Raw genomic sequence first — 57,671 nt, 5'->3', positions numbered from 1 at the left:
TCAGGATCGACCGTCCCCGAACCGAGATCCATATCGACCGGGAAAAGGCCGCCCTGATGGGGGTGGACATGCAGACCCTGTCGGCGGATCTTTCCTCCCTGTTCTCCGGCGGTTTCGTGGGACGCTTTGCCCTGGAGGACCGGTCTTACCGGGTCATTCCCCAGCTGCAGCGAGTGGATCGGCTGACGCCGGATCAGATCGAGGATCTCTATACCCGCAACCGGGACGGCGAGCTGGTACCCCTGGACACCCTGATCACCCTGAAGGACTCGGTGCATCCCCAGCAGCTCAAGCGCTTCCAGCAGCTCAACGCGGTCACCCTGTCGGGGGTTCCCCGGCCGGGTGTGACCCTGGGTGAGGCCCTGGAGGTGTTGCAGGAGATCGCTGCCGATGTCCTGCCGCCGGGTTACAGCGTGGATTATGCGGGGCAGTCACGTCAGTTCATGACCGAGGGGCGTCAGCTGGTGGTGACCTTCTTCTTCGCTCTGGTCGTGATCTATCTGGTGCTGGCGGCCCAGTTCGAGTCATTCAGGGATTCGCTGATCATGCTGGTGACCGTGCCCATGTCCATTGCCGGCGCGCTGCTGTTCGTCAGCCTGGGCCTGACCACCCTGAATATCTATACCCAGGTGGGGCTGCTGACCCTGATCGGACTGATCGCCAAGCACGGTATCCTGATCGTGGAGTTCGCCAACACTCTGCAGGAACAGGGGTTATCCCGCCGGGAGGCAGTGGAAAAGGCGGCCGGAATCCGGCTCAGGCCCATCCTGATGACCACGGCGGCCACGGTGCTGGCCATGATTCCACTCCTGATCGCCAGTGGTCCGGGCGCTGGTTCCCGGTTTGCCATGGGGCTGGTGATCGCCGCCGGCATGACCCTCGGCACCCTGTTCACCCTGTTTGTGGTGCCGGCGGTGTATACCTATCTGGCACGGGATCGCGCCGGGGTTAGCGGAGCGGCGTGACCGGATCGTTCCCAGGGCCGGCATCCTGCCTGTGCCTCAGTGCCGGCAGCAACCTGTCCATCTGCTCTTGCAGAGCATGAAGCGCCTGCCGGATCCGCGGGACTTCGGTCTGATCCCGGCAGAGCTTTTCCAGTTGCTGGGCGGCATCCCGGGCGGGCAGGGCGCACAGGGTTCCGCACTGCCCCTTCAGGGTATGTGCCTGGATACCCAGTTGGTTGATATCGGATGTTGCCAGGCTTTGCCACATCCCATGCATCTGGCCATCGATGCCTTCCATGAAGAGTGCCAATACCTGCCTCAGCAGAGGCTCGTCACCACCGATCTGTTTGAGTGCGTTGTGCCAATTTAAAACGTGCGTCAGCTCCGCGGGCGACGGATGCGATACGGAAGGGCTCAGGTTGACGGCCTCGAGGAACCAGGTCGGTTCGTTTTCGGTATGGATGTCGCTGATGTCCAGATGACCCGATGGGCGTTGTTGGTCGCCGGGATGAGGATGGTCACCGATCACTTTGAGGATTTCCTGGACGAGCAGGGTGTATTGAATGGGTTTTGCCACATAACCCTGCATCCCGCTGGCGAGAAAGCGTTCACGATCACCGGCCATGGCATGGGCCGTCAGGGCAATGATGGGGCAGGGAGACCAGTGGTTTTCCGCCTCCTGTTGGCGAATGTGCTGGGTGGCCTCCATGCCGTCCATGAGCGGCATCATCATGTCCATGAGGATGAGGTCAAAGCGCCGATGGGAAGCCAGTTCCACCGTTTCAATGCCGTTTTCCGCCACGGTAGAGGCCGCATGGATTCGCTCAAGCAGCTTTCTGATCACCAGCTGGTTGATGCTGTTGTCTTCGGCTACCAATACCTTCAGACGCATTTTCCTGAGCTGATCGGCAAGCAGGACATGAGGTGTCAGGGTATCGTCAGTGGCGGGTTGCGTACCGTGGGGCAGCCGAAGCCTGACCGTGAATTCGGAACCCTTGCCCGCCTCGCTGTTGACGGTGATCTCGCCGCCGAGTAGCTCCACCAGTTTGTGGGTGATGGTCAGACCCAGCCCCGTGCCTTCAAAGCGTCTGCTGTAGGTATTGTCTCCTTGCTCGAAGGCTTCGAAGATTCTGCTGATCACATGGGTGGGAATGCCGATGCCGGTGTCCCTGATCGACAGTTGTATCTCGGAAGCCGCCTCGTCGCGGGCAAGCAGCTGTCCCTGGAGACTGACTTCCCCTTGTTCGGTGAACTTGATGGCGTTGCCGATCAGATTGATCAAAATCTGTCGCAACCGGGTGGCATCCACGCGGACGTAGTCGGGCAGATCCGAATCCAGGTGATGGGTGAGCTTGAGTTGTTTCGCCGCCGCCGACGGCATCTGGCTTCCCAGGGTTTGCAGCAGCAGTTCCTTCAGGTCCAGATCCCGAGCTTCCAGGACCATCTTGCCGGCATCGATCCTGGAAAGATCCAGTACGATATTGATGATGCCCAGCAGGTGTTCCGCGGACAGTCTGGCAAGATTCAGTTGTTCCCTCACTTCTTCCGGCAACGGGGTATCCAGCACCACGTCCAGCAGTCCGAGCACACCATTCATCGGTGTCCTGATTTCATGGCTGATGTTGGCCATGAAAAGGTTTTTGGCCCGTTCAGCACTGCGGGCAGCTTCCATCTGTTGCTTGAGTTCCTGCTCATAGATGCAGGCCCTAATGGCCTGCGACAGCTTTTCCATCAGCTTGGGCAAGGAGTTGAAAAGATCTTCGCTGATCGGTGTGCCGGTCTTGCGCAGCACCAGGATACCGAAACCGGTCAGGTGGAACATGTACCAATGGTGTGCTTCGCCGTCTTCCCGGTGCAAGGGGAGACGCATGAGCCAGCCATGGAGCGCATCCGGATGTTCCGGCACCTCGGCTCGTTCCATGAACGCCTGGTAATAGGTCCTGTGGACCACATTCCGGGGGATGGCCGCCACGACTGTTCCGGTCACCCCTTGGGAGGTTTCGTCAATGAGGCGCATGACGACGGCAAGGTTGAAGTTGCACAGCCGCATCATCGTGCCCAGGCTGTGCCTGAGCATCTGATTCAGGTCCAGGCTCTGGCCGACCGAGAGTGCGATTTCGTAGAGGATCTGTGTCGCTTCAAGTCGTCTCAAGGGATCCCTCCCTGTGCCATGTCAAGCAGACAGAGCACGGAAGATTTGTTCATGAACTCCATGTAATCGTTTCCGGTATTGGCGATCTCACCCAGCGTGAAGGCCCCGAACAGGGGCATGCCGGCACCGGCGCCCTCCAGTTCCCGATGGATCCCGTCACCGAGAAACAGCACCCGTGAAATACAGTCGATGAACAGGGCCGGGGAGGTGGTGCCGTCGGCGCACTGTGATTCGGCGATGGCCCGGGCCTGGGTGGCGGCCTGGATCAGGGAGTCCGGGGTGCCGTTGAGTAGTCTGACGAAACAGCCTTCCCGGACTTCTCCCACACACATCAGGGATTGATCGCCCACCACCATCAGCGGGTCGCGGACCACCATTTCACTGTCCAGTTTGGAGATGCCGAAGGGGTAGGCCTTGGCGATGTCGAAAAAATTCTCCTTGGTGATGTCCTGACCGCCGTGATCCTGAATCATATGGCGATACACCTCGAAAGCCGGCTTCCAGTCAAGGGTGTGGATGATGTTTCTTTCCGCCGAGGTGACCTTGAGGGGCTCGCTGATGGGTTCCCAGCCATGGGTGACGCCGATGCTGCTGACCAGGGGGAGACGGGCCAGGACGGCCGTATCCTGGCAAAGTCCTTCCGGTGTGATGATGCAGGGCTTCTTCTCGAAGCTCAGTGAACCGGCGCCGCCACCGACGAAATTCACATCCAGTCCGAACTGCAGGAACAGTGACTCGATGAGGGCGCTGATGCGGCTGGAGAGGCCATCCAAGAACACGATGACGGTATTGTTTTCCAGGACTTCGGGCCATTCGGCGTGAGCTTGAGCAAGGCTGAGGTCAAGATCGGCCTCGTCAGCGCTAAGTCCCTGTACCACTAGGATTTGCGCCCTGACGGGCAGTCCGACCAGCAGGGTGCCGTTGGAGTAGGGTTTTCGCTCATGGATGATCTGCGGGAAAACACCACCGAATACCGGTAGCGGACACTCACGGAACAGCCTCCCGGCCTCGTCATACGGCCAGTCGTCCTGATCGCAGCCCAGTACCATGATGCTCTCGACACCTGGCTCCCGTGCCATGCCTTGCAGGCAAGGGGCAAGTGCATCGAGACGCCCGGTCGGTTCCATGTGAAAGCGGATGGTGTTATCGATCATGGGAGTGGCTTCCATGGTGAGGTCATGCAATGACCATGTCTGGATCGGCGGCGCTGTCCAGCGCCAGACAGCGTTGCAGTTCATCGGCCCTGACGGGTCTGGAAATCAGGTATCCCTGTATCTCGTTGATGCCCAATGCATCCAGATAGTCCCGCTGGCGCTGGTTTTCCACGCCTTCGGCAATCGTCTTGAGGCCAAGGCCCTGGCTCAGGGCCGTCAGGGAACGGATGATGGCCCGACTGTTCCTATACTCGGTGATGTTCTCGATGAAGCTTCTGTCGATCTTGAGGGTGGTGAGCGGGAATCTGAGTAGATATCCGAATGACGAGTAACCGGTGCCGAAGTCGTCGATGGCAATATTGAAGCCCATGTCCCTGAGACGCTTGAGGGTTACGATGGTGTCCTCGGGGCTGTGCATGGCGATGTTTTCGGTGATTTCCAGTTCCAGGCATTGGGCCGGGATGCCATGCCGTTCCGTGCAGGCAAGAATACGGTCGGCCAGATCCTCCAGTTCGAACTGGCGAGCAGACAGGTTGATCCCCATTCTCAGATAGATTCCCTGGCGCCGCCAGATGGCCGCCTGGCGGCAGGCCTGCTCAATGATCCAGTCCCCCACATGCTGTATCCTGCCGGACTCTTCCAGCAGCGGGATGAACTCCGCGGGTGAGATGATGCCACGCTGGCTGTGCTGCCAGCGGATCAGCGCCTCGACGCCGACGATCCTGCTGCTGGACAGTTCCTGCTGGGGTTGGAAGACCATGAAGAACTCATCCTTGTCCTGAGCCAGGCGCAGATCGGTTTCAAGCAGGATGCCCATGGCCTTGTTTTCCAGCCGGCCTTGCTGATGAAACGCCAGTTTGGTGCCGCTCCCCAGTCGGGCCTTGCGCTGAGCCTGCCGGGCCAGCCCCAGCAGCTCCGCGGCATTGGATCCGTCCCGTGGGTAGATGCCGGCACCGGCGGAGAACTCCACAAAGACGGCTTTTCCGCTGATGAAATGCGGTTTGTCCAGGTAGGAGAGGTAAGTTTCATGGGAGAGCGACATGGGCATTGCCACGCCGAAGGTGTCGGCTTCCAGGCGGCAGAGCAGGGTGCCCGGATCCGCATGTTGTCGCAGACGCTGGGCGAACACCCGCAGCACATTGTCGCCGGCGGCATGGCCGAAGGCATCGTTGATGCGGTGAAGCCGATCGATGTCCAGAACCATGACCATCCATGGGTCTTCTCCCGATACCATGTCTAATTGCTCCTGCAGCAGGCGCAGGAACAGCCTTTCCTTGGGCAGGTTCGTCAGTTCGTCATGCTCAACCAGATAGAGCACCTGATTTTCCAGGGCACGCAGTCCGGTCACGTCCTGAAATGCACCGACCATGATGTCCTGGTCAGCCGACGGCTTACCCTGCATCCGCAAGATGCGTTGTCTGGCACCTTCACCCAGCCTGACTTCCAACTCCAGCCCTTCGTGATGATTCATGCTCAGTTCGAGCTGATTTTTTACCTCTGGCCGCTGTCCGGCATCCACCATGGTAAGGAAGTGATCGAGATGGTCAGGGAGCGGTTCGCGCCAGCCCAGCACGGCATGAGCCTCTTCTGACCAGTGCATTGCCCCGGATTGCTGGTGCAGTTGCCAAAATCCCAGTCTGGCCAGTCTGCAGGCGCTTTCCTGCTCGGCCCGGGCCTGCCTCAGCACAGACTCCCGCTCCGCGGCGCCGAGTACATAGCGGACGCGCCGGGATAGCAGGGTCAGGTTGATGGGTTTGGTCATGAAGTCCGTGGCCCCGGCATCAAAGGCCTCGTCGATCGACCGGACATCCTCGGCACTGGTCAGCATCAGGATGGGAATCCAGGCCCCTTCATGCTGGGCGCGGATGGCACGCACCACGTCGAAGCCGTTCATCTCTGGCATGGTCACGTCCAGCAGGATCAGATCAGGGGGACGCCGGACAAAGGCCTCGACACCGTGCCTGCCGTTATCTGCCTCGGTAACTTCGTAACCCTGCCGTGAGAGAGCGACCCGGACCATGAGCCGGATGGTCGGATCGTCATCGACGATGAGGATGTTTGCGGTGGCGACGGTCATGGATGACTCGATTCAGTGTCAGGTATGCCTGTGGTGCGTGGGCGTGTTCGGCGTGGTGCAATCTCTGGGTGAAGAAACACCTGATGGCCGAGGTGATCAGCATCGAGGGCAGTCCTGAGAACACTGATAATGCTATAGAACCGAGGTATGAATTACGTCTTCGTGGTCACCGGGGAGAGGGTTGCCGACAGGGTGAGGGAAATCACCGATGGATGCGACACCGCCGGACGTACGGGGCCATCGAGGCCGGGCGTACCCTCTTTGGGAGCATCCTGCCGACTTAGGGGGATCCGTTCCCGTCCAGCCCCATCTGACTGTTGCGAAGACAGCCCTGAAAGGCCAGCACCGAGCCGCCGGCATGGTGATCCCAGCAGGATACGATGGCGTCAAAGCAGGTTTCCAGCCGGCTTCTTTCTCCCCGGGCCCGCTGATGGCATTCGAAGGCCGCCCTGTCGGAGAGAGTATCCACGGTATGGTGGGTCACGGTCAGCGGTCCCTGGGCCAGTATCCACTGCATGGCTTGGCGGGCTCCGTCCAGGGAAAACTTCAGGGTGCGGACATCTCCCTGATCATCTTCCACCTTGAGGCGGATTTCACGTCCCTCCATCAAGGATTCCAGAAGGGGTGGCAGCGAATGTCCGCGGGAAGGTTCCCAGACCGGCCATTCCAGGCTTTGAGTCCATGAACCCGAGGATGGATCGGGATTGATGGGGGCATCGGGGTCCTGCTGGAGGGCATGCTTCCGACAGGTCGTGTCCACATCGATTTCCGCTTCCAGCAAGCCATCCCTGATGTGAATGGGAGGCCCGCCATTGACCAGAAGGGCAATCTTGACCGGCCCATTCTGCGTCTGGCCCACCGCAAGTGCGTGGCCCTCGTCAGTGCGTGTATAGGCCAGCAGGGTCAGCGCCTGTTCTCCGGACGGCTGGCTGTAACTGATCCACCAGTCCTGGAATCGCTCCGCGGCGAAGGCCGGCAGGCCCGTCGCCATCAACAGACAGGCAATCAGCATCTTCGTCGGCAACGGCATGGGATCGGCTCCTGATGAATCCGGGGCAATGGTGAAGGGTTTTATATGAGCCGGCGAACTATCCATATGTCAACCATGGATGGGGCGTGGATTTGGATCGGGAAAGGCGTTTTGAACAGGTAAAAAAAGAGCCTGAAACTTGCGAAGATCACAAATTGACATGCAGTCATCATGCGCTTCTGCTAATCTTCGCTGCAATGCAACATAAAACAGGTTCATCTTTCTGAACCAGTGAACCCAGCGACGATTGGAGGTTGCCCATGACGACTCAACCCTTCTCCATGCAAGGGAAAACCGGCATCGTCACCGGTCTCGCCAATGCCGACAGCATTGCCTACGGCTGTGCCCGTGCACTGCACCAGGCTGGTGCCGAAATGATCGTGACTTATGGCCATCCCAAGGCCGAATCCCACGTCCGCCCTCTGGTCGGTGAAATGGGAGATCCGGAACTGATGCTGTGCGATGTGCTTGATCAGTCCCAGGTGGACGCCCTGTTCCAGCGCGCCGACGAACGTTGGGGAAAGCTGGATTTTCTGATCCATTCCATGGCCTTTGCCCCCCGGGATGATCTCCATGGTCGGGTGGTGGACTGCTCCTGGGATGGCTTTGCCCAGGCCATGAACATATCCTGCCACTCCTTCATTCGTCTGGCCCGTCAGGCCGAGCCGCTGATGAAGGAGGGGGGCACCTTGATCACCCTGTCCTATTACGGGGCCGAAAAGGTGGTGGACAACTACAACCTCATGGGGCCGGTCAAGGCCGCGCTGGAATCCAGCGTGCGCTACATGGCGGCGGAGTTGGGTCCGCGGGGCATCCGGGTGCATGCCATCTCGCCGGGCCCCATCCGTACCCGGGCGGCCTCGGGTATCCAGGATTTCGAAACCCTGGCCCAGGATGCCGAAACCCGATCTCCTTTGCGTCGTCTGGCTACCGTCGATGACGTAGGACAGTGCGCCGTTTTCCTGGCCTCCGGGGCTGGACAGTCACTGACCGGCAGCACCCTTTACGTGGATGCCGGCCACAACATAAGGGCCTGAGTCATGGACAAGAAAACCGATCTGGGTTACATCGAGAACCGTACCTTCGATGAGATTCGGGTGGGCGACGAGGCTGCCATCGAGCGCCGGCTCACCATGGATGACATCAAGCTCTTCGCCATCATGTCCGGGGACGTGAATCCGGCGCATGTGGACGAGGATTTTGCCAAGAGTTCCCGTTTTCAGGAGATCATCGCCCACGGCATGTGGGGCGGAGCACTCATTTCCACCGTGCTGGGCACCGAACTGCCCGGACCCGGGACCATCTATCTGGGACAGACCTTGCGGTTCCGGGCTCCGGTGGGCCTGGGAGACATCCTGCAGGTGAAGGTCAAGGTCCTGGAAAAGGATTCGGACAAGAACCGCATCAAGTTCGATTGCCGGTGTACCAACCAGGAAGGTCGGGATGTCATCGAAGGAGTGGCCGACGTGCTGGCACCCACGGAAAAGATCCGTCGCCCACGTACCGTGATGCCACGGGTGCGCATGTCCGAGCGGGCCCGTCTGCATGAACTTCTGCATGCCGCCACCCATCCGGAGGCGGTGGACATGGCCATCGTGCATCCAGTGGATGCGCCTTCCATCCTGGGAGCCTATGAGTCTGCCAGGGCGGGCCTGATCCATCCCATCCTCATCGGTCCCGAGGATCGCATCCGCGCGGCAGCGGATGAGGCGGAGATCGACATCAGCGATTTTCGCATTGTCCATGTCCCCCACAGCCATGCCGCGGCTGAGCAGGCGGTGGCCATGACCCGTGCGGGCAGTGTGGGAGCGATCATGAAGGGATCGCTGCATACCGATGAGTTGCTGCGGGAAGTGGTGCGCAAGGGTGCAGGCCTGCGCACCGAGCGGCGTATCAGTCATGTGATGGCCTTCGATGTCCCGACCTATCCTCGTCCGCTGTTCATCACCGATGCGGCCATCAACATCTACCCCTCCCTGGCCGATAAGGTGGATATCGTCCAGAACGCCATTGATCTGGCACACGCGGTAGGTAATGAGATGCCCAAGGTGGCCATTCTGTCGGCGGTGGAGACGGTGAATCCCAAGATCCAGTCCACCCTGGAGGCGGCAGCCCTGTGCAAGATGGCTGACCGGGGGCAGATCACCGGCGCCCTGATCGACGGTCCCCTGGCCTTCGACAACGCCGTGTCCGAGGCCGCGGCAGCGACCAAGAACATCACGTCACCCGTGGCGGGTCGGGCGGATATCCTGGTGGCTCCGGATCTGGAAGCGGCCAACATGCTCATGAAGCAGTTGACCTACCTGGCGGATGCAACCGGAGCCGGTCTGGTGGTGGGTGCCCGTGTGCCCATCGTGCTCACCAGCCGGGCCGATGATGCCATCACCCGTATGGCCTCCTGTGCCCTGGCGTTGCTACTGGCGGATTATCTGAAGAAAAAGGTTCGGTAACGGCATGCGAGATATCCTGGTCATCAACAGCGGCTCTTCCAGTCTCAAGTTTGCGCTGCTGGGGTGGGGAGGGGATCTGTCACTGGACGGTTTTTCCGTCCATTACCAGGGGCACTTCTCCGGATTGGGTGGGCGGCAGGCACGGCTGTCGATTCGGGATGGCCAGGGAGCGGTCATCCGTGATGATCACCTGATCGCGGATGTCGATCAGTATGACCATGCCGCTGCGCTTTCAGAACTGCTGAACTGGATGGATGCGTTGCCCGATGCCAGCCGGATCAGTGCCATTGGCCACCGCATCGTCCATGGAGGACGGCATTATCGCGAGCCGGTCCGCCTGGACGAAGGGGTGCTGAAGGATCTGGAAACGTTGATTCCGCTGGCGCCATTGCACCAGCCTCATGGTCTGGCACCGGTGCGTAGCCTGTTCACGCTACGACCGGACGTGCCCCAGGTAGCCTGCTTCGACACCAGTTTTCACACCACTCAGGCACCGGTTGCCCAGGCTTTTGCCTTGCCCCGGCATCTGACCGAAGCGGGATTGATCCGGTATGGTTTTCACGGTCTTTCCTATGATTACATCAGCCGGCGTCTGCCCGATCATCTGGGCACGTTGGAGACGGGCCGGGTCGTAGCCGCTCATCTGGGCAATGGCGCGAGCCTGTGTGCCATCCGGGACGGTGCCAGCGTGGCTTCCACCATGGGATTTACCGCGCTGGACGGGCTGCCGATGGGAACTCGCTGCGGAACCATCGATCCCGGTGTGGTACTCCATCTGCTGACCCACGAGAACATGTCGCCCGCGCAAGTGAGTGATCTGTTGTACAGACAATCAGGATTGCTGGGGGTATCGGGTGTCAGTGCAGACATGCGTGACCTGATTCAAAGTCCGGTACCCGCGGCCAGGGAAGCGGTGGAACTGTTCACCTATCGCATCATCCGGGAAATCGGCAGTCTCGCGGCCGCGTTGGAGGGGCTGGACCATCTGGTCTTCACGGCGGGTATCGGTGAACATGCCGCGCCGGTTCGGGCTATGGTGTGTCAGGGATGTGAGTGGCTGGGGGTTCGCATTGATGAGGCACGCAACGAGTGTGGCGAGATACGCATCAGCATGGATGACAGCCCTGTCGGGGTATGGGTCATTCCCACCGATGAAGAGCGCATGATTGCCTGGCATGCCGCCCGCTGTTGTCTCTGACGTTCAAGGAAAAACAGCGCAGTCTTGACTAGACTTGGGTGACCGGCTTGAACGATGTGGACCGTGGCGGCCGGTCACATTGGATATCAGAACCAATAAATCAGCCGCCGACCTCGTGGTCGGGAGGCGAGGAGTCTAGTCATGAGCGTTTACAAGGTCATTGAACTGATTGGAACCAGTGAAAAGTCCTGGGAAGATGCCGCCGCCCAGGCCGTGGCCAAGGCCCGATCCAGCTTGCGTGAACTGCGCATCGTGGAAGTCAACAAACTGGACATGAGACTGGATGAAGCCGGCAATATCGTGTGCTATCGAGCCCGCTTGAACGTCTCCTTCAAGTACGAAGAATAAGTACCGCCCCGCGGATTGCCTGTTTTTTCCATCACATGGCAGCGCGGACCACTCTTGGTCCGTCTGCGCCTCGGACCCGGCGAGCACCGCTTGCCGGGTATTATCCTCTCATCCGGTCACCTGACAGAAATCCGACTTCTGTTCAGGCTGCCTTTGCCTGAAACACCTGCCTTGCCATGGCAATTCCCCGCATCCGCCGCCGTCTCCGGCGCTGAGCCAGTGCCGACAAGGTATCCGCGGTACCGATGACAGGGCCGAAGGTTTTCAACAGATGGTCGGCATGGCGGAGGAACTGCTGCGGTTCCATGCCAAGTTTGACCAGCAATCCGGGCGTCTTGTCTGCGATGAAGCCCCGTTTCATCGTATGTACGCATCGTCCCAGAGTTTCAGTCAGCTCGAAATAATCCTCCAGTGAAAAAGGAATGCCGTGTTGCAATCCAGCCTCCGATGCCTCAAAGGGCATCAGTGATGCCTGGGTGATGTTCTGCAATGATTTTTCTGGCTGTAAGGGACCGCTTTCACTCGTGTGGTCCCGGCGTGAGCCGATCCTGAATGGGGTAGGGGAGGGGGGCATCTCAGGCTTCGATGAGGGTGAACCAAGCTTGGAGGTGTTGTCAGCGCCTCCGGTGCCGACATTGCGGCCCTTATCCGGGGTGATGGTGGCATTTCTGATTCTTCTGGCAATGGATGTGTATTCACTGCGCTCCAGAGTGTCCGCAATCCCCGCCCGGATCGGGTTGAGATCCACATAGGCCATGGCTGCCAGCAGGGCTTGTTCATCCAGCAATGCCTGGCTCTTGAAACGTCCTTCCCAGAATCGCCCTTTGACACCGTCCTCCTGATTGGCCTGTCGGGCAATGGATTCGTTCAGTACCCGCATGAACCAGGAAATGTCATGGAGACGTGCCCGATAAATTTCGGCAAGTTCCTCCACCTGGGCCATTTCAGCGGCACTCATCCGAACTCTGTCATCGGACAGATAGCGCTGGACCGGGGCAGGGCCGGTAAATAGCTGCGTCCAGCGGGTCAGAATCTGCTCCATGGTCCATCCATGGGTACGGGAGGCATCGACTCTCAGAACCACGTGATAGTGGTTGGACATTACGGCATAAGCAGCAATATCGATGGCGAAGACCGAAGATAAGGCAAGAATTCGGCCTTCAATCCAGGCTCTGCGATGCTCGTAGCTGGTGCCGGTCAGCGGATCCTTGCCGCACAGGAACGCACGGCGTACGCAGCGACTGACCAAGTGGTACCAAGGGGTCTCGTCGAGGCTGATGAGGGATGCGCGAGGTTGAGTCATGACTTAAGAATAGACCCTTTTTTAGTGACATGCAAATAAAGTGGGTGTCCTTTTAAAAAAACTAATGACATCTACACATCAAACTATCCGTAAAAAATACGTTTCTTCAGCAAGTAAATAAGGGTAAGTTTTTTAAACCAGACATGATTGGTCAGTTTCTTAAACAACAGGAGGATCGCCGCATGAAACCTTTGTTCGCCCTTTCGGCTACCGTGGTATTGATGTCAGGCATGGCGACATCTGCCCTGGCGGAGCCGGTGACATACGAAATCGACCCCACCCATACCTTCCCTCGTTTCTCCTACAGCCATTTCGGGCTGTCCACCCAGACCAGTCAGTTCAATCAGACTCATGGCACGGTGACCCTGGATAAGGAGGGCGGTACAGGGCAGGTGGATATCGTGATCGACATGACCTCGGTGGAAACCGGGTACGCCACTTTCAACGAGCATATCCAGGGAGAAGATTTCTTCGATACCACCAGCCATCCCGAAGCCAGATTTCAGTCCAGCCAGATCAATTTCCAGGACGGTCGCCCGGTATCCATAGACGGTCATCTGACCATGAAGGGGATCACACAGCCGGTGACCCTGGAGGTGAGTCATTTCGCCGCCATGGTCCATCCCATGCTGGAAAGACCGGCCATCGGTGCCCATGCCCATACCGTGGTAAAACGCAGCGATTTCAATGCAGACAAGTTCGTGCCCTATGTGGGAGATGAAATCACCATCAGCATCTCCATGGAGGCTGTGGTGCCCGAATAAGCAGGGCAGGTGGGATGTATCAAATCTTTCCACGGCCGGGCTTTGCCTGGCCGTTTTCACATGGGATGCCCCCCCCCGACATGCATGGACAATGGCAAAGTACCTGATGTGCCAGGGTGCCGACGGTCATCAATAACCTGAAGGCCACAATCTGATACCCTTTGCAGGCTCAGGTTTTTAACCTCATTTCAGGCTTGATAAGACAACGTGGAGGCGCAGGGCGTGCAGCAGAATGAACGCAGTGACATCATCGTCCGAGCAGGGGGCGGGGCTGCCATGGTGATGGCGGCATTGCTCATGGCCGGTTGCGGCCAGAAGGTCTCGGAGGAAGGGTTTTTCGGGGTCTGGACAGTGACCGGATTCACCGCCACGGATGAGGCCACGCTGACCGACGAGCAGGCACAGGCTCTGGTAGGTCGCAAGGGCGTCTACTCGAAGCACATTGCCCACTTCGAGGAGAGTCAGTGTCTCAAGCCCGGGTATGTGGTTCACGCCCTGGGTCCGGACGCCTTTATCGAACGCTTCGGCATCACGCCGGAGGCGTTGGACTTTCCCGATGGGGACGTGACCACGGTGGAAATCACCTGTTTTGATACGCCGCTGGAAGAGCCCCTGAGCCTCCTGCCCAGAAGCGAGGAGGCGCTGGTCATCGCATGGAACGGTGTCTTCTTCGAGACTCACCGCAAGACAGGAGCCCCCCTGTCGGCCCGCTGATGCGGGCTGGGGTGCAGGATAAAAAAACGCCCATCCGATTTTCATCGGATGGGCGCAGGGATCAAGCGGATAGGAGAAGACAACTTCAATGGGCGGCCCTGCCCATGACACAATCCTGGTCTGAAGCGAATCAGGCGCTCTTGCGGGCCTTGGCGGGCTCGATGCTGGTGACGGTGGCCAGACCTTCTTCGCTGAGCTTCTGCACTTCTTCGGCATAACCGCGCTGCAGTTCCACCAGTTCATTGGTGTCCTTGGCCACCTTCTCGCTCAGAGACTTGGTGGCTTCGGCCTGGGCACTCACGTAGGCCTGCAGGCTCTTGGGGTCGGTCACGGTCTGCAGGGCACGCATCTGCTCGATGGTGATCTCGGAATAGCTGCGGAACATGCTGATCTGGTATTCAACCAGCTTGGCCACGTGATCCAGGGTCGCATTGTTGAACTTGCGCACAGGACCGGCCATCTTTTCGAACTGTTCCTGATTCATATTGAAGAATTCGTTGTACATGGCAAATCTCCTTGAGATGGGTTTGCCAAGGATGGGCGGATTCCCACCCTTGTTGCGTTGCAGCATAGCGCACTTTTTTGTGCGGTGCAACATTTCCAGTCAAACGCCAGCGCCACGCGGAAACATAAATACCGTAAGAATTGGATGCATAATAGGCAGAGTCGAAGTATTTTTGTGATCAGTCAATGTCCGGCGGATCGGCCACCCGCAAACCGGCGGCCGACCGGTTATCAGGAAAACCGATGATGAATAACAGCATCACAGTCCGACGCACCCTGGTGGGTATTCTGATCTTCGATCAGGTGGAAGTCCTCGACTTTGCAGGTCCGTTCGAGGTGTTTGCCACCACCCGGCTGGATGAGTCCAGACGCGCCGAAACGGAATCCCCCTTCGACATACGGCTGATTGCCGAACACAAGCGTCCCATCACCACCACGGGCGGCATGATGGTACTGCCGCACCATGACTTCACCGATTGCCCGGAACTGGACATTCTGGTGGTACCGGGAGGGAAGGGGGCCCGTCGCGAGATCAACAATCCCGTCCTGATGAACTGGATCAGGGAGCGCTCTGATGGCCTATCCCTGCTGGCGGGTGTCTGTACCGGTGCCATGCTGCTGGGCAAGGCCGGCCTGCTGGACGGTCTGCGGGCCACCACCCACTGGCGCTCCCTCGACTGGATGCGGGATTCATTTCCGGAGGTGATGGTGGTGGAAGACGAATTTGTTGTGGATGCCGGCTCCGTCATTACCTCGGCGGGGATTTCCGCCGGCATCGACATGGCCCTGCAACTGGTCCTGCGTTATCACGGCCAGGACGTGGCTCGCGCCGCCGCCCGCTACATGGAGTATCCATTTCCGGAAAACAGCCGCAGGAGAGTGCTCGAAGGCTTGAAACCGCCCACCCAGCACGCTTCCAACGGCGAACGACGCGTCAACTAGATTCCGGTAACGGCGGCATTTCCCGTTCCAGCGCCCGTAAAATCAGGGTGCTGGAACGGAAAGAGCAGGGTAGGGCGGGGTCAGCGCTGCATGGGATCCCGCTGCTGTGCTTGGCGGCTGTCCGCCTGATTGGCATCCACCACCGCCAGCGCCGTCATGTTGACCAGGCGACGCACGGACGCGGTTTCATTGAGGATGTGCACGGGCCTGGCGGAGCCCAGCAGGATCGGCCCCACGCTGATGCCTTCACCGCTGGCCGCCTTGAGCAGGTTGAACGAGATGTTGGCGGCATCGATGTTGGGCATCACCAGCAGATTGGCCTCGCCCTTGAGGCGGCACCCCTGGATGAGCTGATCACGGATCTCTTCCTTGAGGGCGGCATCGGCGTGCATTTCCCCGTCCACTTCCAGATTCGGGTCCATTTGTTCCAGCAGGGCCCGGGCGCGACTCATCTTGCGCGCCCCTTCGGAGGGCACACTGCCGAAATTGGAATGGGAAACCAGGGCCACCTTGGGAGTCAGACCGAAGTTGCGCACTTCCTCCGCCGCCATCAAAGTGATCTCGGCAATGGTTTCCGCGTCCGGATTTTCATTGACATAGGTGTCGCACAGGAAGAGGGTGCGGTGAGGCAGCATCAGCAGGTTCATGGTGGCGAAGGTCCGCACCCCGGGGGCCAGGCCGATCACATCTTCGATGAATTTCAGGTGATAGGCGTGCTGGCCCACCATGCCGCAGACCATGGCATCGGCATCTCCCGTGCGCAGCAGCATGGCGCTGATCAGGGTGTTGTTGCTGCGCACGCGGTACTTGGCGATCTCCGGCGTGATGCCTTTGCGGCCCATGATCTGGTGATATTCACTCCACAGGGTACGGAAGCGGGCGTCGGAAGCCGGATTCACCAGCTCGAAATCCTCGCCTGGGCGCAGGTTCAGGCCGATGCGCTCGATGCGGGACTCTATCACTTCGGGCCGACCCACCACGATGGGCTGGGCCAGGCCTTCTTCCAGCACCGTCTGCACGGCACGCAGCACCCGTTCATCTTCGCCTTCGGCGTAGATGACCCGCCGTGGGGCCGCCTTGGCGGCGGCAAATACCGGTTTCATCACAAACCCGGACTGGTAGACGAAGTTGTTCAAATGATCCCGATAGGTCCACAGCTCCTCGATGGGGGCGGTGGCCACCCCGGAATCCATCGCGGCCTTGGCCACCATGGGGGCGATCTTGACGATCAGTCGTGGATCAAAGGGTTTGGGGATCAGATAGGACGGTCCAAACCGCAGCCCTTCATCCCCATAGGCCTTGGCCACCACGTCGGAAGGCTCCGCCCGGGCCAGTTCCGCCAGGGCCCTGACCGCGGCAATCTGCATTTCCTTGGTGATGGTGGTCGCGCCCACATCCAGGGCACCCCGGAAGATGAAGGGGAAGCACAAGACGTTATTGACCTGGTTCGGATAGTCGGATCGTCCGGTGGCCATCATGGCGTCATCCCGTACCTCCATGACTTCCTCGGGCAGGATCTCCGGGTCCGGATTCGCCAGCGCCAGGATCAGCGGATTGGGGGCCATGCGGGCCACCATGTCCTGTTTGAGCACGCCACCGGCGGAAAGCCCCAGAAAGACGTCGGCACCGTCGATGATCTCGCCCAGAGTCCTGGCCTCGGTGTCCTTGGCATAGCGTTCCTTGAAACTGTCCATCTCTTCGGGGCGTCCCTTGTAGACGACGCCGTGAATGTCCGTCACCCAGATGTTATCCTCCGGCATACCCATGGTGACCAGCAGATCCAGGCAGGCGAGGGCGGCGGCACCAGCGCCGGAGGTGACCAGCTTGATGCTGCTCAGTTCCTTGCGGGTGAGCTGCATGGCATTAAGCACAGTGGCAGCCACCACGATGGCAGTACCATGCTGGTCATCGTGAAAGACGGGGATTTTCATCCGCTCCCGCAGTTTGCGCTCGATGTAGAAGCATTCCGGGGCCTTGATGTCTTCCAGATTGATGCCGCCGAAGGTGGGCTCCATGGCGGCGATGATGTCCACCAGCTTGTCCGGGTCCAGCTCGTCCAATTCGATGTCGAAGACGTCGATATTGGCGAACTTCTTGAACAACACACCTTTACCTTCCATTACCGGCTTGGCTGCCAGGGGACCGACGGCGCCCAGCCCCAGCACGGCCGTGCCGTTGGTCACCACGCCCACCAGATTGGCCCGTGCGGTCAGGCGTCCCACCTGACCCGGATCTTTGGCGATCAGCCGTGAAGCGGCCGCCACACCGGGAGAATAGGCCAGAGCGAGATCGCGCTGGTTGGTCAGGCCCTTGGTGGGCACGACCGAGATCTTTCCGGGGGTGGGGAAATAGTGGTAGTCCAGTGCGGCTTGGTCCAGCGAGCTTTTATCCATGGGGGCGATGGATCTCCGGTGCGGGTCTTGAAATCGGGAAGCGGACTATTATCCGACTTTTAAAGTGTCTGTGGGAGTCGATACTGCAGCTTTGCAACGGATCGATGTGGCCAGCCAGCCGTCCAGGCCAGAAACCCGTTCTTGTTTGGGAGCCGATGTACTCCTTGGTTGGAACATTATTTAACATAATATACATTATGCGAATTCAGAGGTGCCGTCAGACGAACAGACGAACAGACGAACAAAAGTTCGCGTCGGGGCCATCACCACGCGTCAATCCCGGCACGCCAGGTCGATGCCTTCCATCATCACCTGCGCCAGGAACCGGATCTGCTCCTCGGTGATCACGTACGGCGGCATCAGGTAACTCACGTTGCCCAGCGGTCTGAGCAGCGCGCCGCGCTTGAGGCCATGCCGGTAGATCGCCAGACCACGGCGCTCCTGCCAGGGATACGGTTCGCGGGTGCTCTTGTTTCTCACCATCTCCACCGCCGCGATCATCCCGTGCTGACGCACATCCGCCACGTGGGGATGATCCTTCAACGGCGCCAGGGATTCGGCCATCACCGCGGCCAGCCGTCGATTTCGCCCGATCACGTCATCCCGTTCGAACAGGTCCAGGGTGGCCAAAGCCGCCGTGCAGGCCAGCGGATTGGCGGTATAGGAATGGGAATGCAGAAATGCGGTCAGGCGCGTGTACTCATCATAAAAGGCGTCATAGACCTGATCATGGGTCAGCACCACGGACAGCGGCAGATAGCCCCCGGTCAGCCCCTTGGACAGACACATGAAATCCGGCGAGATACCCGCCTGTTCACAGGCAAACAGGGTCCCGGTCCGGCCGAACCCCACCGCGATCTCGTCGGCGATCAGATGCACACCGTAACGGTCACAGGACTCACGCAACCATTGCAGATACCGGGGGTGATACATGCGCATGCCGCCGGCGCATTGCACCAGGGGCTCGACGATCACCGCACAGGTTTCGTGGGCGTGCCTTGCCAGCGTCGCCTCCATGGCCTCGAACATGCGCTCGGCCACCTGTTCACAATCTTCGCCCGGTTCACGCTCGAAACAGTCCGGACCGGGCACGGTCATGACCTCCATCAGCAACGGCCCATAGGTGGACTTGTACAGAGGCACGTCACCCACCGCCAGCGCCCCCAGGGTTTCTCCGTGATAGCTGTTGGAAAGACAGATGAACCGGGTCTTGTCCTTTTGGCCCCGGTTGAGCCAGTAATGAAAGCTCATCTTCAGGGCGACTTCGACGGCGGCGGACCCGTTGTCGGCGTAGAAGCACCGGCTCAGGCCCGGCGGCGTGATCGCCACCAGACGCTCGGACAAGCGGACCACCGGTTCATGGGTGAAACCGGCCAGGATCACGTGTTCCAGGTCATCCAGCTGCCGGCGGATGGCGGCATTAATATAGGGGTTGGCGTGACCGAACAGGTTCACCCACCAAGAGCTGATGGCATCCAGATAGCGGTTGCCGTCGAAATCCTCCAGCCACACCCCCTCCCCTCGCCGGATTGGCGTCATGGGCAGATGTTCGTGATCCTTCATCTGGGTACAGGGATGCCAGACAACGGCCAGGTCCCTGCGGGTCAGGTCGTGATTGTTCATCATTTTGCTCTCCCTTCAAGATACAAGGAACCTTGCAAAAAAAAGGCTGATCCGGGAAATACCCGAACCAGCCTGAAAGACATGGGAACCGGCCCGCCGATTCTCGTGACTCGACAACCTGAAATTCCGAACTACCGGGTCACCGCCCTCGCCTTCATGGCATTGTACTCATCCTCGAAGAAGAACTTCTCCTCCCCGAAGGCCGGCTTCAGGTGGTTCAGCCAGGTGGCCTTTTCATCATACCGGGCAAAGAACGGACGCTGCACCCAGTCCGGATTACGACCCTGGATGAAGCGCAGCACGAACACCTTCTCCCCCTGGATCTCGGTCACGCCCTGGATCTCCACCTTGCCGGGACCGGCACTCATGGAAGGACCGCGGGCGGTGCGGGCCAGGCCGGATACCTGGGACATGGCATCGCGGTAGATCTCCCAGGCCCGGGCCAGCGGGACCTCGAAATAACAGCGGGCGCCGGTATCCCGTTCACCGAACATGTAGTAAGGCACGATTCCCAGGCGTACCTGGTTGCGCCACATGCGAGCCCAGACTTCGGCATCGTCATTGATATGGGCCAGCAACGGCCCTTGACTGCGGATTTCGGCACCGGTGGCACGCAGTCGGCGGATGGCCTCCCGGGCCACCGGGGTTTCCATCTCCCGCCAGTGGTTGTAATGGGCCATCAGGGCCACGTGCTTGCCCGCCTTCACCAATCGTTCCAGCAACATCAGCAATTCATCGGCATCGGCATCGCTCACGAAACGATGGGGCCAGAAGGTCAGTGCCTTGGTACCGATGCGGATGGTCTGGACATGATCGAATTCCGGCGCCATCAGGGGCTCAAGATACTGGGCCAGATACTTGGTCTTCATGACCATGGGATCACCGCCGGTGACCAGCAGGTCCGTCACTTCCGGATGGGCACGCAGGTAGCCCAGCAGGTCATCACTCTGACTGGAGGCGATACGCAGTTCCTTATCACCCACGAACTGCGCCCAGCGGAAGCAGAAGGTACAGTACGCATGACAGGTCTGACCCTGGGTGGGGAAGAACAGCACCGTTTCCTTGTACTTGTGCTGCAACCCTTCCAGGGGACGGCCATCCAGCATGGGGCGGTTCATCTCCATCTGCCCTGCCGGGTGGGGATTGAGGTCCTGACGCAGCGTCTGCGCCAAGGCAGCAATCTCCGCCCGCTCTGCGCCGCGACGGTGCAATTCGGCCATGCGTTCATAGGCCGCCGGCTCCAACATCTCGCGCTGAGGGAAGGTCAGCTGGTAGATCGGGTCATCGGGTACCTGATCCCAGTCGATCAATTCATCTATGATGTATTCATTGACCCGGAACGGCAGCACGCTGGCCACCACCTTCATCTCGAAACGCTGGGCTTCGGATAGCCGGGCTACCGCGGGGATCTGCTCCAGGGTCCGCTCGGTATAGACCTTGAACGGACGGGCCTTGATCTCTTGCAGTGCTTCGTGTCGGTAAAAATTAAGGACAGAACTCATGACGCCTCCGATACTCTGTGATCAGATCAGACGGAAAATTAATCTGGATCCAGTGGGAAGAACGGGCGCCGCAGGCGTGCCAGCCCTGATCTCCGAAAACGACCGCGCACTATATATTCGGCGGTCACAAGATGGTTGTGGCCAAGATGGCCAAGGGACAAAGAAGAACAACCCTAACAAATCAGGCACGCTCATTGCAAACCCATCCCTGACTCGGCAAGGAGAATCATGCATCCTGAATTCCCCCTCTCTCCCGACCTGATTCATCTCAATCACGCCGCCGTCGGCCCGTGGCCGGTCCGCACGGCCCAGGCGGTGGCCGCCTTCGCCCAGGAAAACACCCTGCATGGGTCCCTGCACTACCCGCGCTGGCTGGCGGTGGAAAAACGGCTGCGCGAACGGCTACAGCGGCTGATCAACGCCTCGGAGACAGAAGACATCGCCCTGCTCAAGAACACCTCGGAAGGGCTCTCCGTGGTGGCTTTCGGGCTGCCTTGGCGTCGCGGGGATAACGTGGTCTGTCCCTTGCAGGAGTTTCCGTCCAACCGGATCGTCTGGCAGGCTTTGGAGTCCCGCTTCGGCGTGGAGGTTCGTCTGGTGGATGTGTCGGTGGCGGATCCGGAGGCGGCGCTGCTGGGCGCCACGAACCGGCGCACCCGTCTGCTGAGCGTGAGCGCCGTGCAATATGCCCGGGGCCTGAGACTGGATCTGGATCGCCTGGGCGCGGCCTGTCGGCATCGGGGGATCTGGTTCTGCGTGGACGCCATCCAGCAACTGGGCGCCCTGCCCCTGGACGTGCAGGCCGCCCAGGTGGACTTTCTTGCCGCCGATGCCCACAAATGGCTGCTCGGACCCGAGGGGATTGCGGTGTTCTACGCCGGCCCCGAGGCCCGCGATGCCTTGAGCCTGAACCAGTACGGCTGGCACATGGTGGAGCACTGCGGTGATTATGACCGGATGGACTGGCATCCCGCCGATTCGGCCCGCCGTTTCGAATGCGGCAGCCCCAACATGCTGGGGATCCATGCCCTGGACGCCAGTCTCTCCCTGTTCGAGGAACTGGGCATGGCCTTCATTGCCGATGCCTTGTCCAGAAACGTCGAATACCTGGTGGATCTGCTCAGATCCGCCAAGTTCGAAATCCATTCACCCCAGGCGCCGGAGCGGCGTTCGGGCATCGTCACCTTCGGGCGCCGGGACATGGACGTGGCACTCAGTCATCGCCGGTTGATGGATGCCGGGGTTCTGTGTGCCCCGCGGGGCGGCGGTATCCGGTTCTCGCCCCATTTCCATACCCGGACCGGTGACCTGGAACGGGCGGTGGAGATGGCCGCGGCCTTCGCCGAGGCGGGATGACGGCCCGCGGTGACGGCTACGTGCAGGGATTGAACAGGCGCCGATAGTTCTGCGCGGTCACGGCGGCCAGGGTTTCCAGACTCTCGCCCCGGACCCCGGCCACGCATTCGGCCACATGCCGAACCAGTGCCGGATGGTTCATCTTGCCCCGGAACGGGGCCGGAGCCAGATAGGGGGCATCCGTCTCTATCAACAGCCGGTCCGCCGGCACCCGCCGTGCCACCTCTCTGAGGGCATCCGCATTGCGGAAGGTGACGATCCCGGAAAAGGAGACGTGAAACCCCAGATCCAGACCGGCTCTGGCCGTGTCCCAGTCCTCGGTGAAACAGTGCAGGACTCCGCCCACATCCCGGGCGCCCTCCTCTCTCAGGATTGCCAGGGTATCCGCACGGGCGTCCCGGGTATGAATGATCAGCGGCTTGCCCACCGCCCTCGCGGCCCGCACATGGACCCGGAACCGCTCCCGCTGCCAGGTCAGGTCCCCTTCGTTGTAGTGGTAATCCAGCCCGGTTTCACCGATGGCCACCACCTCCGGATCGGCGGCCATGGCCGCCAGTGCCTCCTCGTCGGGTTCGAGGCCTTCCCGTGCACTGGGATGCACCCCCACGGAACAGGAGACCTGGGCATAGCGCCCGGCCAGATCCCTGACGGCCTGAAAATTGTTCATGTCGATGCACACGCACAGCATGTGTTCGACACCGGCTTCCGTGGCCGCGGCCATGAGTCGGTCCATGTCGCCGTCGAACCCGCTCAGGTCGATACGATCCAGATGGCAATGGGAGTCAATCAGCATAAAGAGTCGATGGTTGCAAATCGGAAAGAAAAAGGACTTGCCTAAAGAGGCTTACATGGTGTTGGTCAGTCGGTCGGACTGCAGGGCCCCACCCAGCAGACCTTCGATCTTGTTGCGGGCGGCGCCCTTGTCCTGGGCGTTGAACTGCACGCCGATTCCCGGTGTGCGGTTGCCCTGGGCCCTGGGGGGGGTCACCCAGATGACCCGCCCCGCCACCGGAATACGCTCCCGCTCTTCCATCAGGGTCAGGAGCATGAAGACTTCGTCGCCCAGCTTGTAGAGTTTCTGGGTGGGAATGAACAGGCCGCCATTCTTCACATACGGCATATAGGCGGCGTAAAGGGAATGCTTGTCCTTGATCGCCAGGGAAAGTATGCCCTGTCCCGGTGCCATGGTCCCCTCCTTCAGGTCTGTGCCAGATCACGCAGGGTCACCAGTATATCCTCCAGCAACACCTGCGGGTTGATGGGTGTGTCGGCGAGACGGCGCCATTCGCACAATCGCCCCTGGAAATGGAAACAGGCCGCCGGATCCAGTCGTTCCGTCAGGATCTCCAGGGCTTTCGGGGTCGCCACGCCGGATGAACGGTCACCGTCCGCGCCGGTCATGTGCCGGCAAATCCCGTCGGCCATGAGGATCTGCAATCGATCCACCAGCACGTCCAGGGGCGCCTTGTGCCATTGCTCGGACAGTTCCACCACCCCCTTGCGCCCCTGCAGCAGGCCCAGCAGGGCATCCAGTTGGGCACGCCACTGGGGCAGTGCCTCCTGCTCCGCCAATGCCCGGGCGCGCAGCGGCGACCCGTGCCCCAGTGCCAGCAGGGCATCCAGATCCCCCTCGGGTATGTCGGGCATGGCCCCGGCCAGCCAGCGTCGGGCCTCGGGGCGTGAAGGCAGGGCCAGCTTGATCTGCTGACAGCGGCTGCGCACCGTGGCCGGAAGATGGAACGGATGGGCACTGACCAGGATCAGGATGGCGTCACCCGGCGGCTCTTCCAGGGTCTTGAGCAGGCTGTTGGCGGCGTTCTCGGTCATGGCGTCGGCGGGCCACAGGATGGCCATGCGACAGGGGCCATGACTGCGGCTCAGGGACATGAAATCTCCCAGTGCCCGGATCTGGTCCACCAGGATGCGGGTCTTGTCCTCCGGGATGGTCACGTCCGTCAGATCGGGATGCGCACCGGCCTGCCACATGCGGCAGCCATGACAATGGCCGCAGGCCGCCCCCCGGGCCAGGGGCGACTCACACTGGATGGCCTGGCAGAAGGCCCGGGCCAGGGCCAGCTTGCCGGTCCCCGCGGGCCCCGTGAACAGCCAACCGTGGGGCAGGCGTCCCGAACGCCGCCGTTCCAGCAGCGCACACCACGCTTCCTCCAACCAGGGAAAGGGGGCGCCGCTCATGGGGTCCCGGATACCGGGTGGGCCAGCAGGTCATCGATCCGGGCCAGCAGATCGGCCCGTACCCGGGCCAGATCTCCCCCGGCATCCACCACGGCATAGCGCGTCGGTGACCGATTGACGCGCTCGTGATAGACCGCCCTCACCCGCTCGAAAAAATCGACGGCTTCCTGTTCGAACCGGTCCGCTTCCCCCCGCTTGCCGGCCCGCGCCAGGCCGGTGGCGACATCCGCATCCAGCAGGATGGTCAGATCCGGCCGGACGGCCCCCTGTACCCAATCCTCCAGGGCGGCAATGCGCTCCACCGGGATCCCCCGCCCACCACCCTGATAAGCATAGGTGGCGTCGGTGAAACGGTCACTGACCACCCAGGTGCCCGCATCCAGCGCCGGCAGAATAAAGTGACGCAGATGCTCGGCTCGGGCGGCAAACATGAGCAGCAGTTCCGTATCCCCGTGCATGGGCGGAAAGTCGCGGGAAAGCAGCAGGCCGCGGATGGCCTCTCCCAGTGGGGTGCCGCCGGGTTCTCGAGTGCTCACGGCGGTAATCCCCCGCGCCTGCAGATGGGCCACCACGGCACTCAGGTGGGTGGATTTGCCCACCCCCTCGATCCCTTCAAGGCAGATGAAGCGCCCTCGCCTTTCGGCAGCGGCAGATGGACTGGTCAAAACGTGGGTATTCCTGTTCGTCAGCGCCCGTAACGGCTGGCATCGCCGCCGAGCTGGTACTGGATCACGGCCCGCCGGTGCTCCTGGTAGGTCGTGGAGAAATGATGACTGCCATCCCCCCGGGACACGAAGAACAGGGCCCGGGATTCCGCCGGATTCACCGCCGCATGCAGGGCGGCGGCGCCAGGCAGTGCGATGGGCGTGGGTGGCAGGCCGTCGCGGGTGTACGTATTGTAAGGGTTGTCGGCCCGCAGATCCCGTCGCCGGATGCGGCCATCGAAGTTTTCGATGCCGTAGATCACGGTGGGGTCGGTCTGCAGACGCATGCCCCGGCGCAGGCGCTCGTTGAACACGGCGGAGACCAGGGTACGCTCATCGGCCCGCCCGGTCTCCTTCTCCACGATCGAGGCCATGATCAGTGCCTCGTACTCGTCCTTCAGGGGCAGGTCCTCGGCGCGGTTTTCCCAGGCCCGGGCCAGTTCCTGGCGCATGCGCTGATGGGCAATGCGCAGGATGTCCATGTCCGTGGTGTACCGAGGAAAGAGATAGGTATCCGGAAAGAACCAGCCCTCCGGATGCTCACCCGGACGGCCCAGATGAGCCATCACATTCATGTACTCATCCTCTGCCAGGGTGTTCCTGATTTTCTCGTGGGCGGAGATGGCCCGCATCATCTGCAGGAAGGTCCAGCCTTCCGGGATGGTGAGGCTGTACTGGATGGTGCGGCCACGGATAAACAGGGCCAGCAGGTCCTCCGGTGTCAGTCCGGGGTGAATCAGGTATTCCCCGGCCCGGATGCCCTGATCCTGTTCCGACAATCGCCCATGGATCTCCCAGTAATGGGGCTTGCTGATGATCCCGGCCGCCGCCAGTTCCTGCCCCACCCGGCGCAGGGATGCCCCGGCGGGCACCTGAAACTCAGTGGCGTCGGCAAGATTGACCGGCGTCTGCAGGAAACGATGATAGTCCCATGCCAGCCAGCCGGCGATGATCAGCGGGAGCAGAAGGACAACAAGCAGAAGACGTCGCATCACGGGAATCGGCAGTGGCTCATGTGTTCCAGGGTCAGAACAGGATTGTCGTTCCCCGGCATCCCATGGGCAAGCCCTGATTGTCTGCCCGCGTCATGGATCCTGTGTGTCCAACTGCTGCTGGAGCCGTCTTACCAGGTCCGGCACCGGCAGGGTTTGCCCTTCCAGGCAGCGCACCGGCCAGATTCCGATCAGGGTGTTGCAGAGGAACAGGCCCTCCGCCCGGAACAGATCATCCGGGTAGAGCCCGGTCTGGCCGCAGGTAATCCCCATCCCGGCGGCGATGTCCATGATCCGTGACCGGGTGATGCCGGCCACACCGCACTGATCCAGCGACGGCGTCAGCAACATGCCGTCGCGGACCAGGAAAAGATTGCTCATGGTACCCTCGACCACCCGCCCTTCTCCGTCCAGCATCAGGCCTTCCTGATACTCATCTTCCCATTCCGAGCGGGCCAGCACCTGTTCCAGACGGTTGAGATGCTTGATCCCGGCCAGGGCCGGATTGGAGGACAGGCGCATCCGGCAGATCCTGGCCCGCACGCCGTCCCGACGCCAGGCGGAAGGCATGTCCGGGAGCGGGCTCCCCACCAGGATGCGGGTCGGGGAAGGAGACGCGGGGGGACGGTATCCCCGAGGACCGGGACCGCGGGTGACCATCAGCTTGAGCACCCCCTCGGGGTGGCTGGCCGCGATACGCCCCGCCTCCGTTTCCAGCACGGCGGCATCCGGCGCGGCAAACCCCAGCCGACGGCACCCCTCCCGCAGGCGCTCAAGATGGCGCTGCCAGTGGGACGGATGGCCCTGCCGGATGCGCAGGGTCTCGAACAGACCGTCACCGTACTGCAGGCCCCGGTCATTGAGCGGCAACACGGAGGCCGATCGGCCATTGACGAGCATCATCTCGGATCCCCGATTCCGACGGCGCCACTGGCGCCGGAAACGCAGAAGGCCGCCGGGCAATCACGCACCCGGCGGCCTTCCGGCAGTCCTGGGACTGAGGGGCTCAGATCTTGCTGAACACCAGGGTCCCGTTGGTCCCACCAAACCCGAAGGAGTTGGACATGGCCACGCTGCCCTTGAACTCGCGGGCCGTATTCGGCACGTAGTCCAGGTCGCACTCGGGTTCCGGGTTGTCCAGGTTGATGGTGGGCGGCAGCACCCCTTCGGCCAGGGCCAGGGCGGAAAACACCGCTTCAATGCCACCGGCGGCACCCAGGAGATGACCGGTCATGGACTTGGTGGAACTCACCGCCACCTTGTAGGCGTGATCCCCCAGGGCGCGCTTGACGGCCATGGTCTCGGCCTTGTCGCCAGCCGGGGTGGAGGTGCCGTGGGCATTGATATAGTCCACCTGATCCGGATTGAGGCCCGCATCCTTGAGCGCCTGCAGCATGCAGGCGGCCGCGCCTTCACCGCCGGTGGAAGGCTGGGTCATGTGGAAGGCATCGGAGTTCCAGCCGAAGCCGGACAGCTCGCAATAGATACGGGCGCCGCGCGCCTTGGCGTGCTCGTACTCTTCCAGTACCAGGACGCCGGCACCGTCGCCCAGGACGAAGCCGTCGCGATCCTTGTCCCAGGGGCGGCTGGCCCGTTCCGGATCATCATTGCGGGTGGACAGGGCGCGGGCTGCCGCAAAGCCGCCGATGCCCAGGGGGGTGGTGGCCATTTCGGCGCCACCGGCGACCATGACGTCCACTTCGCCGTACTTGATCATGCGTGCCGCGTCACCGATGTTGTGGGTACCGGTGGCACAAGCGGACACGATGGAGATGTTGGGGCCCTTGAGGCCGTACATGATGGAGAGATTCCCCGCCACCATGTTGATGATGGCGCTGGGCACGAAAAAGGGAGAGATCTTGCGGGCACCGCCCTTGAGGAAGGCATCGTAGCTCTTCTCGATGTAGGGCAGACCGCCGATGCCGGAACCGATGGCCACGCCGATGCGCTCGGCATTGTCCTCGGTGACTTCCAGGCCGGCGTCACGGATGGCCTGAATGCCGGCGGCCATGCCGTAGTGGACGAAGGTGTCCATCTTGCGCTGTTCCTTGGGCGAGATGTAATCGTCCGCGTTGAAGTCCCGGACGGCACCGGAGATGCGCACGGGCATCTGGGAAGCGTCAAAGACATCAATGGGAGTGATGCCGCTACGACCCGCAGTGACATTGTCCCATGCGGTTTTGATGGTGGACCCGACCGGCGAGACGATGCCAAGACCGGTGATGACTACGCGCCGTTTAGACAATGCTACTGCCCCTTTTCCACGCTCGGGCGTGAAACCTTAAAGTTCGACTCTAACCTGTGTGAGGCACCCGCGACCGTGATCAGGGGACTGGTCGCGGTCGCGGGTGTTGAGCATGATCCTCTTGAACCAGGGATCAGGCGTTCGGCAGGTGCTCGTTGATGTAGTCGATAGCCTGCTGAACGGTGGTGATCTTCTCGGCTTCCTCGTCGGGAATTTCGGTTTCGAATTCCTCTTCGAGGGCCATCACCAGCTCGACGGTGTCCAGAGAATCCGCGCCGAGGTCGTCGACGAAGGAAGCGGCATTGGTCACCTCTTCTTCCTTCACTCCGAGTTGTTCGACGACGATTTTCTTGACGCGTTCTTCAATGTTGCTCATGGTTAGCCTATCCCCTTGATTTGAAAAGCAGCCGAAGCTGGGCCGCTATTGTAGTGAAATCCCTTCGGTCGATCCACTGTGCTGATGCACACGGGACGGAAAAACCCGCCCGGCATCGACCCTTCTCTTCCATCCACCTTACAGAACAAGGCTCCCCTCCCCGCCATTCGGGAGAAAGAAGCCGTGTCTTCAGCCCATGAACATCCCGCCGTTCACGTGCAACGTCTCCCCGGTGACGTAGGCTGCACCAGGAGAGGCCAGGAAGGCAACCGCCTGGGCGATTTCTTCCGGCGCCCCCAGGCGACCCAGCGGGATCTGGGTCAACAGGGCCTCGCGCTGGGCCTCGGGCAGGTCCTTGGTCATGTCGGTGTCGATGAATCCCGGCGCCACGGTATTGACCGTGATACCGCGGGAACCGACCTCGCGGGCCAGGGAGCGGGTGAAACCCAGCAGCCCGGCCTTGGCCGCGGCGTAATTGGTCTGGCCGGCGTTACCGGAAGAACCCACCACCGAGCCGACGTTGATGATGCGCCCCTTGCGGGCCTTCATCATGCCGCGCAGCACGGCCTTGCTCACCCGGTACACCGCCGTGAGATTGGTCTGGATGATGGCATCCCACTCCTCGTCCTTCATGCGCATGAGGAGATTGTCACGGGTAATGCCGGCATTGTTCACCAGAATGGTGACCCCGCCGAACTCGTCACCGACGGCCTTGATCACCGCATCCACGTCGTCGGGCCGGGTCACGTCCAGCATCATGCCCCGTCCCCGGGCGCCGGCCTCGGCCAGGTAGGTGGAGATGGCCTGGGCACCGCCCTCGCTGGTGGCGGTACCCACCACGGTGGCGCCTTGGCGGGCCAGGGTCAGGGCGATGGCCTTGCCGATACCGCGGCTGGCACCGGTGACGAGCGCGATTTCACCTTCAAGAGTCATGCGGGGTCCTCGTTATGATGGGGGGACTGGCGGCGGATCAGGATGTACCCAGGGCCAGTGCCTGAGCCAGGCTGTCCGGGTCCTGCACGCAGGCCACGGTCAGTGACTTGTCAATACGCTTGTTCAGGCCGGTGAGCACCTTGCCGGGGCCCAACTCCAGCACGGTGGTGACACCGTCCGCAGCCATGGCCTGCACGGTCTCCACCCAGCGCACCGGTCGATGGATCTGGGCCGCCAGGGCCGCCCGGATCACGTCCGGCTCGGCATGGGAGGCCACATCCACATTGTGGATCACACGGATGGCGGGGGTGCCCACGCGCACGGATTCCAGACGCACGTGCATGTTGCTGGCCGCGCTCTTGAGCAGGGAGCAGTGGGAAGGCACGCTCACCGGCAGTTTCACGCTGCGCTTGGCGCCGGCTTCTCCGGCCAGGGCGATGGCCCGCTCCACGGCCGCCGTCTCACCGGCGATGACCACCTGCCCCGGGGCGTTGTAGTTGACGGCCTCCACCACCCCGGCGGCGGCCGCCTCGCGACAGACGGTCCTGACCTGCTCGTCGTCCAGACCGAGGATCGCCGCCATGGCGCCCTCGCCCGCCGGTACCGCGTTTTGCATCAGACGCCCGCGCTCGGCCACCAGACGCACGGCGGCGTCGAAGTCCAGGGCATCGGCGCAGACCAGGGCGGTGTATTCACCCAGGCTGTGCCCCGCCATGACCACCGGCTCGCTGCCGCCCTGTGCCGTCCATGCCCGCCACACGGCCACACCGGCCGCCAGCATGGCCGGCTGGGTATTCTCGGTCCGGTTCAGATCGTCGGCCGGGCCTTCCTGGGTCAGGGCCCACAGGTCCAGTCCGAGGACGTCCGAAGCCTCCTGAAAGGTCTCGCGGACCTGGGGGAAGGCCTCCGCCAGGGCGGCGAGCATGCCCAGCGACTGGGAGCCTTGGCCTGGAAACACACATGCGAGTTTCATTGGCGCAAATTCCTTGAAAGCGTCAGGGTTAGGGCGGCTAGTTTAGGCAAAGCCGATACCTTGGGGCAATCATCTGCAAATTTCGGCAAAGAATCCCCCTTCCGGTGCTTGTTTTATGCGCCCGGTTGTTGATAATTACGCCTTCGCTGCTCAAACCCCGATACAGGCGTATGCCGAAAGAAGATCACATTGAGATGGAAGGCACGGTGCTGGACAACCTGCCCAACACCATGTTTCGCGTCGAACTGGACAATGGCCACGTGGTCACCGCTCACATATCCGGTCGGATGCGCAAGCACTACATCCGCATCCTGCGCGGCGACCGGGTCACGGTACAGATGACCCCCTACGATCTGACCAAGGGCCGGATCGTCTACCGCAACAAGTAAGACCGGACCGGTTCCTGACCTCAAAAGCAGGAAAGGCCGCACTCCCTTGGGGAATGCGGCCCTTTTCCCGTTGCCGCCTTTGCGCCGGACACAACGGGATCATCGGTGCGCCTCAGTGCACGGCTTCCTCGACAAAATCCAGGCGCAGTTCTGCGTCCCTGACGCACACATGGACCTCGCCGCCCCCGGCCAGACGGCCGAACAGGATCTCCTCCGCCAGGGGTTTCTTGATCCGGTCCTGGATCACCCGACCCATGGGCCGGGCACCCATCTTCGGATCGTAACCGTGTTCGGCCAGCCAGGCACGGGCCTCGTCGTCCACCAGCAGGGCCACCTTCTTCTCGTCCAGCTGGGCCTGAAGCTGGGTCAGGAACTTGTCCACCACGCTGGCAATGGTCACCGGGTCAAGCGGCTTGAACTGGATGATGGCATCCAGACGGTTACGGAACTCCGGCGTGAAGGTACGCTTGAGCACTTCCATGGCATCGCTGGAATGATCCTGCTGGGTGAAGCCCATGGACGGCCGGCTGGACACCTCGGCGCCCACGTTGCTGGTCATCACCAGGATCACGTTGCGGAAATCCACCTTGCGGCCGTTGGTATCCGTCAGGGTGCCATGGTCCATCACCTGCAGCAGCAGGTTGAACACGTCCGGATGGGCCTTCTCCACCTCATCCAGCAGCAGCACCGCATGGGGTTGCTTGAGGATAGCCCCGGTCAGTAGGCCGCCTTCGTCGTAGCCCACATAGCCGGGCGGCGCTCCGATCAGACGGGACACCGTATGCCGCTCCATGTACTCGGACATGTCAAAGCGGACCAGCTCGATGCCCAGGATCTGGGACAACTGACGGGTGACTTCCGTCTTGCCCACCCCGGTGGGGCCGGCGAACAGGAAGGAACCGATGGGCTTGTCCCGATCCCCCAGACCCGAGCGGGCCATCTTGATGGCGGCCGCCAGGGTCTGGATGGGCTCGTCCTGGCCGAACACCACCATCTTGAGGTTGCGTTCCAGGTTCTTGAGGGTCTCCATGTCGGAGGCGGACACGCTCTTGGGCGGGATGCGGGCGATCTTGGCGACGATGTTCTCCACATCCTGCACCGAGATGGTCTTCTTGCGCTGACTGGCCGGCAGCAGGCGCCGGTTGGCGCCCGCCTCGTCAATCACGTCGATGGCCTTGTCCGGCAGATGGCGGTCGGTGATGTAGCGGCTGGAGAGTTCCGCCGCCGCCCGCAGGGCCTTGGTGGTATAGCGCACGTCGTGGTGAGACTCGAAGCGGGACTTGAGCCCCTTGAGAATTTCGTAGGTCTCGTCCACCGTGGGTTCGTTGACGTCGATCTTCTGGAATCGACGGGCCAGGGCCCGGTCCTTCTCGAAAATGCCCCGGTATTCCTGATAGGTGGTGGAGCCGATGCACTTGAGCTCCCCGGAGGCCAGCATGGGCTTGATCAGGTTGGAAGCATCCATGACCCCGCCGGAAGCGGCGCCGGCGCCGATGATGGTATGGATCTCGTCGATGAAGAGCACCGCCCCCTTCTGCCGTCGCAACTGGGACAACACCCCCTTGAGACGCTTTTCAAAGTCCCCCCGATACTTGGTGCCGGCCACCAGGGCCCCAAGATCCAGGGAATAGATCACCGCATCCTGCAGCACCTCGGGGACCTCGCCATCCACGATCTTCTTGGCAAGACCCTCGGCGATGGCGGTCTTGCCCACCCCCGCCTCCCCCACGTACAGGGGATTGTTCTTGCGGCGACGGCACAGGATCTGCACCGTGCGCTCCAGTTCATGGGCGCGCCCGATCAAGGGATCGATCTTGCCCTTGCGCGCCTGTTCGTTGAGATTGGTGGCGAAACTCTCCAGGGGATTCTTGCGGGCGGCCTCGTCCGCGTCCTGGGCCTCGCCGGCGGCACCGGAGGCACTTTCGTCCTCCTGCTGCTCGTCCGGAACCTTTGAAATCCCGTGAGAGATGTAGTTCACCACGTCCAGCCGGGCCAGATCATGCTGGCCGAGCAGGTAGACCGCGTGGGACTCCTGCTCGCCGAAAATGGCCACCAGCACATTGGCGCCGGTGACCTCCTTGCGGCCGGATGATTGCACATGGAACACCGCCCGCTGCAGCACCCGCTGAAAGCCCAATGTGGGCTGGGTATCCCGCGGATCCTTCATGGGCAGCCTGGGGGTATTGGCATCCACGAATTCCTCGAGCTCCTTGCGCAGGGATTCGATGTTGACCCCACAGGCCCTCAGCACCGTGGCGGCGGTCGGGTTGTCCGTGAGGGCGAGCAACAGATGCTCCACCGTCATGAACTCGTGACGTTTCTCGCGCGCGGCCTTGAAGGCCATGTTCAGTGAAAACTCGAGTTCTTTGTTCAGCATGGTCGCGTACCCGCTAGGCCTCTTCCATCGCGCAGAGCAATGGATGCTGGTGTTCCCGTGAATAGTCGTTGACCTGAGCCACCTTGGTTTCGGCGATATCCCGAGTATAGATGCCGCACACCCCTTTGCCGCGAGTGTGCACGTGGAGCATGACCCGGGTGGCCTTCTCGCGATCCATCGCGAAGAAGACCTCCAGGACCTGCACCACGAACTCCATTGGAGTGTAGTCGTCGTTGAGCAGTACCACCTTGTACTGAGGCGGCTGCTTGAGCCGGGGTTTCGCCGGCTCGACGACCAGCCCGTGGTCGGATTGATGCTTGTGTTCGTCTCCCATAATGTCGGATCAATCAATGGTCGATTCAGTTCCCGGCAAATTACATGTGCGCCACGATGTTCTCGCCAAACTCCGAGCAGGAAAGCTCGGTGGCGCTGTCGATGGCACGGGCGAAGTCGTAGGTCACACGGCCGGAGCTGATGGCGCCGGAGAGGCCCTTGACGATGAGGTCCGCGGCTTCCACCCAGCCCAGATGACGCAGCATCATCTCGGCGGACAGGACCAGGGAGCCGGGGTTCACCTTATCCAGACCCGCATACTTGGGCGCGGTTCCGTGGGTGGCCTCGAACATGGCCACGGTGTCGGACAGATTGGCCCCCGGGGCAATGCCGATGCCGCCCACCTGGGCCGCCAGGGCGTCTGAGATGTAGTCGCCGTTGAGGTTCATGGTGGCGATCACGCTGTAGTCTTCCGGGCGCAGCAGGATCTGCTGCAGGAAGTTGTCGGCGATGACGTCCTTGATGATGATTTCCTTGCCGTTCCTGGGATTGGTCAGACGGCACCAGGGGCCGCCGTCGATCTCGGTGGCACCGAACTCCTGCATCGCCAGCTCATAGCCCCAGTTCTTGAAGGCCCCTTCGGTGAACTTCATGATGTTGCCCTTGTGCACCAGGGTCACGGAGCTACGGTCGTTCTCGATGGCATACTGGATGGCCTTGCGGACCAGACGCTTGGTGCCGTCCTCGGACACGGGCTTGACGCCGATACCGCTGGTTTCCGGGAAGCGGATCTTGGTGACACCCATGGTGTTGACCAGAAAATCCACCATCTTTTTCGCCTCGGGGCTGCCCGCGGCCCATTCGATACCGGCATAGATGTCTTCGGAGTTTTCCCGGAAGATCACCATGTCGGTCTTCTCCGGGTTCTTCAGGGGGCTGGGGGTGCCGTTATAGTAGCGTACCGGACGCTGGCAGACGTACAGGTCCATCTCCTGACGCAGGGCCACGTTCAGGGAACGGATGCCACCGCCGACGGGAGTGGTGAGGGGACCCTTGATGGACACCACGAAGTCGCGCACGGCCTCCATGGTCTCCCGGGGCAGCCAGTTGTCGCCGCCGTAGACCCGGGTGGCCTTCTCGCCTGCAAAGACCTCCATCCAGGCAATCTTGCGTTCACCGCCGTAGGCCTTTTCCACCGCCGCGTCCACCACCCGTTGCATGACCGGGGTGATGTCCACGCCGATGCCGTCGCCCTCGATGAAGGGGATGATCGGATGGTTGGGGACATTCAGGGAGAAGTCTTCATTGGCGGTGATCTTGACGCCTTCTGCGGGGACTTTGATATGTTGGTATGCCATGGGCACTCCCTTGTGGTATTGAAGTTGTTGTAAAGGATTTTGGTGGGATTATACACGGCCTCGGGATGTGCCACAGAGCGGGAGTCGGACCGGCGGATGGCTGCCCCGTCCACCCGGCTCCATCATGTACACTGTTGCGGTCAGAGTCCCCCTGCCTGGATTCCCGTATTCGCGGGGATGACGGAGTTTGGCATCATCATCACCGAGGAACCCCTTGAACATGGTATGGACCCCACGCGTCACCGTCGCCGCCGTCGTCGAACGGGACGGCCGATTCCTGCTGGTGGAAGAACGGGAACAGGGCCGCAGCGTCTACAATCAGCCCGCCGGACACCTGGAGGAAGACGAGGACCTGATCGCCGCCGCTGTCCGGGAGACCCTGGAGGAAACCGGCTGCCGCCTTACCCCCCAGGCCCTGGTGGGCGTCTACCGCTGGAAACATGCACCCACGGGGCTGACGTTCATCCGCGTGGCCGTCACCGGTGACGTCTCGGAGCCGGTGCCCGGTCAGGTTCGGGATCCGGACATCCTGGACACCCACTGGATCGACCGCGAACACCTGGCGGCCCATCCAGACAGCCTGCGCACCCCGCTGGTGCTGCGCTGCATCGATGATTATCTGGCCGGTCGACGTTATCCCCTCGACCTGCTGGTGGACATGCCGTCATGAATCTCCCCCGTGCCAAACGCGTCATCGTCGGCATGTCCGGCGGTGTGGACTCCTCCGTTTCCGCCCTCCTGCTGATGGAACAGGGCTACCGGGTGGAAGGCCTGTTCATGAAGAACTGGGAAGACGACGACGAACCCGGCTACTGTTCCGCCGCCACCGACCTGGCGGATGCCAAATCCGTGTGCGCCGAACTGGAAATCCCCCTGCACAAGGTCAACTTCACCAAGGAATACTGGGACCGGGTGTTCGCCCACTTCCTGCAGGAATACCGCCTGGGCCGCACCCCCAACCCGGACATCCTGTGCAACCGGGAAATCAAGTTCCGCGCCTTCCTGGACTATGCCCTGGACAAGGGAGCCGACCTCATCGCCACGGGTCATTACGCCCGGGTGGATGCACTGGACGGGCGCTTCCGACTGCTGCAGGGGCTGGATGCCGGCAAGGACCAGTCCTACTTCCTCCATGCCCTGGGTCAGCCGGCCCTGTCCCGCACCCTCTTCCCCCTGGGCGAACTGGAAAAGACCCGGGTCCGGGCGATTGCCGCCCGGGCAGGATTCGAGAACCACGCCAAGAAGGACAGCACCGGCATCTGTTTCATCGGAGAACGGCGTTTCCGGGACTTTCTCATGCGCTACCTCCCGGCCCAACCCGGCCCCATCGTCAGCACCGACGGACAGGCACTGGGCGAACATCAGGGACTGATGTACTACACCCCCGGCCAACGCCAGGGCCTGGGCATCGGCGGAGTCCATGGCGCGGCGGAAAACCCCTGGTATGTGGTGGACAAGGACATGGCCCGCAACCGCCTGATCGTGGCCCAGGGCCATGACCACCCTGCCCTGCATGCCGGCGGCCTGGTGGCCACCGAGGTGAACTGGATCGCGGGCAAGGCCCCGGAAATGCCCCTGCACTGTCAGGCCAAGATCCGCTACCGGCAGGCCCATCAGGATTGCCGGGTGGAACCGATGCCGGATGAACCCGGCGCCCTTCACGTGCGCTTCCAACACCGGCAGCGGGCGGTGGCACCGGGGCAGTCGGTGGTGTTCTACCACGGGGCGGAGTGCCTGGGAGGCGGCATCATCGCCCGCAAGGACACGGACGCCCGGATACCGCCAATCGGGTTATAGTTAGCCCCCGACTCCACCCAAGCCCTATAGACGGAAAACGACCCGTGGAAGCTTCACACCGCAACCGAGCCCTGGCCCTGGCCGCCATGTTCCAATCCGCCGGACTGGTCAAGGACGTGGCCTGGCGTGGCCAGTGCGATGCCGCGCAACTGGAAACCATGATCCGCAGCCTGTTTGCCTTCGAGGCAGGGACCCTTGATGAGGTCTACGGTGGCGCGGTCAATCTGCGCCGGGGGCTGCGCACGTTGGTGGAACAGGTTCAGGCCAATTCCCCCCAGGTGGACGGCGAGATCTCCCGCTATGTGATCAATATGCTCTATCTGGAGCGCAAGCTGATGAAGCAGCCGGACATGATCCGGACCCTGCGGGACGGGATCGAGGTGGCGGCTCACCAGAGCGAGTCCTTCGGCATCCTGCACGAGAACATCATGTCCCGTCTGGGCCAGACCTATCAGAACACCATCAGCGAACTGGGCCCACGCATCATCGTGCAGGGAGAGCAGAACCACCTGGGCAATCCGCACAATGCGGCGCGCATCCGCGCCCTGCTCCTGGCGGGCATCCGGGCGGCGGTCCTGTGGCGTCAGGCGGGGGGATCGAGGTGGAAGTTGATTTTCGGGCGCAACGCCATGCTGGCGGAGGCGCGTTTCATGCTCGAGGAGACCGCGGAGGCCTCCTGAGCGGATCGTTTCTAAAAAGCCCCTCCCCCCTTGCGGGAGAGGGGCTAGGGTGAGGGGTATAACCCCTACGCCGCCACCACCGGAATCACCTTCCGGGCCGCTTCCTCATACTCCGGCAACTGATCGAAGTTGAGGTAACGGTAGACCTCGGCGGCCATGGTGTTCAGGCCGGCGGCCTGCTCCATGTACTCCTCCACCGTGGGCAGGCGTCCCAGCACGGCGGCCACCGCCGCCAGCTCCGCGGAGGCCAGGTAGACATCGGCCCCATCCCCCAGACGGTTGGGGAAGTTGCGGGTGGAGGTGGACACCACCTTGGCACCGGGGGCCACCCGGGCCTGATTGCCCATGCACAGGGAGCAGCCGGGCATTTCGGTACGGGCGCCGGCCCGACCATAGATGCCGTAGTAGCCCTCTTCCGTCAGCTGACGCTGATCCATGCGGGTGGGCGGAGACAGCCACAGACGGGTGGGCATCTGGCCCTGGAATTTCTCCAGCAGCTTGCCGGCGGCACGGAAGTGACCGATGTTGGTCATGCAGGAACCGATGAACACCTCGTCGATCTTGCCGCCGGCCACTTCCGACAGCAGACGGGCGTCGTCAGGATCATTCGGGGCACAGAGGATGGGCTCCTTGATCTGGTTCAGATCGATCTCGATCACCGCCGCATACTCGGCGTCCGCGTCGGCCCGCATCAGACTGGGGTTGGCCAGCCACTCTTCCATGGCCTTGGCACGACGCTCCAGGGTCCGGGCATCGCCGTAACCGTTGGCGATCATCCAGCGCAGCATGGTGACGTTGGAGCGCAGGTATTCGGCCACCCGCGCTTCGGACAGGGCGATGGTGCAGCCGCCGGCGGAACGCTCGGCGGAGGCGTCGGACAGTTCGAACGCCTGCTCCACCGTCAGGTCGTCCAGCCCCTCGATCTCCAGAATGCGGCCGGAGAAGATGTTCTTCTTGCCCTTCTTCTCCACCGTCAGCAGACCCTGCTGGATGGCCGCATGGGGAATGGCGTGGACCAGGTCGCGCAGGGTGATGCCGGGCTGACGCTCACCTTTGAAACGCACCAGGACCGACTCGGGCATGTCCAGGGGCATCACGCCGGTGGCGGCGGCAAAGGCCACCAGACCGGAACCGGCCGGGAAGGAGATGCCGATGGGGAAACGGGTGTGGGAGTCACCGCCGGTACCCACGGTATCGGGCAGCAGCATGCGGTTCAGCCAGGAATGGATGATGCCGTCGCCCGGACGCAGGGAGACACCGCCCCGGTTCATGATGAAGTCCGGCAGGGTGTGATGGGTCTGCACGTCCACCGGCTTGGGATAGGCGGCGGTGTGGCAGAAGGACTGCATCACCAGATCGGCCTGGAAGCCCAGGCAGGCCAAATCCTTGAGCTCGTCCCGGGTCATGGGGCCGGTGGTGTCCTGGGAACCCACGGTGGTCATGCGGGGCTCGCAGTAGGTGCCGGGGCGAATGCCGGCCACGCCGCAGGCCTTGCCCACCATCTTCTGGGCCAGGGTGAACCCCTTGCCGCTGTCCACCGGGGCCTGGGGCCGCTTGAACACATCGGAGGCCGGCAGGTTCAAGGCCTGGCGGGCACGGTCGGTCAGGCCGCGACCGATGATCAGGGGGATGCGGCCACCGGCGCGGACCTCGTCCAGCATCACCGGGGAGCGCAGTTCGAAGGTGGTGATCACCTCGTCGCTGTCGTGGCGGCAGACCTTGCCGTCGTGGGGATAGATGTCCACCACGTCCCCCATGTTCAGATGGGTCACATCCAGTTCGATAGGCAGGGCGCCGGCATCTTCCATGGTGTTGAAGAAGATGGGGGCGATCTTGCCGCCCAGGCAGACGCCACCGAAGCGCTTGTTGGGTACGTAGGGGATGTCATCGCCGATGTACCACAGCACCGAATTGGTGGCGGACTTGCGGGAGGAACCGGTGCCCATCACGTCACCCACCAGGGCGACCGGGTGGCCCTTCTGCTTGAGTGCCTCGATCTGGTCCTGGGCGTTGGTGATGCCTTCACGGGGCATCTTGTACATGGCCTTGGCGTGAAGGGGGATGTCCGGACGGCTCCAGGCATCCGGAGCCGGGGACAGGTCGTCGGTGTTGGTCTCGCCCGGGACCTTGAAAATGGTCACGGTCATCTTTTCCGGCACGGCCGGCCGGCTCAGGAACCACTCGGCATCGGCCCAGGACTGCATCACGGCCTGAGCGTGGCCGTTACCGGCCTTGGCACGTTCTTCCACGTCGTGGAAGGCATCGAACATGAGCAAGGTGTGCTTGAGTTCCTTGGCGGCGACAGGGGCCAGTTCGGCGTCATCCAGCAGTTCCACCAGGGTGGAGATGTTGTAACCGCCCTGCATGGTGCCCAGCAGTTCCACGGCGCGGGTGCGATCGATCAGGGGGGAGCTGGCCTCGCCCTTGGCCACGGCGGACAGGAAGCCGGCCTTCACATAGGCCGCCTCGTCCACGCCCGGGGGCACGCGATGGGTGATGAGGTCCAGCAGGAAGGCTTCCTCGCCGGCGGGCGGGTTCTTCAACAGTTCCACCAGCTGGGCGGTCATCTCCGCATCCAGGGGTTTGGGCACCACCCCTTCCGCGGCACGTTCCTGGACATGTTGGCGATAGGCTTCAAGCACGTGTGTGATCCTCTTTAACGCCCCGGTTGCCCGGGGAGGGATGAAATATCCCTTATGATCAATCTGTTATTTTGATAGACAGGGTTATTGCGCGGCAGCATTCTAAACCACCTGAAGGGTGACAGACCAGAAATGCCTGATGCGAGGGTGTGCCATACTCACTTGGTGACTTTTGCAGAACTGACGACTCTACAATGCCAAACTCCGTCATTCCCGCGAACGCGGGAATCCACTCAGGAAAACTCGGAAACCCTGGACTCCCGCTTTTTCGGGAGTGACGGCTTTACCGCCATCTTTCCCCGGTGCTGAATCCGGGGTCTTTCGCGGAGACACTGATGAGCAACAGCTTCAACACCGAGGACACCCTGGACGTTCAGGGCCGGACCTATCACATCCACAGCCTCGCCCCGCTCCGGAAAACCCACGATCTGGACCGCCTGCCCTTCTCCCTCAAGATCCTGCTGGAAAACCTCCTGCGCTGCGAGGACGGGCACAACATCACCCGGGCACACATCCAGGCCCTGCTGGACTGGGACCCCAAGGCCGAACCCAGCGCGGAAATCGGTTTCACCCCGGCCAGGGTGGTACTGCAGGACTTCACCGGCGTCCCCGCCGTGGTCGACCTGGCCGCCATGCGTGATGCCATGCACGCCCTGGGCAAGGATCCGAAACGGATCAATCCCCTGGCCCCGGTGGACCTGGTGATCGACCACTCGGTGATGGTGGATCACTTCGGCCAAAAAAACGCCCTGGACCTGAACATCAAACTGGAATACCACCGCAACAAGGAACGTTACCAGTTCCTGCGCTGGGGCCAGCAGGCCTTCGAAAACTTCCGCGTGGTGCCCCCGGGCACCGGCATCGTCCATCAGGTGAACCTGGAATACCTGGCCCAGACCGTCTTCGTGCGTGACGACAACGGCAGCCTCCACGCTTACCCCGACACCCTGGTGGGCACTGACTCCCACACCACCATGGTCAATGGCCTGGGCGTGCTGGGCTGGGGCGTGGGCGGCATCGAGGCCGAGGCCGCCATGCTGGGCCAGCCCATCTCCATGCTCATCCCTCAGGTGGTCGGTTTCAGGCTCAGCGGACGATTGCCGGAAGGCGCCACCGCCACCGACCTGGTGCTCACCGTCACGCAGATGCTCAGAAAGCACGGCGTGGTGGGCAAGTTCGTGGAATTCTTCGGCGATGGTCTGGATCACCTGCCCCTGGCGGATCGAGCCACCATCGCCAACATGGCCCCGGAATACGGCGCCACCTGCGGCATCTTCCCCATTGACCGGGAAACCCTGGAATACCTGCGCCTCTCGGGCCGGGATGAATCCCGCATCACCCTGGTGGAGGCCTATGCCCGCCACCAGGGTCTGTGGCGCGACACCGGCGCCCGGCAGGCCGACTACTCGGACATCCTGACACTGGATCTGGCCGGTGTGGTGCCCAGCCTGGCGGGACCGCGTCGCCCCCAGGACCGGATTCCCCTGGATCAGGCCCGCCGCAGCTTCAGCGACACCCTCGACCGATTCCTCAAGGAACATCACGCCACCCCGACGGATCGGGAGGAGGCCCGCTTTGCCGATGAAGGCGGCCATGCCGCCCCCGGGGTGGACGACAGCCACGAAAAGGGCGCGGTGGAATACGAGATGGACGGCGAGCGACATCTGCTCAAGCACGGCGCCGTGGTGATCGCCGCCATCACCTCCTGTACCAACACCTCCAACCCGGCGGTGTTGCTGGCCGCCGGCCTGCTGGCGAAGAAGGCCCTGGAAAAGGGCCTCAAGCCCAAACCCTGGGTTAAGACCTCCCTGGCACCCGGTTCCCAGGTGGTCCCGGCCTATCTGCAACAGGCCGGACTCCTGCAACCTCTGGAAGCCCTGGGCTTCTCGGTGGTGGGCTTTGGCTGCACCACCTGTATCGGCAACGCCGGCCCGCTGCCCGAACCCATCGGCAATGCCATCCGTGAGGGTGACCTGATGGTGGCGGCGGTGCTCTCGGGCAACCGCAACTTTGAAGGCCGCATCCATGCCGATGTGCGCACCAACTACCTGGCCTCTCCGCCCCTGGTAGTGGCCTACGCCCTGGCGGGGACCATGGCCGTGGATCTGTACCAGGACCCGCTGGGGACGGACAACCAGGGCCAGCCGGTTTACCTCAAGGACATCTGGCCCAGTCAGGCCGAGATCAGCCGACTCATGGGGACCAGCATCCACTCGACCATGTTCCGGGAGAAGTACGCCGACGTCTTCGAAGGCGATGCCAACTGGCGGCAGATCCTTGTCACCGAGTCGGAACGCTACGACTGGGCCGAGTCCACCTACGTAAAGAACCCGCCCTACTTCGAGGGCATGACACTGGACCCCGAGCCGCCCGAAGCCATCCGGGATGCCCGCTGCCTGGTCATGGTGGGCGATTCCATCACCACCGATCACATCTCTCCCGCCGGCGGTATTCACCCGGAGAGCCCGGCTGGGCAATACCTGCAGGCCCTGGGTATCGAACCCAGGGAATTCAACTCCTATGGCTCCCGGCGCGGCAATCATGAAGTGATGATGCGAGGCACCTTCGCCAACGTGCGCCTGCGCAACCGTCTGGCGCCGGGTACCGAGGGGGGCTGGACCCGCCACCTGCCCGATGGCGAGTCAATGAGCATCTACGACGCCGCCATGGCCTACCGTGAGGCAGGCACACCGCTGGTGGTCCTGGCCGGCAAGGAATACGGCACCGGCTCCTCCCGGGACTGGGCGGCCAAGGGGACACGGCTACTGGGCATTCGCGCGGTGATCGCCGAAAGTTTCGAGCGCATCCACCGTTCCAACCTGGTCGGATTCGGGGTGCTGCCCCTGCAGTTCCTGCCCGGCGAGAACGCCGAGACCCTGTCGCTGTCGGGGCATGAGCGCTACAGCATCGGCTCGCTGGACGATGACCCGAACAAGGTCACCGTGACCGTGGAGGCGGATGACGGTGTACGGAGGGAGTTCAAGGCTCGGGTACGCATCGATACCCCGAAGGAATGGGAGTACTATCGACATGGTGGGATCCTGCATTACGTCATCCGGCAACTGGCATCCTGAGGGAAACGTCCGACGAAGAGTCCAAAGCGGAAATCCCGTTGCGGCAAGTGATCCGCCGATCATCCATCAATGCCATTCCCGCGAAAGCGGGAATCCAGTAGCATGCTGACAATAACGGACTCCCGCCTGTGCTGGAGTGACGGCAAGACGCTGGAAAAACCAGGGGGCTGACGGATGGACGGCAAGATCAACATCCCGGCGGACAGGGCCACGCCAGGCGCGGTACTGGCGGAAGATGTACGGGATCGCAGCGGCAGGCTCCTGCTGTCCGCCGGTCTGCCCCTGAGAGACAAGCATATTCGCGTCCTCAAGACCTGGGGCGTCAACGAGGTCGCCGTCTGGACGGACAAGGAAGTTCCGGTCATGCAACCGGATTCATCGGCCAACGGTGATGCCCAGGCAGACCCTCGCCACATCAGCGAAGCATCACTGACCCAGGCCAGAAGCATCATGACCACAGCCTTCATGCACGTGGATCTTGCCAATCCCGTCATGGATGCCTTGTTCAAGGTATCGACGGCGCGCCTTGCCAGGAAACTTGACGCCAAAGGCAATCCATGACGACCTCGATCATTCAGGACATCCTCGCCGACAACCCGGAACTGGGCACCCTGCCAAGCGTCTTTCATCGCGTCGAGGCCGCGGTCAACGACCCCACCAGCTCCTTCGAGGCCATGAGCCGGGCCATCGAGACCGACAGCGCCCTGACAGCCAAATTGCTCCGCATCGCCAACAGCAGCCTCTACAACTTTCCCGGCCAGATCAGCAGTATCGACCGCGCCATCAGCATCATCGGCACCCAGCAACTGCGCGACCTGGTTCTTGCCGCCACCATCATCCGCTATTTCAACCGGCTTCCCGTGGCGGGGGTCGACATGGAAAGCTTCTGGCGACACAGCATCGTCACCGCGCTCCTGGCCCGAAGTCTGGCCGGTGCCCGGCGCGAAGCCAATGTGGAACGCTTCTATGTGGCCGGCCTGCTTCACGACATCGGCCGCCTGCTCATGTTCATGCACATGACCGAGACATCGGCCCGGGTCCTGGCGCACCGGGATGCACACCAATGCCTGTTGTTCCAGGCGGAACAGGCGATTCTGGGAATGGACCATGCCGAGTTGGGCGGGGATCTGCTGCAGGCCTGGAACCTGCCACAAGCCTTCGAGGAGCCGGTCCGTTATCATCACACGCCGGGCCTGGCCGCCCAGTACCCCATCGAAACGGCCGTCGTCCATGTGGCGGACAGCATTGCCAATGCCCTGAGACTGGGTACCAGCGGAGAGCGCTATGTCCCCCCGATTGATGATGAAGCCTGGATTCGCATTGCCCTGTCCGAAACCATGCTGGAACAGGTGATCACCCATACCGACATGCACTACCAGCAGGTCGTCGATGTATTCACGGCATGAAAATGACTAAAAAAGACACACCTCACCGGGCAGAAATCGACTATCTGCGTGAGCGTGTGGCTTATCTCGAGGCAGCCAATCACTGGCATCACTATGCCATGGATGTACTGGCTTCCATGACCTCGATCTTCGGTGACCACCGTCACAACCGAGATACCCAAACCATCCTCAAATGCGCGCACGACTGCGTGATCCGCGTTCTGACCCTTGAGGATGCGGGTTATTACATTGTTGATGACGACTCCAACTTCAATCTCGCATACCGTCAGCCCGGCTGCACGGATGAGGAGCTGGAGGCCGCCGTCGAATGCCTGATCGACGAAGGCAAGTTCGCCTGGGCCATCAACCAGAATCATCCGGTATGCATCCACGCGGGAGGCCGATATCCGGCCGACACCCATCTGGTGATGCACGTCGTCTCCACCCGTACACGCATCCGCGGCATGTTCGTCGGCCGTATCCGCGGCACCGCCCTGCGCGCCGCCGAGTCAGGCCTCAAGGTGCTGTCCATCATCCTTTTCAATACGGCCTATGCACTCGAGAGTGCCGCCCTCTACGCCCTCAGGGAGCAACAGCATCAGACCCTGCGCAAGATCACCCAGCGCCAGTCGAAGGAGCTGCTTCACCAGCACAGTCACGACACCCTCACCGGCTTGCCCAACCGGGTTCTGTTCAGTGATCTTCTCAGCCAGCTGATGCAGCGCCGGGGCGTACCCGACGGGCATATCGCCGTGATCCTGATGGATCTGGATCACTTCAAGCGAGTGAATGATTCCCTGGGGCATCGCGCGGGAGATATCCTGATCCGCCGTCTCGCCGGCGAGATGCGCAACACCTTTCTCTCGGCCGAGGTGACCCGACGCTACCATCTGGACGTCGCCAATGTGACCCTCTCCCGACTGGGCGGCGATGAATTCGGCATCATCCTGGACAACGTGGCCTCGCTGGATCTGGTGGCTCGTTTCGTCCAGCAACTGATCGAAAGCATCAGCCGTGAACATGAGGTCATGGATCATCAGGTGTTCATCACCTGCAGTGCCGGCATCAGCATCCACCCCTTCGACGGCAATGACGCGGACACCCTGATCAAGAACGCCGACGCGGCCATGTACGAAGCCAAGCAGCGCGGCCGCAACCTCTACCAGTTCTATACCAAAGACCTCAATTCCCAGACCTACCGCCACCTGGTGCTGGAAAACCAGCTGGTCAAGGCCCTGGCCCGGGACGAGTTCGACATCCACTACCAGCCCCAGGTCTCACTGCGAACCGGCAAGGTGGAAGCCCTGGAGGCGCTGGTGCGCTGGCATCACCCGGAGAAGGGGCTACTGAGTCCGGCCCATTTCATTCCCATTGCCGAAGACACCGGCATCATTGAAGGCCTGGGGCTATGGGTGCTCAAGCGGGTATGCGAGGACATGCACCGGCTGCGGGAAGCGGGCATCGAGCCTCCCCGCATGGCCACCAACCTGTCGGCACGCCAGTTCCGGCAGGCCAAGCTGGTGGAAAGATACGCCGCCATCCTCAAGGAGCACGATATCTCGCCCCACCGTATCGAACTGGAGCTGACGGAAAGTACCATCATGCAAGACATCCACGTGGCCGTGGACATGTTCCGGCAACTGCATCAGCTGGGCTTCCGGCTGGCAGTGGATGATTTCGGCACCGGTTACTCGTCCCTCAACAACTTGAAGCATTTTCCCATCCATAGTCTCAAGATCGATCGCTCCTTTGTGAGTGACACCCCCCATGACCGCGACGATACGGCCATCGTCACGGCCATCGTCGCCATGGCCAAGGGGCTGGGCCTGGAAGTGGTGGCGGAAGGCGTGGAAAACGAGGAACAACTGGCCTTCCTCAAACAGCTCGATTGCGAGTTCATTCAGGGTTACTACTTCAGCAAACCTTTGCCATTCAATGATCTATACGACTATCTTGAAGCTTTCTCTTACTCTTGATTCATACCTCACCCTCACGCCCCCCACTGTCGACTGATGGGCCGGTCAGCGCCATCGGATCCAGCAAGCGCCGCAGCTCGGCCTCATCCAGATCCGTCATCTCCAGCGCTACCTCCAGCACGGGCCTGCCCTCCGCATAGGCCCGCTTGGCAATTGCTGCCCCTTGCTCATACCCGATTACCGGATTGAGCGCCGTCACCAGGATGGGATTGCGTTCCAGCATGGCCTTGAGCCGTGACTCATCCACCGTCAGGCCTGCCACGGCCTTTTCCCGCAGCAGCACAATACCTCGGGCCAACAGCTCGATACTTTCAAGCAGATCATGAGCCATCAGCGGTAACATTACGTTAAGCTGAAAGTTTCCGGACTGACCGGCGATGCCGATCGTGACATCGTTTCCCATCACCCGGGCACAGATCATCGCCACCGCCTCCGGGACCACCGGATTCACCTTGCCGGGCATGATGCTGCTTCCGGGCTGCAGGGCCGGCAGCCGGATCTCGCCCAGCCCGGCCAGCGGCCCCGAGTTCATCCAGCGCAGATCGTTGCAGATCTTCATCAGGCTCACGGCCAGGGTCTTGAGCTGCCCGCTCATCTCCACCGCCGCATCCTGAGCCGCCATCCCCTCAAACCGGCTCGGCTTGATAACGAACATCACCCCGGTGCGACGGGAGAGTATCCGGGCGACGCGATCGCCCAGCTCGGGATGGGCGTTCACCCCCGTCCCCACCGCAGTCCCGCCGATGGCTAATTCCACCAAGCGGGGAAATCCGTCTTCCAGGCGCTCCGCCCCGTAACGCAGCTGCTGGGCCCAGGCCCCCAGTTCCTGGTCCAGCCGCACGGGCATGGCGTCCATCAGATGGGTACGCCCGGTCTTCACCAGACCGGCAAGGGACAGGGCGCGCTCGTCGATGCAGTCCGCCAGCTCCAGCACCGCCGGGATCAGCTGCCGGCGCAACGCCACGGCGGCAGCCACATGCAACGTGGTCGGGATCACATCGTTGGAACTCTGCCCGAGATTGACGTGATCATTAGGGTGCACGGTCGCCCCCAGGTGCCGGGATGCCAGCGTGGCGATCACCTCATTGGCATTCATGTTCGAGCTGGTGCCGCTGCCGGTCTGGAACACATCCACCGGGAAGTGCTCCACGTGCTCTTCCCGTGAGACGGCATCCGCCGCCGCGATGATGGCCTCGGCCATTTTTTCGGGCAGCAGGCCCAGATCCCGGTTGGCCTGGGCACAGGCCGCCTTCACATGACCCAGGGCGCGGATGAAGGCTGCCGGCATGGGCCTACCGCTGATTTGAAAATGATTCACGGCACGCTGGGTCTGGGCGCCGTATAGCGCCGTGTCCGGGACCTCCACCGGCCCCATGCTGTCATGTTCCACACGCATCCTGGAGTTACCCATCATCCGCCCTCCTCTTTGCCGTCGACACACTCAGTTCCCAAACGGAGCGAATCACCTATCCTGTAGTATAATCCCGCCTTTTTCAGTCAGCCCGGAGACCCCGCCCCATGGAGCTATCCTCCCTCACCGCCATCTCCCCCGTGGACGGCCGCTACGGCAGCAAGACCGAGATGCTGCGCCCGATCTTCAGCGAATTCGGCCTGATTCGTCACCGGGTCCAGGTCGAAGTGGAATGGCTCAAGGCGCTGGCCACCCATCAGGGCATCCCGGAAGTGCCACCCCTGGGTGAGCATGCCCGTCACATTCTGGACGGCATCGTGGAAAACTTCTCCGAGGAAGACGCCCGCCGGGTCAAGAACATCGAACGGACCACCAACCACGACGTCAAGGCGGTGGAGTACTTCCTCAAGGAAAAGGTCACCGGAAACGCGGAACTGGCTGCCATCAGTGAGTTTTTCCACTTCGCCTGCACCTCCGAGGACATCAACAACCTGGCCTATGCCCTCATGCTCAAGGAGGCCCGGGGTCAGGCCATGCTGCCGCTGATGGACGAGGTCATTCACGCCATTCGCGATCTGGCCCACAAGCACGCCGATCAGCCCATGCTCTCCCGCACCCACGGCCAGCCCGCCTCCCCCACCACCCTGGGCAAGGAAATGGCCAACGTGGTGCATCGCCTCAAGACCACCCGCAACCAGGTGGCCAACGTGATCATGCTGGGCAAGATCAACGGCGCGGTGGGCAACTACAACGCTCACCTGAGCGCCTACCCGGACGTGGACTGGGAAACCCTGGCGCGGGAATTCATCGACAGCCTGGGCCTGGAGATGAACCCCTACACCATCCAGATCGAACCCCATGACTACATGGCCGAACTGTTCCACGGCCTGTGCCGCTTCAACACCATCCTCACCGACTTCTCCCGCGACGTCTGGGGCTACATCTCCCTGGGCTACTTCCGGCAGAAGGTGATCGCCGGCGAAGTGGGCTCCTCCACCATGCCCCACAAGGTCAATCCCATTGATTTTGAAAACGCCGAGGGCAACCTGGGCCTGGCCAATGCGGTCTTTGAACACCTGGCCGGCAAGCTGCCCGTCTCCCGCTGGCAGCGGGACCTGACCGATTCCACCGTGCTGCGCAACATCGGCATGGGCTTCGCCTGGTCCGTGATTGCCTATCAGGCCGTCGGCAAGGGCATCGGCAAGCTGGAAGTGGACACCGCCCGCCTGGATGCCGACCTGGAGGCCAACTGGGAAGTCCTGGCCGAGCCCATCCAGACCGTCATGCGCCGCTACGGGGTGGAAAAACCCTACGAGAAGCTCAAGGAACTCACCCGCGGTCAACGGGTGGACGGCCCCCGCCTGCGCGCCTTCATCGACACCCTGGAGATTCCCCAGGTGGCCAGGGACCAGCTCAAGGCCCTCACCCCCGGCGGCTACACCGGCAACGCCGCCCAGCAGGCGCGAAGGATCTAAAGGATTTTCGTGAGGCCAACATGCAGCAGGAAAGGATCGTAGAAAAGTCAGCGGAATCAGCGGTAAGCCATCGACCAGAAAGGAAAAACGGGCTTCACCGCTTCTGTGTGGCGCCGATGATGGACTGGACTGACCGGCATTGCCGCTACTTCCTACGTCTTATCTCCCGCCGTGCCTTCCTCTACACGGAGATGGTCACCACCGGCGCCCTGCTCCACGGCGATCGGGACTACCTGCTGGGCTTTGATCCGGCGGAGCACCCGATCGCCCTGCAACTGGGGGGCTCGGACCCCCAGGCCCTGGCCTCCTGCGCCCGCATGGGGGCCGAAGCGGGCTATGACGAGATCAACCTCAACGTGGGCTGCCCCTCGGACCGGGTGAGTTCCGGGCGGTTTGGTGCCTGTCTCATGGCCGAGCCGGCGCTCGTGGCCGACTGCGTGGCCGCCATGCAGGCTGCGGTGGACAGCCCCGTCACCGTCAAGCACCGCATCGGTATCGACCACCTGGACAGCGAAGCCCATCTTCACCGGTTTGTGGAGACAGTCGCGGGTGCCGGCTGTACCCGCTTCATCGTCCACGCCCGCAAGGCCTGGCTGCAGGGTCTGAGCCCCAAACAGAACCGGGAAATCCCGCCCCTGTGTTACGACCGGGTTCACCGCCTCAAACAGGCCTTTCCCCATCTGGAGATCATCATCAACGGCGGCCTCACCCGCCTGGAAGACTGTCGGACGCAGCTGGCACATGTGGACGGGGTCATGCTGGGCCGCGAGGCCTACCACAACCCCTGGCTCCTGGCCGGCGTGGACCCAGAATTGTACGGCGAACCGGCCCCGGCGCAATCCCCCCATGAAGTCATCGAACAGTTTTTGCCCTATGTGGAGGCCCGTCTGTCGGAAGGTGTCCCCCTGCAGGCCATGACCCGTCACATTCTCGGCCTGTTCCAGGCCCGCCCCGGTGCCCGCGCCTGGCGCCGTCACCTGAGCGAAAACGCCCACCGCCCCGGTGCCGGCCCGAACATCATCCGGCAGGCGGCAGCCAAGGTTCCCGCCCAGGGATGATCCCCTGCCGGGCCTTTCCCCTCACCCCCGTTGAGCAAACTCCCCCACCATCACCTATCCTCCCCAAAGGGCCTGCAGCCGCCACCCGGGAGGCGACATGAAACACATCATCATCTGCTTCGACGGCACCTGGAACACCCCCAACGACAGCGGCGACATCGAACAGGGTGCCAACACCAACGTCTACAAGCTTTACGAAGCCATCCCCGCCACCCACCAGGGCATCCCTCAGCGTAAACACTACGTCCCCGGCGTCGGCACCCGCTGGTACAACCGCATCAGCGGCGGCGCCTTCGGCGTGGGCCTGGACCGACTCATCAAGCAAGGCTATCGAGCGCTGGTGGACCACTACGAAGACGGCGATCAGATCTTCGTCATCGGCTTCAGCCGGGGCGCCTACTCCGCCCGCAGCCTGGTCGGCATGATCCGCAACGCCGGCCTTGTCCACCGCAATCGCCGCCGGGAAATCAATGCCGCCTACGAGCTCTACCGCACCCGCGACGAAGGCCCGGACAGCCCCGGCGCCATCGCCTTTCGCGAACGATTTTCAAGGGAACCGGACATCCACGCCCTGGGAGTCTGGGACACCGTCGGCGCCCTGGGCGTCCCCCTGCGTTCGTTCGACTGGTTCAACGCCCGCCGCTACCAGTTTCATGACACCGAACTGAGCGGCATCGTCCGCAATGCCTTCCACGCCATCGCCGTGGACGAGCACCGGAGCAGCTACGAGGCCACCCTCTGGGACCCCAAACACAAACCCAGTCAGCGCATCGAACAGGCCTGGTTCAGCGGCGCCCACGCCGACATCGGCGGCGGCTACCAGGATGCCCGTCTTGCCGACGTGGCCCTGCACTGGATGGCCGAGCGCATGATGGAATGCGGCCTGGGCATCGACAAGAACCAACTCGCCCCCGTCACCGACGAGAACCTGCTGGCCCCCGCCCACGACTCCTTCGCCCTGTTCATGAAAGGCATGTACCAGCGTGTCTCGTCCCGTTACTACCGGCCGCTGGGGACCACCCTGCACGGCCACGAAGCCCTGCAGGAAATGGTTCTCAAGCGCCTCAAGGAAAAGGATGATTACCGCCCCAGGAACCCCCTGCGCCCCCACCTTCAGACCCCCGGCATCCCCCTCGGCGACGCCCAGCGCCTGCGGGACCTGGAGGTGTCGTAAATGTAGTAATCTTGGCGCATGCGTCTGACCCCGGACCAACAAACCGCCATCCGCCGGATCGTCACCGAACTGACAGGCCCGAAGGCCACGGTGCGCCTGTTCGGGTCACGCCTGGATGACCACAAAAAAGGGGGGGATGTGGACCTGATGGTGGAACTGACGGAGCCGGCCGACAACCCCGCTTGGCTCTCCGCCACCCTCTCAGCCAGAATCAGCCGCCAAATGGACGGGCGCAGGGTGGATGTTCTTATCAGCGCGCCCAATCTGATCCGGCTTCCCATTCACGACATTGCCCGCCGCGAAGGGATCATGCTTTGAATATCGCCCTTGAAGAGAAAGACAAGGCACGCCTGCAATTCCTCGCCCGCATCGTGGAAAAGGAGGCACGACACTTGCGAATCACCGACCAGCGATTCTTTGCACACCCCTTCACCCTGCAAAGGGCGCGGCAACTTGAAAACGACACCGACCAAGCCGAACGTGCCGATGCTTTCGTCGCTCGCTTCGGCAGACTCCAGGATAGCCTCGGCGACAAGCTGATTCCTCTGTATCTTCGTGGCCTGGGAGAAAAGACCGGCGCCGCCATCGACAATCTGGACAAGGCGGAACGCCTGGGCATCATTCCATCCTCGGACACCTGGCTTACCGTGCGCAAACTTCGCAACCAGATGATCCATGAGTACATCGAAGATCCCGAAATATTGGTCAATGCCCTGGAAACCGGCCATCATTTCGTCCCCGTGCTGCTGGAGGTGACACAAACACTCCTGGACGACATGCTGACTCGGGGTTGGCTGACTCCAAAAAAAGCGTAAAGCATCATGTTGCCGGACACGGAACACACACCCCGCATCACCATCGCCGGTGCCAGCGGCTTCATCGGTACCGCCCTGTGCCGTGAACTGGCCCGGGACTACCCGGTCACCGCCCTCACCCGCTCCCAGGCCCGCGCCCAAACCCCCGATCCCGACACCCGGATCACCTGGCGGCACTGCGATCTCTACGACCTGGCCGAACTCACCCATGCCCTCAAGGGCTGCGACTACGCCGTCTACCTGGTCCATTCCCTGGCCCCCTCGTCACGTCTCACCCAGGCCGCCCCCAGGGACATGGATCTCATCCTGGCCGACAACTTCGCCCGCGCCGCCGCCGCCAACGGCGTCAGACAGATCATCTTCGTCAGCGGCCTCATGCCCGACACCTTCCGCATCTCCACCCTGCTCTGGAGCCGCCGGGAAGTGGAAATGGCCCTCACCGCCCACGGCGTCCCCGTCACCATCCTGCGCGCCGGTCTGGTGGTCGGCCCCGGCGGCTCCGCCTGTCGGCTCATGGTGGAACTGGTGCACCGGATCGGCATCATCACCCTGCCCCCCAACGCCCGCACCCGCACCCGGCCCATCGCCCTTGGGGACCTTATTCGGGCCATCCGTCACACCCTGGGCACACCGGAACAATACCGGGGCCACTTCGACCTCGGCGGCCCCGACTGTATCAGCTACGAAGACATGCTCCGGACCACGGCACGGCTGCTGGGCCTCAAACGCCGCTTCCTCACCTTGCCCTGGCTGCCCGGCGCCATCGTCGCCCTGGGCGCCCGCTGGATCACCGGCACCCCCACCGCCCTGGTGGCCCCCGTCATGGAAAGCCTGCCCCGGGATACCCGGCTCAAGGACAATCCTCTGCAACGGTTCATCGACCAGGATGCCATCCCCTTCGAACAGGCCCTGAACGACGCCCTGGACCACCGCCGCAAACGCCTGCTACCCAACCCCCGGCAACCCATCCACAAAAAGACCCGGGCCGAACTCAGACAGGCCAGCCGGGTACGCTCCATCCAGCGCATCATCCAGCCCCCCGGCCAGGACGCCGCCTGGGTGGCCGGCAACTACTTCCGCTGGCTGGGCAGCTGCTGCCGGCCCTTCGTGAAGACCACGGTCCTCACCGACCCCCATAGCGGGGAAGATACCGGCTACCAGGTCCACCTGCGCCCCGGCGGACTCATGCTGCTGCAACTGGAACGGGACATTCAGGCAGGCACAAAGGATCGGCAGATCTACCGCATCACCGGCGGCCTGCTGGCAAGAAAGGCAACACAACGGGGGAGATTCGAGTTTCAGAGCGTCCTGGGCGGACGCTACACCATGGCAGCCATTCACGACTTTGCGCCGTCACTGCCCTGGTATCTGTACCTTTGGACCCAAGCCGTGGCCCACCTACTGGTCATGCGCCGCTATCAGCGGCATCTGGCACGGCTGGCGCGGTGAAAAATGAGCCTAAAAATCCCCCACCTTCTCATACGCCCGCGCCCCCGCCACACCCTTCTGCACCTGGCGAAGCTCCTCCCCTAAGGCATCCCGGGCCTCCTCCAGCAATGGCAACAAGGCCTGATCCAGATCGCGGATGCGGGTCAGCCGTTCAGCTAGGTCCGACTTTTCCGCCACGTCGGCGGGCAGATTGTCCACCTGGATTCCAGCAGCCAGCCGGGTACGCTCGTCTTCCGTCTCCATCAATGCCTTCCACTGGCCGTCCCGGGCCAACGCAAGACGGCGGCGGGAAAGATCTTCCAGCGCCGCCGCCGCTTCAAGCACCGACTCCATCGAATGTACCGGCATCACGTCTCCGAATTCACCGATCTGGCTGCGGCTTCCGGGTTCAACCTGGCCTCCTTTGGGATCTCCTTCCAGGCTTCCCGAATCTCGCCCAGCAGGGTACTCACCTCATCCAGCACCGTCACGTCGTCCCGGGCGTTGGCACTGACCAGGCGGCGTTGCATGTAGTCATAGAGTTCGTCCAGGTTACGGGCAATGTCTCCGCCCTTCTCCAGATCCAGACCACCACGCAACCCACCGATGATGTCAAAGGCCTTGCCGATGAACTTGATCTTGGCCGGCCGGTCTCCCCGGATCACCGCGCCACGGGCCTGGGCCAGACGATCCATGCCGCCATCCATCAGCATCTCGATCAGACGATGACGATCGGCAAAGGGCGCATCGGCGGCACCGATCTGCTGATACTGGTTGATACCCTTATGCATGGCTGCATAGCTCATAGGATGCCCCTGACGCTGAAAGATGAAACCCTGTTCTGAATACTCTAGCGGTCATGCGGGGAAAAACTTGAGAGTGCCATCGTTCGCACTCACTCTCACTTCTTGTTCATATTGGTAATCATCTGCAACTGATTATCCAGAAACTGACTGGTCTGATTCATCTGGGCCACCATGGCATCCATGGCCGAGAACTGGGCAATCAGCCGCGCCTCCACCCGCTCCATCCGGTAATCCAGCCGATCCCGCTGATCCTCCAATCCACGGAGGCTGCGCTCCAGGCTCTTGGTGCGGGTATCCAGGATGTTGTCCCGACCCGTGTACTGCTCCACCATGCCCTGCATCCGCGCCACCAGGCCATCATCCTTGTCCGTGAACAGGCGGATCACCTCATCCGGATCTTCCGCAAGCCGGGCATCCAGCCGTGCCTGATCCACGCTCAGGGTCCCGTCACGCTGGGTGGAAATCCCCAGATCCGCCAGGATTCTCACGGAACCATCCATGCCGGCGACCGGGTTACTCAACAACCGACCCATCTGGAACTGCACGCCACGCAGAGTGGAATCGCCGTTGAGTGCGGCGCTGGTACCGGCATCCGCATTGAAGCTACCCAGCTGATTAGTCTGCCGACGCAGTGCATTGTAGGCATCCACGAAGGCCTGCACGGCTTCCCGGGCGGTTTCCTCCTTTTCGGTGACGCCCACGCGGGTAGTGCCTTCTTCGGTCAGGGTCAGGTCAACCCCGTCGATGACATCGTTCACCTGGTTGCTGGTCCGCGTGATGGTGAGACCATCAACCACCAGGATCGCATCCTGGGCCGCACGCAGCTGGGTGAATCCACCACTGACACCGGCGCCATCCATGGTCGAGGCATCAAACGCAAGCTGATTGAGTAACGCACCGCCGGCGGCACCGGACACGGAGACGGCATCGATACCATTCGCCTCACCGGTCTTGAGCGACGTGAAGGTCAGTCGCGGCCCCTGCCCGTCATTGATGACTGAAGCACGCACGTTGCTGGAATTGGCATTGATCTGGTTCTGCAGATCCTGCAGGGATGAAGCCCCGTCCGCCAGGGTGAAGGTCTCGGTGGAACCATCCTTCAGGGTAATGGTGACATCACCGGCGCCAAGCTGATCAGTGGCCGTAAAACCAGCACCGAACAGACCGGCATTGGTTGCAAGCCGCTGGGACTGGGCAAGTTGCTGGACTTCCACCTCATAGGAGCCGGGCGGTGCATTGCCGCGCACGGAAGCCGAGACGATGCTTTCATTCAGCACCCGAACGTCAAAGGCCCGGAACGAGGCCGGATCCTTCATCTTGTCCATGGCCTTTCCAAGATCAGCCAAGGCGTTTTTCAGACGACCCAGCGCGGAAATCTGGTCCTTGGCCTGCTTTTCCTGGCGCGCAATGCGCTGTTCCTGAGGCTGTCGCTCCGCGGCAACCAGCTGATCCACCAGACCCCGGACATCGATGCCGGAACCCACTCCCATTGCACTGATCGTACTCATGACGACCTCCCGAGAACTCAAAAAAACGGTGACGGACGGCAGGCGCACCTACGGCCGGCTCTGCCATCCGTCAAATGCCACATCATTTGCTCTGCAGACAACCATAGAGACAAGCAAATAACGGGCCATTTCCTAAGCCTTTTCCTTGACGAGCAAACCTCTCACCTCGTCCAGATAGGCGGCGACCGCCAGGATCTCGTCGGGAGGCAACTGCCGGATCAGTTCTTCACTTTCCGAATCAAAGACCTTGACCACTGTCTTTCCGGTGGAATCATCGATCGTGAACTGCAGATTGCGCTGCACCACCTGCACAAAGTCATTGATGCGGTTGACCGCGTCGTCAACCTGATCCGCCAGTCGAGCATCATCCGAAGATCCGGCAGGGGAAACCTTGAGGGGACCCAGTTCTTCCGACTTTTCGGTGACTGCCGGCACATCCTTGCCGCCGGACATGGACTCGGAAGGCAGGCGATTGCCTGCCACCTCGGTGGAAGCCGAGGGCCTGGGGGCGCCTGTATTCAAGGGTATGACGTTGAATCGTGTTTCCATCTGCCATCTCCTCCCCCGATGGCGGGGAGAACGAAAGCCCGGGTGACCATCGCCGCCCGGGCCGTCGTGTTCACATCAACCCCCGGGCGTTACTGCAGCAGTGCCAGAACACTCTGGGGCGCCGTATTGGCCTGGGCCAGCACCGAGACACCAGCCTGCTGCAGAATCTGGTTCCGTGTCAACTCGGCGGTTTCCGCGGCGAAGTCGGCATCCCTGATGCGAGAACGAGCCGCGGACTGATTCTCAGCTGCATTCATAAGATTCGCGACCGCGGACTCCAATCGATTCTGATAAGCACCCAGATTCGCCCGATAGTCCCCGATTGTGACCAAGAGGTCGTCAATATCTCCGATTGCGCCATCAGCAGTAGTCCCGTCGGCGCCAGCAACATCAATCGCATTGGCAAAAGCGAGAAAATCTTCAGTAAGTTCAAGCTCAAGAGTGTCCCCTGAATTAGCACCCACGTGCAGGGTCACCGTACCACCACCGAAAGTTCCATCAAGAATAGTTTCTCCATTAAACGTGGTTTGCTCAGCAATACGGTTAATTTCATCAGCCAATTGATCAACTTCAATCTGAATAATATCGCGATCTTCTTCGGTATAGGTCCCGTTCGCGGCCTGAAC

At 61.9% G+C, this 57,671-nt stretch carries 52 protein-coding genes (1 of these 52 running past the window's edge); 23 read left to right on the top strand and 29 right to left on the bottom strand.

Annotated features, from left to right (window positions below; all coding sequences use genetic code 11):
* Positions 1 to 965: the end of an efflux RND transporter permease subunit gene (locus ECTPHS_RS03330; RefSeq protein WP_008931267.1), read on the top strand. 2,095 nt of this gene lie to the left of the window's left edge; only the last 965 of its 3,060 coding nucleotides appear in the window; its start codon lies beyond the left edge, outside the window; its stop codon occupies positions 963 to 965.
* Here ECTPHS_RS03330 and ECTPHS_RS13865 read toward each other — a convergent pair.
* From ECTPHS_RS13865 to ECTPHS_RS03310, 4 genes are all read right to left on the bottom strand, one after another.
* Positions 949 to 3,096, bottom strand: coding sequence for an ATP-binding protein (locus ECTPHS_RS13865; RefSeq protein ID WP_008931266.1), 2,148 nt, complete (start codon positions 3,094 to 3,096; stop codon positions 949 to 951). The genes ECTPHS_RS03330 and ECTPHS_RS13865 overlap by 17 nt on opposite strands.
* Positions 3,093 to 4,250, bottom strand: a complete 1,158-nt coding sequence (locus tag ECTPHS_RS03320) for an FIST signal transduction protein (RefSeq protein WP_008931265.1) — start codon at positions 4,248 to 4,250, stop codon at positions 3,093 to 3,095. The genes ECTPHS_RS13865 and ECTPHS_RS03320 overlap by 4 nt, the downstream gene beginning before the upstream one ends.
* A gap of 22 nt (positions 4,251 to 4,272) precedes the next feature.
* A complete protein-coding gene (locus tag ECTPHS_RS03315) occupies positions 4,273 to 6,327 on the bottom strand; it encodes a bifunctional diguanylate cyclase/phosphodiesterase (protein WP_008931264.1) in 2,055 nt (684 codons plus the stop codon).
* Between the two features lie 280 nt (positions 6,328 to 6,607).
* A complete protein-coding gene (locus tag ECTPHS_RS03310) occupies positions 6,608 to 7,357 on the bottom strand; it encodes a hypothetical protein (RefSeq protein ID WP_008931263.1) in 750 nt (249 codons plus the stop codon).
* A 260-nt stretch (positions 7,358 to 7,617) separates the two neighbouring features.
* Here ECTPHS_RS03310 and fabI point away from each other — a divergent pair, with 260 nt between their 5' ends.
* From fabI to ECTPHS_RS03290, 4 genes are all read left to right on the top strand, one after another.
* Positions 7,618 to 8,394, top strand: a complete 777-nt coding sequence (fabI, locus tag ECTPHS_RS03305; protein ID WP_210386887.1) for an enoyl-ACP reductase FabI — start codon at positions 7,618 to 7,620, stop codon at positions 8,392 to 8,394.
* Positions 8,395 to 8,397: 3 nt separating this feature from the next.
* Entirely contained in the window at positions 8,398 to 9,807 is a 1,410-nt protein-coding gene (locus tag ECTPHS_RS03300) for a bifunctional enoyl-CoA hydratase/phosphate acetyltransferase (RefSeq protein WP_008931260.1), read from the top strand.
* A 4-nt stretch (positions 9,808 to 9,811) separates the two neighbouring features.
* The gene (locus ECTPHS_RS03295; protein WP_008931259.1) at positions 9,812 to 11,005 is read left to right on the top strand and encodes an acetate/propionate family kinase; all 1,194 of its coding nucleotides are present in this window, start codon (positions 9,812 to 9,814) and stop codon (positions 11,003 to 11,005) included.
* A 141-nt stretch (positions 11,006 to 11,146) separates the two neighbouring features.
* A complete protein-coding gene (locus ECTPHS_RS03290) occupies positions 11,147 to 11,353 on the top strand; it encodes a dodecin family protein (protein ID WP_008931258.1) in 207 nt (68 codons plus the stop codon).
* A gap of 142 nt (positions 11,354 to 11,495) precedes the next feature.
* Here ECTPHS_RS03290 and ECTPHS_RS03285 read toward each other — a convergent pair whose 3' ends face one another.
* Entirely contained in the window at positions 11,496 to 12,656 is a 1,161-nt protein-coding gene (locus ECTPHS_RS03285) for a transposase (protein ID WP_040404989.1), read from the bottom strand.
* 230 nt (positions 12,657 to 12,886) lie between these two features.
* Here ECTPHS_RS03285 and ECTPHS_RS03280 point away from each other — a divergent pair, with 230 nt between their 5' ends.
* Both ECTPHS_RS03280 and ECTPHS_RS03275 read left to right on the top strand, forming a co-directional pair.
* Positions 12,887 to 13,420, top strand: a complete 534-nt coding sequence (locus ECTPHS_RS03280; protein WP_210386886.1) for a YceI family protein — start codon at positions 12,887 to 12,889, stop codon at positions 13,418 to 13,420.
* Between the two features lie 222 nt (positions 13,421 to 13,642).
* Positions 13,643 to 14,134 (top strand): hypothetical protein, encoded by a 492-nt coding sequence (locus ECTPHS_RS03275; RefSeq protein ID WP_141565249.1) that lies wholly within the window; start codon positions 13,643 to 13,645, stop codon positions 14,132 to 14,134.
* A 130-nt stretch (positions 14,135 to 14,264) separates the two neighbouring features.
* Here ECTPHS_RS03275 and ECTPHS_RS03270 read toward each other — a convergent pair whose 3' ends face one another.
* The gene (locus tag ECTPHS_RS03270) at positions 14,265 to 14,639 is read right to left on the bottom strand and encodes a phasin family protein (RefSeq protein ID WP_008931254.1); all 375 of its coding nucleotides are present in this window, start codon (positions 14,637 to 14,639) and stop codon (positions 14,265 to 14,267) included.
* A 245-nt stretch (positions 14,640 to 14,884) separates the two neighbouring features.
* On the opposite strand from ECTPHS_RS03270, the gene ECTPHS_RS03265 reads away from it, so the two are divergent.
* Entirely contained in the window at positions 14,885 to 15,580 is a 696-nt protein-coding gene (locus ECTPHS_RS03265; protein ID WP_008931253.1) for a DJ-1/PfpI family protein, read from the top strand.
* An 80-nt stretch (positions 15,581 to 15,660) separates the two neighbouring features.
* On the opposite strand, the gene ECTPHS_RS03260 is transcribed toward ECTPHS_RS03265, so the two are convergent.
* The 3 genes from ECTPHS_RS03260 to ECTPHS_RS03250 all read right to left on the bottom strand — a co-directional run bounded on the left by ECTPHS_RS03260 (position 15,661) and on the right by ECTPHS_RS03250 (position 21,098).
* Positions 15,661 to 17,973, bottom strand: a complete 2,313-nt coding sequence (locus tag ECTPHS_RS03260) for an NADP-dependent malic enzyme (protein ID WP_008931252.1) — start codon at positions 17,971 to 17,973, stop codon at positions 15,661 to 15,663.
* 273 nt (positions 17,974 to 18,246) lie between these two features.
* Complete coding sequence (locus ECTPHS_RS03255) at positions 18,247 to 19,596, bottom strand: adenosylmethionine--8-amino-7-oxononanoate transaminase (RefSeq protein WP_040405010.1); 1,350 nt, start codon at positions 19,594 to 19,596, stop codon at positions 18,247 to 18,249.
* A 131-nt stretch (positions 19,597 to 19,727) separates the two neighbouring features.
* The gene (locus ECTPHS_RS03250) at positions 19,728 to 21,098 is read right to left on the bottom strand and encodes a KamA family radical SAM protein (RefSeq protein WP_008931250.1); all 1,371 of its coding nucleotides are present in this window, start codon (positions 21,096 to 21,098) and stop codon (positions 19,728 to 19,730) included.
* Between the two features lie 228 nt (positions 21,099 to 21,326).
* On the opposite strand from ECTPHS_RS03250, the gene ECTPHS_RS03245 reads away from it, so the two are divergent.
* The gene (locus ECTPHS_RS03245) at positions 21,327 to 22,454 is read left to right on the top strand and encodes an aminotransferase class V-fold PLP-dependent enzyme (RefSeq protein ID WP_008931249.1); all 1,128 of its coding nucleotides are present in this window, start codon (positions 21,327 to 21,329) and stop codon (positions 22,452 to 22,454) included.
* A gap of 16 nt (positions 22,455 to 22,470) precedes the next feature.
* Here the strand turns inward: ECTPHS_RS03245 and ECTPHS_RS03240 are convergent, their stop codons facing one another.
* From ECTPHS_RS03240 to fabD, 10 genes are all read right to left on the bottom strand, one after another.
* A complete protein-coding gene (locus tag ECTPHS_RS03240) occupies positions 22,471 to 23,247 on the bottom strand; it encodes a TatD family hydrolase (protein ID WP_008931248.1) in 777 nt (258 codons plus the stop codon).
* A 51-nt stretch (positions 23,248 to 23,298) separates the two neighbouring features.
* Positions 23,299 to 23,640, bottom strand: a complete 342-nt coding sequence (locus ECTPHS_RS03235; protein ID WP_008931247.1) for a PilZ domain-containing protein — start codon at positions 23,638 to 23,640, stop codon at positions 23,299 to 23,301.
* A gap of 11 nt (positions 23,641 to 23,651) precedes the next feature.
* On the bottom strand, positions 23,652 to 24,647 hold the full coding sequence (holB, locus tag ECTPHS_RS03230) for a DNA polymerase III subunit delta' (protein ID WP_008931246.1): 996 nt from the start codon (positions 24,645 to 24,647) through the stop codon (positions 23,652 to 23,654).
* Entirely contained in the window at positions 24,644 to 25,312 is a 669-nt protein-coding gene (gene tmk / locus ECTPHS_RS03225) for a dTMP kinase (RefSeq protein WP_040404984.1), read from the bottom strand. Before tmk ends, holB begins: the two co-directional genes overlap by 4 nt.
* Positions 25,313 to 25,332: 20 nt before the next feature.
* Complete coding sequence (gene mltG, locus ECTPHS_RS03220) at positions 25,333 to 26,343, bottom strand: endolytic transglycosylase MltG (RefSeq protein WP_008931244.1); 1,011 nt, start codon at positions 26,341 to 26,343, stop codon at positions 25,333 to 25,335.
* Positions 26,344 to 26,436: 93 nt separating this feature from the next.
* Positions 26,437 to 27,246 carry an aminodeoxychorismate lyase gene (gene pabC / locus ECTPHS_RS03215; RefSeq protein WP_008931243.1) on the bottom strand — a complete coding sequence of 270 codons (810 nt, stop codon included), beginning with the start codon at positions 27,244 to 27,246 and terminating at the stop codon, positions 26,437 to 26,439.
* Between the two features lie 103 nt (positions 27,247 to 27,349).
* Positions 27,350 to 28,588, bottom strand: coding sequence for a beta-ketoacyl-ACP synthase II (fabF, locus tag ECTPHS_RS03210; RefSeq protein ID WP_008931242.1), 1,239 nt, complete (start codon positions 28,586 to 28,588; stop codon positions 27,350 to 27,352).
* Between the two features lie 133 nt (positions 28,589 to 28,721).
* The gene (gene acpP, locus ECTPHS_RS03205) at positions 28,722 to 28,964 is read right to left on the bottom strand and encodes an acyl carrier protein (RefSeq protein WP_008931241.1); all 243 of its coding nucleotides are present in this window, start codon (positions 28,962 to 28,964) and stop codon (positions 28,722 to 28,724) included.
* Positions 28,965 to 29,153: 189 nt separating this feature from the next.
* Entirely contained in the window at positions 29,154 to 29,897 is a 744-nt protein-coding gene (gene fabG, locus ECTPHS_RS03200) for a 3-oxoacyl-ACP reductase FabG (RefSeq protein ID WP_008931240.1), read from the bottom strand.
* 37 nt (positions 29,898 to 29,934) lie between these two features.
* On the bottom strand, positions 29,935 to 30,870 hold the full coding sequence (gene fabD / locus ECTPHS_RS03195; RefSeq protein ID WP_008931239.1) for an ACP S-malonyltransferase: 936 nt from the start codon (positions 30,868 to 30,870) through the stop codon (positions 29,935 to 29,937).
* Between the two features lie 170 nt (positions 30,871 to 31,040).
* Between fabD and infA the strand changes: the two genes are divergently transcribed.
* On the top strand, positions 31,041 to 31,259 hold the full coding sequence (gene infA, locus ECTPHS_RS03190) for a translation initiation factor IF-1 (RefSeq protein ID WP_008931238.1): 219 nt from the start codon (positions 31,041 to 31,043) through the stop codon (positions 31,257 to 31,259).
* A gap of 112 nt (positions 31,260 to 31,371) precedes the next feature.
* On the opposite strand, the gene clpA is transcribed toward infA, so the two are convergent.
* Genes clpA through icd form a run of 3 tightly spaced genes read right to left on the bottom strand, consistent with a single transcriptional unit; the run spans position 31,372 to position 35,267 of the window.
* Positions 31,372 to 33,603: an ATP-dependent Clp protease ATP-binding subunit ClpA gene (gene clpA, locus ECTPHS_RS03185; RefSeq protein ID WP_371200057.1), complete on the bottom strand. Its 2,232-nt coding sequence runs from the start codon at positions 33,601 to 33,603 to the stop codon at positions 31,372 to 31,374.
* 46 nt (positions 33,604 to 33,649) lie between these two features.
* Positions 33,650 to 33,970: an ATP-dependent Clp protease adapter ClpS gene (clpS, locus tag ECTPHS_RS03180; protein ID WP_008931236.1), complete on the bottom strand. Its 321-nt coding sequence runs from the start codon at positions 33,968 to 33,970 to the stop codon at positions 33,650 to 33,652.
* A 40-nt stretch (positions 33,971 to 34,010) separates the two neighbouring features.
* Positions 34,011 to 35,267 (bottom strand): NADP-dependent isocitrate dehydrogenase, encoded by a 1,257-nt coding sequence (gene icd, locus ECTPHS_RS03175; protein WP_008931235.1) that lies wholly within the window; start codon positions 35,265 to 35,267, stop codon positions 34,011 to 34,013.
* A gap of 220 nt (positions 35,268 to 35,487) precedes the next feature.
* On the opposite strand from icd, the gene ECTPHS_RS03170 reads away from it, so the two are divergent.
* From ECTPHS_RS03170 to hflD, 3 genes are read left to right on the top strand one after another with little or no spacing between them, the layout of a single operon-like run.
* Entirely contained in the window at positions 35,488 to 35,937 is a 450-nt protein-coding gene (locus tag ECTPHS_RS03170; protein WP_008931234.1) for an NUDIX hydrolase, read from the top strand.
* On the top strand, positions 35,934 to 37,064 hold the full coding sequence (mnmA, locus tag ECTPHS_RS03165; protein WP_008931233.1) for a tRNA 2-thiouridine(34) synthase MnmA: 1,131 nt from the start codon (positions 35,934 to 35,936) through the stop codon (positions 37,062 to 37,064). Before ECTPHS_RS03170 ends, mnmA begins: the two co-directional genes overlap by 4 nt.
* Before the next feature lie 44 nt (positions 37,065 to 37,108).
* Complete coding sequence (gene hflD, locus ECTPHS_RS03160; RefSeq protein WP_008931232.1) at positions 37,109 to 37,744, top strand: high frequency lysogenization protein HflD; 636 nt, start codon at positions 37,109 to 37,111, stop codon at positions 37,742 to 37,744.
* Between the two features lie 65 nt (positions 37,745 to 37,809).
* On the opposite strand, the gene acnB is transcribed toward hflD, so the two are convergent.
* Positions 37,810 to 40,386 (bottom strand): bifunctional aconitate hydratase 2/2-methylisocitrate dehydratase, encoded by a 2,577-nt coding sequence (gene acnB, locus ECTPHS_RS03155; protein WP_008931231.1) that lies wholly within the window; start codon positions 40,384 to 40,386, stop codon positions 37,810 to 37,812.
* Positions 40,387 to 40,721: 335 nt separating this feature from the next.
* On the opposite strand from acnB, the gene acnA reads away from it, so the two are divergent.
* The 4 genes from acnA (at position 40,722) to ECTPHS_RS03135 (ending at position 46,821) form a co-directional block, all read left to right on the top strand.
* Positions 40,722 to 43,460, top strand: a complete 2,739-nt coding sequence (gene acnA, locus ECTPHS_RS03150) for an aconitate hydratase AcnA (protein ID WP_008931230.1) — start codon at positions 40,722 to 40,724, stop codon at positions 43,458 to 43,460.
* A 174-nt stretch (positions 43,461 to 43,634) separates the two neighbouring features.
* Entirely contained in the window at positions 43,635 to 44,021 is a 387-nt protein-coding gene (locus ECTPHS_RS03145) for a hypothetical protein (protein ID WP_008931229.1), read from the top strand.
* A complete protein-coding gene (locus ECTPHS_RS03140) occupies positions 44,018 to 44,866 on the top strand; it encodes an HDOD domain-containing protein (protein WP_008931228.1) in 849 nt (282 codons plus the stop codon). The genes ECTPHS_RS03145 and ECTPHS_RS03140 overlap by 4 nt, the downstream gene beginning before the upstream one ends.
* 2 nt (positions 44,867 to 44,868) lie before the next feature.
* Positions 44,869 to 46,821 (top strand): EAL domain-containing protein, encoded by a 1,953-nt coding sequence (locus ECTPHS_RS03135; protein ID WP_050814195.1) that lies wholly within the window; start codon positions 44,869 to 44,871, stop codon positions 46,819 to 46,821.
* 1 nt (position 46,822) lies between these two features.
* Here ECTPHS_RS03135 and ECTPHS_RS03130 read toward each other — a convergent pair whose 3' ends face one another.
* On the bottom strand, positions 46,823 to 48,232 hold the full coding sequence (locus tag ECTPHS_RS03130; RefSeq protein WP_050814198.1) for an aspartate ammonia-lyase: 1,410 nt from the start codon (positions 48,230 to 48,232) through the stop codon (positions 46,823 to 46,825).
* 107 nt (positions 48,233 to 48,339) lie between these two features.
* On the opposite strand from ECTPHS_RS03130, the gene purB reads away from it, so the two are divergent.
* From purB to ECTPHS_RS03100, 6 genes are all read left to right on the top strand, one after another.
* The gene (gene purB / locus ECTPHS_RS03125) at positions 48,340 to 49,707 is read left to right on the top strand and encodes an adenylosuccinate lyase (protein ID WP_008931225.1); all 1,368 of its coding nucleotides are present in this window, start codon (positions 48,340 to 48,342) and stop codon (positions 49,705 to 49,707) included.
* Positions 49,708 to 49,727: 20 nt separating this feature from the next.
* Positions 49,728 to 50,765: a tRNA dihydrouridine(20/20a) synthase DusA gene (gene dusA / locus ECTPHS_RS03120; protein ID WP_083838743.1), complete on the top strand. Its 1,038-nt coding sequence runs from the start codon at positions 49,728 to 49,730 to the stop codon at positions 50,763 to 50,765.
* 97 nt (positions 50,766 to 50,862) lie between these two features.
* Positions 50,863 to 51,939, top strand: a complete 1,077-nt coding sequence (locus tag ECTPHS_RS03115; RefSeq protein ID WP_008931223.1) for a DUF2235 domain-containing protein — start codon at positions 50,863 to 50,865, stop codon at positions 51,937 to 51,939.
* A gap of 18 nt (positions 51,940 to 51,957) precedes the next feature.
* Entirely contained in the window at positions 51,958 to 52,257 is a 300-nt protein-coding gene (locus ECTPHS_RS03110) for a nucleotidyltransferase domain-containing protein (RefSeq protein WP_008931222.1), read from the top strand.
* Between the two features lie 2 nt (positions 52,258 to 52,259).
* Positions 52,260 to 52,754, top strand: a complete 495-nt coding sequence (locus tag ECTPHS_RS03105; protein WP_371200056.1) for a hypothetical protein — start codon at positions 52,260 to 52,262, stop codon at positions 52,752 to 52,754.
* 6 nt (positions 52,755 to 52,760) lie between these two features.
* Positions 52,761 to 54,203 (top strand): NAD(P)H-binding protein, encoded by a 1,443-nt coding sequence (locus tag ECTPHS_RS03100; RefSeq protein ID WP_008931220.1) that lies wholly within the window; start codon positions 52,761 to 52,763, stop codon positions 54,201 to 54,203.
* 9 nt (positions 54,204 to 54,212) lie between these two features.
* Here ECTPHS_RS03100 and ECTPHS_RS03095 read toward each other — a convergent pair whose 3' ends face one another.
* From ECTPHS_RS03095 to ECTPHS_RS03075, 5 genes are all read right to left on the bottom strand, one after another.
* A complete protein-coding gene (locus ECTPHS_RS03095; RefSeq protein ID WP_008931219.1) occupies positions 54,213 to 54,551 on the bottom strand; it encodes a flagellar protein FliT in 339 nt (112 codons plus the stop codon).
* A complete protein-coding gene (gene fliS, locus ECTPHS_RS03090; RefSeq protein ID WP_168044634.1) occupies positions 54,551 to 54,973 on the bottom strand; it encodes a flagellar export chaperone FliS in 423 nt (140 codons plus the stop codon). Before fliS ends, ECTPHS_RS03095 begins: the two co-directional genes overlap by 1 nt.
* A gap of 110 nt (positions 54,974 to 55,083) precedes the next feature.
* Positions 55,084 to 56,496 (bottom strand): flagellar filament capping protein FliD, encoded by a 1,413-nt coding sequence (gene fliD / locus ECTPHS_RS03085; protein WP_141565248.1) that lies wholly within the window; start codon positions 56,494 to 56,496, stop codon positions 55,084 to 55,086.
* A gap of 132 nt (positions 56,497 to 56,628) precedes the next feature.
* A complete protein-coding gene (locus ECTPHS_RS13860) occupies positions 56,629 to 57,045 on the bottom strand; it encodes a flagellar protein FlaG (RefSeq protein WP_008931216.1) in 417 nt (138 codons plus the stop codon).
* Positions 57,046 to 57,134: 89 nt separating this feature from the next.
* Positions 57,135 to 57,671: flagellin (locus ECTPHS_RS03075; RefSeq protein ID WP_008931215.1), on the bottom strand; the 537-nt coding region annotated here is incomplete at its 5' end.

Origin of the sequence: Ectothiorhodospira sp. PHS-1 (assembly GCF_000225005.1) — a bacterium.
Lineage (GTDB): Bacteria > Pseudomonadota > Gammaproteobacteria > Ectothiorhodospirales > Ectothiorhodospiraceae > Ectothiorhodospira.
The sequence above is the reverse complement of the archived record's forward strand: the minus strand, read 5'-3'. Positions and strand labels throughout refer to the sequence as shown.

Coding starts and splice junctions, on each gene's coding strand:
- ECTPHS_RS03285 (WP_040404989.1), bottom strand. CDS start 12,656: ATGACTCAACCTCGCGCATCCCTCATCAGCCTCGACGAGACCCCTTGG.
- purB (WP_008931225.1), top strand. CDS start 48,340: ATGGAGCTATCCTCCCTCACCGCCATCTCCCCCGTGGACGGCCGCTAC.
- ECTPHS_RS03280 (WP_210386886.1), top strand. CDS start 12,887: ATGGCGACATCTGCCCTGGCGGAGCCGGTGACATACGAAATCGACCCC.
- fliD (WP_141565248.1), bottom strand. CDS start 56,496: ATGAGTACGATCAGTGCAATGGGAGTGGGTTCCGGCATCGATGTCCGG.
- ECTPHS_RS03170 (WP_008931234.1), top strand. CDS start 35,488: ATGGTATGGACCCCACGCGTCACCGTCGCCGCCGTCGTCGAACGGGAC.
- dusA (WP_083838743.1), top strand. CDS start 49,728: ATGCAGCAGGAAAGGATCGTAGAAAAGTCAGCGGAATCAGCGGTAAGC.
- clpA (WP_371200057.1), bottom strand. CDS start 33,603: ATGGCCTTCAAGGCCGCGCGCGAGAAACGTCACGAGTTCATGACGGTG.
- ECTPHS_RS03240 (WP_008931248.1), bottom strand. CDS start 23,247: ATGCTGATTGACTCCCATTGCCATCTGGATCGTATCGACCTGAGCGGG.
- acpP (WP_008931241.1), bottom strand. CDS start 28,964: ATGAGCAACATTGAAGAACGCGTCAAGAAAATCGTCGTCGAACAACTC.
- fabI (WP_210386887.1), top strand. CDS start 7,618: ATGACGACTCAACCCTTCTCCATGCAAGGGAAAACCGGCATCGTCACC.
- ECTPHS_RS03290 (WP_008931258.1), top strand. CDS start 11,147: ATGAGCGTTTACAAGGTCATTGAACTGATTGGAACCAGTGAAAAGTCC.
- ECTPHS_RS03135 (WP_050814195.1), top strand. CDS start 44,869: ATGACTAAAAAAGACACACCTCACCGGGCAGAAATCGACTATCTGCGT.
- ECTPHS_RS03320 (WP_008931265.1), bottom strand. CDS start 4,250: ATGATCGATAACACCATCCGCTTTCACATGGAACCGACCGGGCGTCTC.
- ECTPHS_RS03255 (WP_040405010.1), bottom strand. CDS start 19,596: ATGAACAATCACGACCTGACCCGCAGGGACCTGGCCGTTGTCTGGCAT.
- acnA (WP_008931230.1), top strand. CDS start 40,722: ATGAGCAACAGCTTCAACACCGAGGACACCCTGGACGTTCAGGGCCGG.
- ECTPHS_RS03315 (WP_008931264.1), bottom strand. CDS start 6,327: ATGACCGTCGCCACCGCAAACATCCTCATCGTCGATGACGATCCGACC.
- ECTPHS_RS03235 (WP_008931247.1), bottom strand. CDS start 23,640: ATGGCACCGGGACAGGGCATACTTTCCCTGGCGATCAAGGACAAGCAT.
- ECTPHS_RS03130 (WP_050814198.1), bottom strand. CDS start 48,232: ATGGGTAACTCCAGGATGCGTGTGGAACATGACAGCATGGGGCCGGTG.
- ECTPHS_RS03295 (WP_008931259.1), top strand. CDS start 9,812: ATGCGAGATATCCTGGTCATCAACAGCGGCTCTTCCAGTCTCAAGTTT.
- ECTPHS_RS03300 (WP_008931260.1), top strand. CDS start 8,398: ATGGACAAGAAAACCGATCTGGGTTACATCGAGAACCGTACCTTCGAT.
- ECTPHS_RS03145 (WP_008931229.1), top strand. CDS start 43,635: ATGGACGGCAAGATCAACATCCCGGCGGACAGGGCCACGCCAGGCGCG.
- infA (WP_008931238.1), top strand. CDS start 31,041: ATGCCGAAAGAAGATCACATTGAGATGGAAGGCACGGTGCTGGACAAC.
- ECTPHS_RS03310 (WP_008931263.1), bottom strand. CDS start 7,357: ATGCCGTTGCCGACGAAGATGCTGATTGCCTGTCTGTTGATGGCGACG.
- mltG (WP_008931244.1), bottom strand. CDS start 26,343: ATGCGACGTCTTCTGCTTGTTGTCCTTCTGCTCCCGCTGATCATCGCC.
- fabG (WP_008931240.1), bottom strand. CDS start 29,897: ATGACTCTTGAAGGTGAAATCGCGCTCGTCACCGGTGCCAGCCGCGGT.
- mnmA (WP_008931233.1), top strand. CDS start 35,934: ATGAATCTCCCCCGTGCCAAACGCGTCATCGTCGGCATGTCCGGCGGT.
- ECTPHS_RS03250 (WP_008931250.1), bottom strand. CDS start 21,098: ATGAGTTCTGTCCTTAATTTTTACCGACACGAAGCACTGCAAGAGATC.
- ECTPHS_RS03140 (WP_008931228.1), top strand. CDS start 44,018: ATGACGACCTCGATCATTCAGGACATCCTCGCCGACAACCCGGAACTG.
- ECTPHS_RS03265 (WP_008931253.1), top strand. CDS start 14,885: ATGAATAACAGCATCACAGTCCGACGCACCCTGGTGGGTATTCTGATC.
- clpS (WP_008931236.1), bottom strand. CDS start 33,970: ATGGGAGACGAACACAAGCATCAATCCGACCACGGGCTGGTCGTCGAG.
- holB (WP_008931246.1), bottom strand. CDS start 24,647: ATGAGCGGCGCCCCCTTTCCCTGGTTGGAGGAAGCGTGGTGTGCGCTG.
- ECTPHS_RS03245 (WP_008931249.1), top strand. CDS start 21,327: ATGCATCCTGAATTCCCCCTCTCTCCCGACCTGATTCATCTCAATCAC.
- ECTPHS_RS03260 (WP_008931252.1), bottom strand. CDS start 17,973: ATGGATAAAAGCTCGCTGGACCAAGCCGCACTGGACTACCACTATTTC.
- ECTPHS_RS13860 (WP_008931216.1), bottom strand. CDS start 57,045: ATGGAAACACGATTCAACGTCATACCCTTGAATACAGGCGCCCCCAGG.
- ECTPHS_RS03270 (WP_008931254.1), bottom strand. CDS start 14,639: ATGTACAACGAATTCTTCAATATGAATCAGGAACAGTTCGAAAAGATG.
- fliS (WP_168044634.1), bottom strand. CDS start 54,973: ATGCATAAGGGTATCAACCAGTATCAGCAGATCGGTGCCGCCGATGCG.
- pabC (WP_008931243.1), bottom strand. CDS start 27,246: ATGATGCTCGTCAATGGCCGATCGGCCTCCGTGTTGCCGCTCAATGAC.
- ECTPHS_RS03100 (WP_008931220.1), top strand. CDS start 52,761: ATGTTGCCGGACACGGAACACACACCCCGCATCACCATCGCCGGTGCC.
- fabD (WP_008931239.1), bottom strand. CDS start 30,870: ATGAAACTCGCATGTGTGTTTCCAGGCCAAGGCTCCCAGTCGCTGGGC.
- ECTPHS_RS03110 (WP_008931222.1), top strand. CDS start 51,958: ATGCGTCTGACCCCGGACCAACAAACCGCCATCCGCCGGATCGTCACC.
- icd (WP_008931235.1), bottom strand. CDS start 35,267: ATGGCATACCAACATATCAAAGTCCCCGCAGAAGGCGTCAAGATCACC.
- ECTPHS_RS03095 (WP_008931219.1), bottom strand. CDS start 54,551: ATGCCGGTACATTCGATGGAGTCGGTGCTTGAAGCGGCGGCGGCGCTG.
- ECTPHS_RS03115 (WP_008931223.1), top strand. CDS start 50,863: ATGAAACACATCATCATCTGCTTCGACGGCACCTGGAACACCCCCAAC.